Below are 55,928 nucleotides of genomic sequence, written 5' to 3' on the forward strand. Positions count from 1 at the left end.
GTTGCCGACGTACGGGCCCTCCGTGCCTTCGCGAACGACGACGAAGTCGACGTTGCCTGGCGCCGCCAGCGGGCTGGGCACGCCGGGGAAGAGAACGCTCGGGCGCAGGTTCACGTAGTGGTCAAGTGAGAAGCGCAGCTTCAGCAGCAGACCCCGCTCGATATTCGCGTTGACGAGGCGCGGATCCCCCGGCACACCGCCGACGGCGCCGAGAAGGATGGCGTCGTGACTCGCTATCGCCGTCAGGTCCTCATCGGTGAGCACATCGCCAGTCTCCAGGAACCGTGCGGCACCCAGAGAGAACCAGGTTGCGTCGAAAGAGACGTCATCGGCCGCGGTGGCCGCTTCGAGAACTTTGACCGCTTCGGCGACGACCTCGGGGCCGATCCCGTCGCCGGGGATGACAGCGAGCTTGATGAGAGGGGACATTCGACTCCGTATGTCTGGAAGTTGGCTGTAGATAAACCCTACTGCGACGGATCGAGTGTCTAAGCTGGACAACTCCTGACAACCAACAGAAAGCAGTCCCGCATGAGTCTCGGATTGGGAATCTTCCTCCTCGTGGTCGGCGCCATCATGGTGTTTGCCCTCAACGTAACCGTCGAGTGGATGGACATCGAGCTGGTCGGCTACATCCTGATGGGCGCCGGTGCCGCCATCATGATCATCGGCATCGTGCTGCTGACCCGCAAGCGCAGCAGCGTGACCACGACCCGCAGCGCCGTCGACCCGGCCAGCGGCGAGCAGGTCACCTCGCAGAAGCGTTCCGTCGACGACGTCTGAGTCGTCTGAGTTCGCCGTCTTCGTGCCAGAGCCGGTGTCGATGAAGTTGTCGGCACGGGCTCTGGCGCGCCCGCCGACCCAGCGCCGCTCAGCCGATCAGGTGGCCTTGCGCAGGGTGACCAGTGCCACGAACGCCGCCGTCAGCACCAGGGCGGCCCCGATCCAGGCGGTGGGCCCGATTCCACTGGTGAAGGCCTCTCGAGCCGAGCCGAGCAACACCTCGGCCAGTCCGGAAGGCAATCCGTCGGCCACAGCCACCGCCCCGCCCAGCGTCTCTGCGGCCGCCGCGGACTGCTCCGCCGTGAGCGCTTCCGGCAGAACGACCGAACTGCGGTACGAAGCCGTCAGAATTGTGCCGAGAATGGTCGTGCCGAGAACGGCGCCCAGCTCGTACGCCGTTTCCCCGACAGCGGATGCCGCCCCCATCTTATCCGCCGGGGCGTTCGCCACGATCAGCTCGTTCGACACCGTCTCGGCCGCGCCGATGCCGATCCCGAGGGCCACGAAAACGAGTGCGATGCCGGTCGCATCGAGGTCGGCCCCGCCCAGCGCGGCGGCCGCGTAACCGCTGGCCGAAATAAGTAGCGCCACCGGAACGACGAGCCACGGACGCACGCGCCGGGCGATCGGCACGACCACGAGGCCAGACACGATCATGGCCACCAGCCCCGGCACAAGCACGAGGCCTGCCTCAAGCGGCGAGAGGGCCAGTACCAGCTGCAGGTACTGCGAAACGAAGAACAGCCCGCCGACGAGGGCCACCACACTGAGCAGATTCACGCCGATTGCCCCACTGAAGGCACCCTGGCGAAACAGTCCGAGGTCGATCATCGGGTGGGTCAACCGAGGCTGGCGGCGCACGAAGAGGATACCGGCGGCCAGGCCGAGCGCGATCGGCCCGACCGAGAAGGGCGTTGCTCCGTGCTCGGCCACGGCCTTGATGCCATAGACGACCGGCAGCATGGTCGCCAGGGAGAGCACGATACTCGGGGCATCGATGCGTCCGGGGTTCGGGTCGCGGGACTCCGGCACAAGCAGCGGCCCGAGAACCAGCAGCGGCACGAGCAGCGGCACGGCGAGCAGGAAGACGGACCCCCAGGCGAAGTGTTCCAGGAGAACGCCTCCCACCACGGGGCCGAGCGCACTGCCGGCGGCGAAACCGCTTGCCCAGATGGCGATCGCCAGCCGGCGCTGGTTGCGGTCGGTGAACACGGACCGCAGCAGCGACAGTGTCGGCGGCATCAGCATGGCGCCGAAGAATCCCAGCACGGCCCGATCGAAGATGAGCCACTCGATGCTTGGGGCGAAGGCCGCCACCACAGATACCAGGCCAAAACCCGCCGAACCGATCAAGAGCAGCAGCCGCCGCCCGATCCGGTCGCCCAGGCTGCCCATGGCCACCAGAAGGCCGGCGAGCATGAGCGGGTAGATGTCGATCACCCAGAGCAGCTGCGTGCCGGTGGGCCGCAGCGCTTCGGAGATGGCCGGCAGGGCGAGGTTGAGCACCGTGTTGTCGATCGAGACCAGAAGCACGGGCAGCATGAGCACGACGAGCGCCCACCACCGGCGGTGGGGGCTGATCACCGGGCTCAGGGCAACACTGGGGATGAAATCACGCACGGAATTCGACACGGTTACGACTGCTTTCGGCTTCAGAGACGGATGCTGTACCGTCCAGACGGTATAGTAGCACCATGACCTTCGACAGTGCAGCCCCGGCCACAGGGGCGCACCGCACCTCCCCCACGCGTGATCGCATCCTGGATGCGTTCGCGCAACTCCTCATCGACCAGGGCGAACGGGCGGCAACTCTTGACGCGGTTGCGGCGGCGGCCGCCCTTTCGAAGGGCGGTCTGCTCTATCACTTCGGCTCGAAGGACGCGCTCGTCGAGGGGCTCCTGGCCCGGCTCGACGCTCTCGTCGCCGACGATGTGGAGCGGATACGAGCGGCCCCGGCCGGAGCAATCGACTATCTCATCCGCACGTCGATGAGCGAGGGAACGGCGCTGGACCAGTCGATTGGTGCGGCCGTGCGGCTGGCTCAGGGGGCGCATCCGCTGGCCAATGCCGCCTTGGCCTCAACTCGGCGCCAGTGGCTGAGCGTCATCGAGGAAGCGGTGGGAGACCCGGACGTGGCCGAGGTGATCATGCTCGTCAGTGACGGGCTGTACTACGAATCCACCCTCGCGAGCCCCGGCCACCCCGCCGTCGACGACACATCGACGACGAGGCTGGACCGGTTGCTCGCGGTGATCGGTCGAATGACCGACGGAACCGCTATTCGGTGATGGAGATTTCGATCATGGCCTCCGCCGAGATCGCGTCGCGCACCTTCGCCAACAGGCTGGCCGGCACGGGCGAGTCGACCGTCAGCACGCTCAGCGCCTTGCCGCCGGCCACGTGGCGCGCGATCTGCATGCCGGCGATGTTGATCTCCGCGTCGCCGAACTCGCGGCCGTAGACGGCAACGATTCCCGGACGGTCCGTGTAGAGCATCACGATCAGGTGGTCGTCGAAGGGAACTTCGACGTCGTAGCCATTGATCTCGACGATCTTCTCGATCTGCTTGGAGCCGGTCAGGGTGCCGGACACCGAGACCTGCGAGCCGTCGGCCAGGGCGCCGCGCAGCGTGATGACGTTGCGGTACTCCGGCGATTCCTTATCGGTGATCATTCGCACGGCGACGCCGCGCTGCTCGGCGAGCAGCGGCGCGTTGACGTAGGACACGGTCTCGCTGACGACATTGGTGAAGATGCCCTTGAGCGCAGCCAGCCGAAGCACACTCACGTCGTATTCGGCGAGCTCTCCGCGAACCTCTACGTCGACGCTGGTCAGCGGGCTGTGGGCGCCGAGACCGGAGAACACCTGGCCGAGCTTTTCCACCAGCGGGATTCCGGGGCGCACGTACGGGTCGATGACACCGCCGGCCACGTTGACCGCATCGGGCACAAGCTCCCCGGACAGGGCGAGGCGCACCGACTTGGCAACCGAGACGCCGGCTTTTTCCTGGGCCTCGTCGGTAGACGCACCGAGGTGGGGCGTGGTGATGATGTTGTCGAGCCCGAGCAGCTTCGACCCGGTCGGCGGCTCGTTGACGAACACGTCGAGGCCGGCGCCAGCAATCGTTCCGGCCATGAGGGCGTCGTAAAGGTCGTCCTCGTTGATGAGACCGCCGCGAGCCACATTCACGACGAACGCGGTGGGCTTCATCAGCTTGAACTGTTCGGCGCCGATCATGCCGTTGGTCTCGGGAGTCTTGGGCATGTGGATGGTGATGAAGTCCGACTGCGCGAGGAGCTCGTCGAGGCTGACCGGGTGCACGCCGAGCTGCTGGGCGCGGGCCGAGGTGATGTAGGGGTCATAGGCGATGATGTTCGTGCCGAAGGCCTGCATCCGCGCCGCGATGAGGGCACCTATCCGACCGAGGCCGATGATGCCGATGGTCTTCTCGTAGAGCTCGACTCCGGTGTACTTGGAGCGCTTCCACTGTCCCTGGGCCAGGGCGCCGTGAGCGGCGGGGATGTGCCGGGCGAGGCTGATGATGTGACCGACGGTAAGTTCCGCTGCGGAAATAATGTTGGAGGTCGGGGCATTGACGACCATGACGCCCGCGGCCGTGGCCGCTTTAATGTCGACATTGTCGAGGCCGACACCCGCGCGGGCGATGACCTTCAGCAGGGGTGCAGCGGCGATTGCCTCGGCGTCCACCTTTGTGGCGGAGCGCACCAGCACGGCATGCGCAGTGGCCAGTTCGGCCAGTAGAGCGACTCGGTCGGTGCCATCTACGGAGCGAACCTCAAAGTCGGGCCCGAGGGCGTCGACGGTGGCAGGCGACAATTCTTCAGCGATAAGGACAACAGGTCTTGACACGAAAACGGATCCTCCAATAGCAGCAGCAGAAAACATGGCTTGCGCCGCGACCGTGGGGCGCCAGATAAAAGCACTCTATCGGCTGGAGAATGGGGTAATGAGCAGCGTTACGTTCCCTGACCTTCAGTTCGCCCTCCGTATCGTGCTGGCGGTGGTCTTCATCGGTGCCGGAATCACACACTTCGTTCCGCCCGTGGCACGCACAATGCGGGCGATGATCCCGCCACGACTGCGAACGACGGGGCTCCTCCGCCCTGCGAACCTCGTCATCCTCACCGGGGTCTTCGAGATCGCCGGCGGGCTCGGACTGCTCTACCCACCCACGATTGTGGCGGCCGGCGCCTGCCTGATCGTCTTTCTGGCGGCGGTCTTCCCGGCCAATGCGTTCGCCTCGCGCTACCCGGACCGCTTCGGCGTGGCCGCGCTTCCCCTCGTGCCGCGCCTGATCGGCCAGCTCGTGCTGATGGGCCTGATCGCTACCGCGATCATCTGAGCGCGCGTGAACGACCAATTCGACGGAGATTTTGACTCAAACACCCTTATATGAGCCCAAACAGGCTGTTTGGAGCGAAATCTCCGTCGAATTCGTTCGGGACGGGTTGCCGTTAGGCGCTCGGTGCTAGGCGAGCAGGCTGCCCGCGCCGAGGGTGAAGATGTTGGCGGCGATCACGGCGCTCAGGCAGATGCCCGCGAGGTACAGGGCCGCCTGTGGAAAGGGGCCGCGAAAGCGCCCGATCCACGCGGCGAACACGAAGACGACGAGCGGCCCCAGGATGCCGATGAGCAGAACAACGATCCCGAATCCGCTCAGCTGGGAATCGAGGCTCTGGGCCAGGATATTCAGACCGACGAGGTTGCCGACCCCCTCCCAGACGTCGTAGACGTAGAGGAGGCCGAACAATATCGCGATACCGGTCGAGACCCAGCGCGGCGTTCGCAGACGGGACACGGATCCGGACGCGGGCGTAGTCACAGGTGAATCGGTCATGCGATGACTCCCGGTCCGGAGACGAACGACAGTGGGACGAGCAGGATGACGCCGATCAGGAGCCAGCCGAACCGGGCTCGCGGGTGTGCGCGGGTGAGCCAGTACGTCACCGCGAACCACACCGCCGGCGCCGCCACGGCCAGCCACAGGCCGAGCGTGAACATGAACTCGGAGACCACGTCGGAGGTCGGGGTCTGGATGCGACCCGCGCCGATGAACCAGCCGATCGTGTAGAGCAGGTAGATTCCCCCGAAGATGCCCAGCGAGACCAGGGCCAGTGAGCTCGTGGCCGCACGGGTCGCGGCGGCGTCGGCCGCCGCCTGCGCCTCGACAGCGGATGCCGGACCGGTCACGGTCCATCCCTCCGGCGGTTCGCCCGAGCCGTCGGCCGCGGAGACACCGGCGGGGTCGGCACCGGGCGCCAGGACTGCTCCGGAAGCGGGCTCGGCGGGGCGGGCGTGCTCGGCGGCCCCGGCCTCGTCCCCGGAGACGAGTGTGGGGTCGTCGTCGCCGGCCCAGCCCAGGGCGTCGTCCCGGTCGCGTTCGGAGGGTCCAGAAGTCATCTGACCAGCGTACCGATCTGTCACACGGCTGCGGCGCACACTATCGGCTGATCACGACTTTCAGAGCTTTTGCTGACGGAGCCAGAGAAGGTGCGATCCCCCTTCGATATCTGGTCGCGCCGGAACCGCCGTGTGGCTTCCGTGTCGTCCGGAACCTTCTTCTGCGCCACGAGTTCCAGAAGCCTGGGCCGGGACATCCGCTGCGCCGCGGGGCGAACCCGACCACCATGAACGATGCGTCGCCCTAGATCCCGTCGGGGCCGGTCGATCATGCCGTTCCGGACTTGCCTGGCGTAACTGCTTGCGGAATCGCCGGCCGCGATCAGGTGACCGGAAACCTTCCTCGGCAGGTCGTTCACCTCATGGCACCAGCGAGGCTGGCACCGCCGGCGTGTCAACGCCCCAGGCAGAATCGCCTACGATTGCCGTTGGCGGAGCCTGTCTGGCCGCGCGGAGGGCAGCGACGGCGGCCCGGGTCATCCGCTGGGGACTATGCCAGACAGCTTCATCGGGCAGGGCAAGCAACCGAAGGCATACCCTGGTCCACCGGCACTCTCAATACGGCAGCGGGACCGATCGAGTAGATCGGCCCCGCTGGTCGTACGCGCGTGAGTGTTAGCGCGCGGCTTCGCCGTCGATGTAGTCGTCGTCGGCAGAGGCGTTCCAGGCGAACAGCTTGCGCAGCTCGCGGCCGGTGGCTTCGATCGGGTGCTCTTCGCCCTTCTTGCGCAGGGCCAGGAACTCCGGTGCCCCTGCGTCCTGGTCCTCGATGAAGCGGGCCGCGAAGGCACCGTTCTGAATGTCGGCGAGAACGGCCTTCATGTTCTCCTTCACGTGGGCGTCGATGACGCGCGGGCCGGAGACGTAGTCGCCGTACTCGGCGGTGTCGGAGACGCTCCAACGCTGCTTGGCGATGCCGCCCTCCCACATCAGGTCGACGATGAGCTTGAGCTCGTGCAGCACCTCGAAGTAGGCAACCTGCGGCTGGTAGCCGGCCTCGGTGAGAACCTCGAAGCCGTACTGGATCAGCTGCGACGCGCCACCGCAGAGAACGGCCTGCTCACCGAACAGGTCGGTTTCGGTCTCTTCGGTGAAGGTGGTCTTGATGCCGGCGGCACGCAGGCCACCGATAGCCTTGGCGTAGCTCAGAGTGAGCGGCCAGGCGGCGCCCGACGCATCCTTCTCCACGGCGACGATCACGGGAACGCCTCGGCCGGCCTCGTACTCGCGGCGCACAGTGTGGCCCGGTCCCTTGGGGGCGACCATGACGACGTCGATGCCCTCGGGGGCCGTGATGTAGCCGAAGCGAATGTTGAAGCCGTGTCCGAAGACGAGGGCCTTGCCCGCGGCGAGGTTCGGCAGTACGTCGTCGGCGAACAGGTGACGCTGCACCTGGTCGGGCGCCAGAATGACGATGACGTCGGCCCAGGCGGACGCCTCGGCGGTGCTGAGAACTGTGAAGCCGGCTTCTTCGGCCTTGGCCTTGGACTTCGAGCCCTCCTTGAGGCCGATGACGACCTCGACACCCGAGTCGCGCAGGTTCTGCGCGTGCGCGTGACCCTGAGAGCCGTAGCCGACGACGGCTACCTTCTTGCCCTGGATGATCGAGAGGTCTGCGTCTTTGTCGTAGTAAATCTCAGACACGAGTAAATGTTCTCCTTGTTGTTGTAAGCGGTTATGGAGCTTTAGTTTTTGAAGACGCGCTCGCTGATCGATTTCGACCCTCGGCCGATGGCAAGCAGGCCGGACTGGGCGATTTCCTTGATCCCGTAGGGCTCGAGCACGCGCAGCAGCGCCTGGGTCTTGCCGGAGTCTCCGGTGACCTCGATCACGACTGCGTCAACGGACACGTCGACGACGCGGGCCCGGAACAGGGTCACGGCTTCGAGCACCATCGACCGGGTCGTGTTGTCGGCGCGCACCTTGACGAGCAGGTGTTCGCGCTGCACTGACTGGGCCGGGTCGAGTTCGACGATCTTAATGACGTTGATCAGCTTGTTCAGCTGCTTGGTCACCTGTTCCAGCGGTGCGTCTTCGACATCGACGAGGATCGTGATGCGGGAGAGCCCGGGGACCTCGGTGTGCCCGACCGCCAGGCTCTCGATATTGAAGCCGCGGCGGGCGAAAAGGCCGGCGACTCGGGTGAGCAGGCCGGGCTTGTCCTCGACGAGGAGGCTCAGAACGTGGGTGCTCACGGGTTATTCCTCTTCCCAAGTCGGCGCGTGGTCTTTGGCGTACTGCACATAGCTGTTACTGACGCCCTGCGGCACCATCGGCCAGACCATGGCGTCCCGGCTCACGATGAAGTCGATCACCACAGGGCGGTCATTGGTCGCCAGCGCCAGCTTGATGGCGTCGTCGACCTGGTCGGGACTGGTGACCCGGATGGCGAGGGCACCATAGGCCTCCGACAGCTTCACGAAGTCCGGCACCATGGCAGAGCCGTGGCCGGTGTGCAGGTCGGTGAAGGAGTGCCGTCCGTCGTAGAACAGGGTCTGCCACTGGCGCACCATTCCCAGCGAGGAGTTGTTGATGATGGCGACCTTGATCGGGATGTTGTTGATCGTGCAGGTTGCCAGTTCCTGATTGGTCATCTGGAAGCATCCGTCACCGTCGATCGACCAGACCACGCGGTCAGGTTCGGCCACCTTTGCACCCATCGCAGCGGGAATGGAGTAGCCCATCGTTCCGGCTCCGCCTGAGTTGAGCCACGAGTTGGGGCGTTCGTATTTGATGAACTGGGCAGCCCACATCTGGTGCTGGCCGACGCCGGCCGCGTAGACCGCTTCCGGCCCGGTCAACTCACCGATGCGTTGGATCACGAATTGCGGGCTCATCAAGCCGTCGGTGGGCTCGGAGTAGCCCAGCGGGAACTCCTCGCGCAGCCCCTTGAGGTAGGTCCACCACGCATCGATATCGGGCGTCGTGGTCGTGACGGCGGCCGCGTATGCCGCCGTGAGGTCGGCAAGGACGTCCTTGGCGTCACCGACGATGGGCACGTCCGCAGCGCGGATCTTGCCGATCTCGGCCGGGTCCACATCGACGTGCACGATCGTGGCGTGTGGTGCGAACTCGGAGACCTTGCCGGTGACGCGGTCGTCGAAGCGGGCGCCGAGGGCGATGATCAGATCGGCCTCCTGCAGTGCGAGCACCGCGGACACCGTGCCGTGCATCCCGGGCATACCCAAGTGCTGGTCGTGCGAATCGGGGAACGCGCCCCGCGCCATCAGCGTGGTGACAACGGGCGTCTTGCTCAGTTCGGCGAACGCGAGCAGTTCTTCCGACGCGCGGGCACGGATGACGCCGCCTCCCACATAGAGAACGGGCTTCTTGGCCTCGGCGAGCAGCTGGGCCGCGGCCAGAACCTGTTTGCCGTGGGCCTTGGTGACCGGACGGTAGCCAGGCAGGTCGAGCTTGGGCGGCCAGATGAACGGGGCGCTCTTCTGCTGGGCGTCCTTCGTGATGTCCACCAGCACCGGTCCTGGTCGGCCGGTGGACGCGATCAGGTGCGCCGACGCGATGGCCGCGGGGATGTCCTCGGGTCGCTTGACCAGGAAGGAGTGCTTCGTGATCGGCATGGTGATGCCGACGATGTCTGCCTCCTGAAAGGCATCCGTGCCCATCAGGGTGGAGAAGACCTGGCCGGTGATGCAGAGAATCGGCACCGAGTCCATGTAGGCGTCGGCGATGGCGGTGACCAGGTTGGTCGCGCCGGGGCCGGACGTGGCGATCGCCACCCCGACGCGGTTGCTCGCCGAGGCGTAGCCTTCCGCGGCGTGACCGGCGCCCTGCTCGTGGCGCACCAGGATGTGCCGGATGCCGGTCTGACTCATCAGCTCATCGTAAAGCGGGATGACGGCGCCGCCCGGCAGCCCGAAGACGTCCGTGACGCCCAGCAGTTCCAGCGACTTGATGATCGCGCCGGACCCGGTGAGAATTTCGGGCGTACCGGAGTCTGTGCCCGAGGCAGGCACGGCAGGCGAGGGCGACGGTGATGGCACGGGGGTTTCCGCGGTCATGTGATCTCAGTCCCTAATTCGATTTCGATGACGGATGGTGATCTAGCCCGTGACGGCGCCGACGGCCGCAGACTGAACCAGCTTCGAATACTTTGCGAGAACGCCCCGGGTGTAGCGCGGGGGCAGAGGTGCCCAGCCAACACTCCGGGCGGCCAGCTCATCAGGGTCGACCAGTAGGTCGAGCGTGCGAGCTGCGATATCGACCCGTATGAGATCACCATCGCGCACGAAGGCGATTGGACCTGCGTCCACCGCTTCGGGTGCTATATGGCCGATGCACAGTCCGGTTGTGCCGCCTGAGAATCGACCGTCCGTTAAGAGTAGTACATCGGCGCCGAGCCCGGCGCCCTTGATGGCGGCGGTGATCGAGAGCATCTCCCGCATTCCGGGTCCGCCCTTCGGACCCTCGTAGCGGATGACGACGACGTCGCCCTTCTGGATCTCCCCCAGAGTGAGCGCGTCCATGGCCGCGCGCTCGCGTTCGAACACGCGAGCGGGTCCCTCGAAGATGTCGGAGTCGAAGCCGGCGGTCTTGACGACGGCACCCTCGGGAGCGATCGAGCCCTTGAGGATGGTGATTCCGCCGCTGGCGTGGATGGGGTTGTCGAGGGTGCGCAGCACCGTGCCGTCGAGCTCGGGCGGGTCGATTTCGGCGAGGTTCTCGGCCACGGTCTTGCCGGTCACGGTGAGTGCGTCGCCGTGGATCAGGCCGGCCTCGAGCAGGGCCCGCATCACGGCCGGCACGCCGCCGTGACGGTCGACGTCGTTCATGACGTACTTGCCGAACGGCTTGAGGTCGCCGATGTGAGGCACCTTGTCGCCGATGCGGTTGAAGTCGTCGAGGGTGAGCTCGACCTCGGCTTCGTTCGCGATGGCAAGCAGGTGCAGCACCACGTTGGTGGAGCCGCCGAACGCCATCGCCACGGCGATCGCGTTCTCGAAGGCCTTGCGAGTCAGGATGTCCCTGGCTGTGATCCCGAGCCGCAGCAGGTTGACGACGGCCTCGCCGGAGCGGTGCGCGTAGTAGTCCCGGCGGCGGTCGGCGGAGGCCGGGGAGGCCGAGCCGGGCAGGCTCATGCCGAGGGCCTCGGCCACGCTGGCCATGGTGTTGGCGGTGTACATGCCGCCGCAGGCACCCTCGCCGGGGGCGAAGGCGCACTCGATGCGTTTGGCGTCGGCCAAGGACATCCGCCCGGCCTTGACGGCGCCGACCGCTTCAAAGGAGTCAATGATGGTGATGTCTTTTTCGGTGCCGTCGGAGAGTTTGACCCAGCCGGGGGCGATCGAACCGGCGTAGAGGAAGACGCTGGCCAGGTCGAGGCGGGCCGCGGCCATCAGCATGCCCGGGAGCGATTTGTCGCAGCCGGCGAGCAGCACGGAGCCGTCGAGACGCTCGGCCTGCATGACGACCTCCACCGAGTCGGCGATGACCTCACGGGAAACGAGGGAGAAGTGCATACCCTCGTGGCCCATTGAAATGCCGTCGGAGACCGAAATGGTGCCGAATTGCAACGGATAGCCGCCGCCGCCGTGCACGCCTTCCTTGGCGGCCTGCGCGAGGCGGTCAAGGGAGAGGTTGCAGGGCGTGATCTCGTTCCACGAACTGGCGATGCCGATCTGGGGCTTGTCCCAGTCTGCGTCCCCCATACCGACGGCCCGGAGCATCCCACGCGAGGTGGTGGCTTCGATTCCGTCGGTGACGTCGCGGCTGCGAGGCTTCATGTCGATCTCAGTCATGCACTGAGTCTAGAACGTCCGCTGAGGGCGGAACGTCGTCAGGGGCTCACGCCCCTGCGGCGGCCTCCCGCTCCGCGGCGACGGCCGCTCGGGAGTCGGCGATCAGGCCCAGCACCAGTGGAACGTCTTCCGGGCCGCGCACGCGGTAGCCGGCGAGCGAATCGCCCGCCCCGATCTTGAGGCCGACGTCGCCGGGCCGCAGCACCGCGAAGGCGTCCTCGTCGGTGGTGTCGTCGCCGGCGTAGAAGACCTGGTCGGCGCCCGTGTGCCGACGCAGCCGCTCGAGGGCATCCCCTTTAGTACTCGAGCGCACCGCGAATTCGAGCACGTCCTTGCCGCCGCGCACCGTCAGGCCGGGCAGCAGCGCGCCCAGCTCCTCGCGCGCGGCCTTCTGTGCGGCCGCCGCGTTCCGGGGTGTCGCCAGCCTGGTGTGCAGGGCGAGGCCGGCCGGCTTGCGTTCGATCCAGGTTCCGTCGACGCTACCGGAAATGCGCTCGAGCACCCGGGCGAGGGCATCGAGCTGTTCGAGTTCCGCGGTGATCAGGTCGAGTTCGATCTCGGGGGTGTCCAGCTGCACCTCGATCCCGTGCGAACCGGTGAGGAGAACGTCGGTCTGCGGCTGCGACACGTGCTGCAGGCTGACCAGCGCCCGGCCGGAGACGAACGCGACGCGCACGCCGTCGAGGTCCAGCAGGCGTTGCACGGCCTCTCGAGTGCCTGGCACGGCACGCGCGTCCTCGGGCTTGTCGACGTGCGGGGCGAGCGTCCCGTCGAAGTCGAGGGCCACCAGGATGCTGTCGGCCCGGCTGAGATCCTTCAGCGCACCGGCCAGTGTGTCGGGAATACCGGGACGCACGGCGGCTCCCTCGGTCAGGGTGCGGAGGAAGGACGAGGACCAGGCGGCGACGTCGTTGTCGAACACCTTGCGGCGGAGGGCGCGCATCCGTCGGAGCCGTTCTTGACGGGGCATCGCCACGGCCCGGAGGATGGCGGCCTTGACCCCGTCGATGTCGTGCGGGTTGATCAGCACAGCCTGCTTGAGCTCGTCGGCGGCACCGGCGAATTCGCTCAGCACGAGCACGCCGTCACGGTCGAAGCGCACGGCCACGTACTCCTTGGCGACGAGGTTCATGCCGTCGCGGAGCGCGGTCACCAGCATCACGTCGGCGGCGAGGTAAAGCGCCACCATCTCCTCGCGCGGGTAGCCGTGGTGGTGGTAGCTGATGGCGGTGTGGCTGATCGTGGAGAAGTCACCGTTAAGGCGGCCGACGGCGAGTTCGATCTCATCGCGTAGGGCGATGTAGGGGCCGACGCGTTCGCGGGACGGGCTGGCGACCTGCACCAGGGTGACGTCTTCCACGCTCAGGCTGCCGTCGGCGAGCAGCTCGCCGAACGCCTTGATGCGGTGGGCGATGCCCTTGGTGTAGTCGAGCCGGTCCACACCCAGCATGATCGTCTTCGGGTTGCCGAGGTCTTCCCTGATCTGGCGCGCCCGCTCCTGGATCTCGGGGCGCCGCGCCAGCTCCTCATAGGAAGCAGCGTCGATGGAGATCGGGAAATGCTTGGCGATTACGCGGCGGTGCTTACCGTCGGCGGCGGGGACGTCGATGGCGACGCCGCGGGTCGGGTAGCCGTAGAGGCGGCGCACGGCGCGGGAGAAATTGCCGGCGTCGGCGAGGCGCTGGAAACCGATCAGGTCGGCACCCAGCAGGCCGTCGAGGATCTGCTTGCGCCAGGGCAGCTGGGCATAGATCCCGTAGGGAGGGAAGGGAATGTGGTTGAAGAAGCCGATCACGAGGTCGGGACGCGCGTCGCGCAGCATCCGTGGCACGAGCTGCAACTGGTAGTCGTGCACCCACACCGTGGCCCCGGGAGCGGCGGCGGATGCGGCGGCGTCGGCGAAGCGGCGGTTCACCCGCACATAGGCCTCCCACCATTCGCGGTGGAAGCGTGGCGGGGCGATCACGTCGTGGTAGAGCGGCCAGATCGTGTCGTTGGAGAACCCTTCGTAGTACTCCTCCAATTCCGACTCGCTGAGCCGAACGGGGACGATGGAGATGCCGTCGTTCTCGAACGGCTCGAAGGTGCGGTCGGCAATGCCCGGCCAGCCCACCCAGGCTCCGTCGGAGCTGCGCATCATGGGTTCGAGAGCGGTGACCAGACCGCCGGGCGAGGTGCGCCAACTCTCGGTTCCGTCGTCGGCTACCTCGATCTCGACCGGGAGTCGGTTGGAGACGACGACGAGGGAATAGGTCGGGCTCGCGTCAGCGGATGCCGTTGTTTCGGCTGCAGGAGAAATGGGATCGTCCGTTCCGGCGGGCGCAGTGCGCGACCACCTTGCTGATCTCCTCAGGGTATCAGCGGGTCGGAAATGTGTGCCTGGCGGGCCTTTCAGTGACGCCCAGTCGGCGTGGTGACAACTTTGAGGTTTCGCGCGTATTTTGACCGTTGGATGGTGTTGCGCGGTGGCGTGACCCCCGAGACCTGTTCGATCAAAGGCGGACCCATGGACCTGAGTTTTCTGCTGAGCTGGGTGATGATCGTGCTCGCGACCATCAGCCTCATAACCTTCGTTTCGTTGTCCCTGGTGGTGCGGGCGGTGTACAAACGCATTCGCCGGAGTCGTTCCCTGCACCGTGCGGTGCTGCGTTCGCGCGCCCGCATCAGTTGGGGTCCGAAGCACGAGGTTCTGAAGCTGCAGTTGCGGCTGACGGACTCCCTCGACAGCGGCCAGGCAGCCGTCGACTTGGCGCGGCGTAGCCAGGGACCGCTCGGCGAGCTGCCCCGGCTCTTTCGGCGGATTGCGTGTGAGGGCGTGGCACTGCAATCGCAGCTGCGACTGCTGACGAGCGAGACCGATCCCGCTGTGCTCGCCGAGATGTTGCCGGCGGCCGGCGCCCGCGTGGACCAGGTGGCCCAGGTGGTGCGCCGGCTGCGCTCCGCGGTCTCGGCCGGGCTCGGCGACCTCACCGATGACACCCTGACGACGCTGCACTCCGACGTAGAGCTAGAAGTTGCCGCGCTTCGAGCCGGTGTTGATGAACTGCGCAGCCTCAACGGCAACGACGGGTCCCGCGTTCCGCGTGGGACCGAGTCCGGCAACCACCTCAGTAGAAAGAGTGCATCATGAGCTTCACCTCGCGGCTGCGCGTCATTCTCCGCAGCAAGTCCGACAGGGCCCTGACCCGGCTGGAGGACCCCCGCGAGGCCCTCGACGACAGCTATGAGCAGCAGTTGAAGATGCTCCAGCAGGTGCGTCACGGCCTGGCCGAGGTCGCCACGGCGAAGAAGCGCATAGAGCTCCTGGGGCAGGAGATGGGCGGCCGCTACCGGCGGCTGGCCGACCAGGCCCAGGAGGCTGTCAACCAGGGCCGGGACGACCTGGCCCGCACGGCATTGGAACGACGCTCACTGCTCGAGGGCCAGGTGGCAGGAATCCGTGAGCAGTACCTCGCGTTGGTTCAGCAGCAGTCTCAGCTGCAGGAGAATGAGCGGCGCCTGACCGAACGGATCGCCGTCTTCCGCACGGAGAAGGAGACGATGAAGGCCACCTACGCCGCCTCCCAGGCACGGGTGAAGGCCAACGAGGGCACGGCGGGACTCGGCTCCGAGATCACCGATGCCGGCGCCGGCCTGGATCGGGCCAGGGACCGGGTAGCCCAGATGCGGGCGCGCGCGGCCGCCACCGACGAACTGCTGTCCAGCGGCGCTCTACACGATGTCACGGCCGCGCCAGACTCCGACCTCGAGCGGCAGCTGTCGGCCGGTGCGACGAAAGCGGATGTCGACCGGCAGCTTCAGGCGATGAAAGATGTCCGCACCGGCGACGGGGGCCGCGGCACCGGCTCCGGTTCTGACACTCGAGCAGGCACCGACGCCCGCGGAGGCTCCGGCTCCTGGTTGAGCATCGGCGAGGGCCCGACCGCCCTCTGACCCGGGTCGTCGAACCAATTCGACGGAGATTTTGACGGAAACTTCCATTTCCGGGACATCCGGGGCCGTTTCCAGCATATTCTCCGTCGATTTTGTTCAGGCGGACCCGTTCAGGGCGAGGTAGCGGAGGCCCGCGTCAGCGGCGGCCCCGGGTCAGCCGCGCACCTGCGCCAGACCGAACGAGCGGGCACCTCGCCGCCTCGCGACGGTCGCGTACGAGGCCAGCACGCTCACCAGCGCGAAGATCATCAGGATGGCCGCAGGCCCGCCAGCGCCGCCGTCTCCCCCGGACACGATGGCCTGCATGCCCTGCACCGCCCAGGTCAGCGGCAGGTACGGGCTGATCAACTGGAACGGCGTGGACACCAGTTCGATCGGGTAGAGCCCGCCCACCGCAGTGAGCTGTAGCGCGAGCAACACGAGGGAGACCACGATTCCAACCCGACCGAAGGCGGCTGTGAGGAAGTGGTGCACCGCAGCGAACACGAAGGCAAGGAACACGGCGAAGGCCAGCGTGGCGGGAAGCAGCGACCACGCGACCCCCAGGGTGCTGTGCAGCAGCAGGACAACGACCACGGCCTGGGCGGCGGCGATGCCGAACGCGCGGCCGAGGCTGCGGGCCACGAGGCCGCCCGTCGATGCGGTCGATGCCAGTGCGATCGCCGACAGCGGCTTCATGACCAGGACGATGGCGAGCGCGCCGATCCAGAGCCCGATCGGAACGAAGACCATCCCGATCACCGGGCCGATCGACGCGAACGCGTTGTCGCGCTCCGTGGTGATGCCGACCGGTTCGGATACCACCGCCGAAGTGACGACCGGGTCGGTGTCGGTGAGTGGGGCCGCGCTGTCGGCGCCGTCCCGCAGCCCGCCGGCGAGTTCGGCCGCACCCGTTTCGAGCAGCCGAGCACCTGTGGCTGCATCCGTTGTTCCGGTGGCCAGCTGCGAGAGTCCGGTGGAGATACCCGCGACTCCAGTGGCGAGCTCACCGGCGCCGCCGCGCAGATCACCGCCACCGGCCGCGAGAAGGCTTGCACCGGTGGCGCTCTGGGACACACCATCGAGCACGCCCTGGATCCCTGGACCGGCCTGGCGGATACCGGGGCTCTGCGCGGCTAGGGCGTCCAGCCCACCCTGAATCTCCAGCAGGGCCGGCGCGTAGTCGGCAACGCGAGGGTCGCTCTGCATGGCGGCGTTCAGCTCGCTGAATCCGTCGGCGGTGGCCTGTACCCCGGCCGCGTAGGCCGGCAGTCCAGTGGCGAGCGGGGCCAGCCCGGCCGCGCCTCTGTTCAGTTGGGTCAGGCCGTCGCTGAGACCGGTGACGCCCTGGGTGTACTCGGTCACGCCGGAAGAGAACGTGGCGGCGCCGGTCGCGGCCGTCGAGGCTCCGGAGGCTGCGGCGGCCGTGCCGCCGGCCAGCGAATCCAGCCCAGTGACCACGCCGGAGACACCGGTCGAGACCTGAGCGGCGCCATCCGCAGCCTGGGTCAGCGATTCCCCCAACCCGGCCAAGTTCGTGTACAGCCCGTTCAGGTACTGCGCGGTGATCTCCCGGCCGAAGGCTCCCGACATGGCTGTGCCCACTGACTGGGCCACCGATCCGGCCAAGAACGAGTGCGCGTCATCCGTGCGGATGTCCAGGTTCGCCTGAACGGGCGCGGTGCCACCCAGCGAGGTCACCGACGACGAGAAGTCCTCCGGGATCGTGAGCACCGCGTAGGCGTCGCCGGCGGCCAGGGCCGCTGCGGCATCCGTGGAGTTGGAGATCGTCCAGTCGAACCCAGTTGCGGCAGACCCGTCACCGGACGGCTTGGTGAGTTCGGTCACCAGCAGTCGGCCGGCCAACACGGGCTGCTCAGTGCCGTCGGGGAGCGTCGTGGTGACGATTTCGTCGTTGTTGACGACGATCGCCGGCAGGGTGTCCACGCGCTGGTCGGCGGTCGCCAGGGCGCCGGCGAAGAGGCCGGCCACCGTGAGCGGCACCACGATCAGGCCGGCCAGAAGGGCCCCAACGGTCCATCGGCGCTCCCCGGGCGTGCGGCTGAAGAGTTTCTCGAGCCTGGTACTCATCGCTGCAGGGCCTTTCGGTCAGAAGTGACTTTGTCGATGGAACTTTGGGCACGGGAGTCGAGGTGGAGGGCCTGCAGGGGGCGGGCGCCGCCATGGGCCGGGGCGGCATTCGGGAAGGACGCTGCGCCGATGATCACGGTGGTCGATGCCGGGGCGAGGGCGGCCAGCACCTGCACGAGGTCGCGCCCCGTCGGGTCGCCGGGCAGCCCCTCGCCGAGGTCGACGATGACGACGCCCGGGTTCTCGGTGAGCGCCGCGGCCACGAGCACGGCGGCCCGCTCGAGGGCGGAGAGCGAGGACACGCTCGCGCCTGGCCGGAGCGGGCCGGCTGCGTGGTCGCCCCGGCCGCGGCCGAGCGCCACGTTAAGGCGCTCGACCCAACCGGTGATAAGTGAACGCCGAGACCCGGCCCGGTACCACGGATGCGCCAGGTCCAGCCGTTCGGCAAGCAACTCCCCCACGGTCAGGCCGTTGTCACGGCTGTCGCCCACGTCGGCGAGCGCCACCATCCTGAGGGCGCGGGCACGTTCGGACGGCAGCGGGGCACCCTGCACCTGGAGGCGGCCGAACACTGGGTCGAGCCGGCCGGCCAATGTGGCGGCGACGACGCGGCGGCGGGTGGCTGAGCCGGTCATCATGACGACGGTTCCGGCGTCGACAGTCAGATCGAACGGGCCGAATGGGCTCTCAGGCAAACCGAAGACCGTCGCCTCAGCCGTGATGGCGCGAGTCTCACCAGTGGCCCACTCCTTGTCGGCCAGGTGCTGGCGCAATCCCTCACCCTCGATGTCCACGTTGGGAAGGATGCGGGAGAGCCAGCGTGGAAGCCACCAGGCGGCGTCGCCGGCGAGGGCCATGGCGGCCGGGACCAAAGTCATCCGCACCAGGAAAGCGTCAAGGAAGACTCCGATGGCGAGCGCGAAGGCGATGCCCTTGATCGGCCCGGTGCCTTCGGGCACGAACGCGAAGAACACGAAGAACATGATCAACGCGGCGGCGGTCACGACCCGGGCAGCGTGAGAGAACCCGTGCACAACGGATTCCCGGGCCAGGCCGGTCTTCACGAACTCCTCCCGCATACCCGAGACGAGGAACACCTCATAGTCCATGGCGAGACCGAAGAGCACGGCCATCAGAAGGATGGGCAGGAAGCTGAGGATCGGTCCGGGGGTCTCCACCCCGAGCAGGTCGGAGAACCAACCCCACTGGAAGATCGCCACGGTGGCGCCGATCGACGCGGCCACCGACAGCAGGAAGCCGAGGGCCGCCTTGATCGGCACGAAGATCGAGCGGAAAACCATGGTCAGCAGGATGATCGAGAGTCCGACCACGATCAGGGCGAACGGCACGAGCGCGTTGCTGAGGCGGTTGGAGATGTCGATCGACACCGCAGTCGCACCAGTGACGGTGATAGGGGTGCCCAGATCGTCATCAATCGACGGGGCGAGATCGCGGATGGCCTGTACGAGCGCCTTGGTCTCGGGTGCGCTCGGTGCGCTCTTGGGCATGACCTGGATGATGGCGGTGTCAACGGTCGGGTTCGGGGTTCCCTGACCCACGAACGCTACGTCGGGCAGGGTGCGCAGTTCCGCGCCGATGGTGTCGAGGTCCCCGAAGATATCCGTGGTCTGGGTGATGTCGACGACGACGATGAGCGGACCGTTATAGCCCGGGCCGAAGCCCTCTTCGAGCATGGTGAACGCCTCGCGCTGCGTCGAATCGGCCGGCTCGGACGCCCCGTCGGGGAGGTTCAAGTCAAGGCTGAGGGCCGGGATCGCCAGCGTTCCGAGCACGCCCACAACCAGAAGTACGGCCACGATCGGCGCCTTGAGCACAAGGTTCACCCAACGGTGGCCGAGCGTGGGGCGGCCGGTGTCGGGTCGGGTGGCGCGGCGGTGAGCGCGACTGCCGTCCTTGGGCGTGAGGCGCCCCTTGGCAAGGCCGAGCACGGCCGGAAGCAGCGTGACGGCCACGAAGATCGAGATCAGCACGGCGAAGGCCGCGCCGAGCCCCATCACACTCAGGAACGGGATCCCCACCACAAGCAGCCCGAGCAGGGCGATGATCACGGTGATCCCGGCGAAGACGACGGCGCTGCCGGCGGTGGCCACGGCCGAGGCCGCCGAGTCGTGCGGTTCGACCCCGTTGGCGAGCTGAGTTCGGTGCCGCGACAGGATGAAGAGCGCGTAGTCGATTCCGACGGCGAGCCCGAGCATCAGGGCGAGCATGGGCGCCGTGCTCGAGACGGGCACGAATGCGGAGATCACGGTGATGCCGCCGATGGCGACGCCCACCCCGATCAGGGCCATCAGAAGCGGCATCCCGGCGGAGATCAGCGAGCCGAACGTGATCACGAGCACCACGCCGGCGAAGATCAGGCCGAGCACCTCGGAGATGGTGATGCCGAAAGTGTTCTCCTGGAACACCTGGCCGCCGAAGGCGACCTCGAGGCCGACGTCCTCGGCGATGTCCCGAGTACCGGTCACACTCGCCAGGGTTTCCTCGGTGACGTCGGTCGACAGGCCCGACAACTGCACCTGGCTAAAGGCACTCGCCGTGTCGTCCGAGACGGCACCCGACGCGTATTCGTCGAATGGCGTCAGCACCGAATCCACGCCGGCAACATCCGCGAGCTCGGCCGCCATGTCGACGATGGCCGTGCGGTAGGGCTCGTCGTTGACGGATGCCCCGTCCGGCGCCGAGTAGACGACCTGCACGGCGGCGCCCGCGGCCTGCGGGAAGACCTCCCCGAGCTTGTCGATGGACTCCTGTGATTCGGTACCGGGGATCGCGTAGGACTCTTGGGTTTGGCCGCCAAGGGCGACCCCGACTCCGAGGATCCCGATCAGCAGCAGTGCCCAGATGCCGATCACCAGGCCTGCGCGCCGGTAGGCGAAGTGGCCGATTCGATAGAGGAGGGTTGCCATGGGTGCTACTTCCGGGACGGGGTGGTGCGAACGGTGACGGGGGCAAGCAGTTCGGTGACGACGGCCAGCAGAGCCGGACGAATCTCGTCGACCGGGGCGATCTCTTCGCCGAGAAATGTCATTCCCGCGACGAGAGTGTAGGCGGCACCGCCGAGGGCAATACCGAAACGGATGCGGTCCTCCGTGCTGGCCTCACCGTGGCAGAGAGTGTCGGACAGCCGCACGATCAGTACGCCCGCCCGGTCGATCACAGGAATGCCGCGCAGCGACTGGGATTGGTTGATGAAGGTGTGCAGCTCGAGTCGAAACTCGAGGATGAAGTCAATGAAGTCGTTCACAAACCGTCGCCGGCTCTCGACGGTCTCAGCTGTGGCGAGGAACCGTTCGAGAATGGCTTCCAACCGGTCGATGGCCGGGGTGAGCACCTCCTCGAGCAGAGCCTCCTTGGAGGCGAAGTGGTAGAGCACGCTCGACTTCGAGTAGCCGGCTGCGTCGGCGATCTGCTGCAACGACGTGCCCGCGAAGCCGACGGAGGCGAATTGATCCAACGCTGTCGCCCGCAGTTCGCCACTGGCACTCGGTCGGGCGGTCGCTGGCGTGGGAACGGATGCATCTGAGGTCACCCGGCTACGCTAGCTGACCGATCGGTCAGATCCTGTCCGATCGGTCAGATTGTCGGGAAACACGCAGCCGGGGGTTATCCGGGTTAACGTGAGTACTGGAGGTCTACATGCGAAAGTTCGTTTTCAGCAGTGCAATGATCGGCGTACTCGCCGGTGGATGGAACATCCTGCGCGCCACCCGTACCGGTCCACGCGACTGGCGTCTGGCGTTGATGTGGATCGGCTGGCTGCTCAGCAGCGCCGTGGCCATCGGCACGGTCATCCAGGATGCCGACGACCGCCAGATCGAGACCTAACTCGCCCCGCGCCCGGCGTGTCAGCGGGGCTCGGCACCCGGGCAGCGGCACACTGAGAAGACTACGGGCATGATCGCCGAAAGGGGCTCCCTATGTTTGGTCGTCGACGTCGCGTCGCACCGGTTGCACCGGTCAGTCCCCCGCCCGTTCCTGAGCTCAGCGATGCCCAGGTTTTCGAACTCCTGCACTCTCAGATCTCCCGTCTGGTCGGCCCGCAGGGTCAGTGGACCCTGGTCCCCCGGAGTGCCGACGACACCGACGTGATCTTCCACGGTCTGAAGGCTCACCAAATCTCGTCCTCCCTCGCGAACGTGCTACGCGCAGCGACCGCCGTGCTGCGCGGCGAGGTCACCGCCGAACCCACGGCCCTGCCCTTCACCCCGGCCCCTATCTCCGTGTGGGCCGAACCCGAGCGATCCTTTCTACCTACTTCCGTGCCTGCATCCGTTCCGACGACATCGGTGACGCTACCGCGCTTCTCCTCCGCAGAGTCTCTCGAGTCAAAGGTTCACGCCCGGCTCGTTGCCTGACCTGCCTCAGCGCTCAGTCTCCCGACGCATGTGTTGGATCGCGGCGATCGCTCTAGCTTGCGCCGAGCTCCGGAGGATGCCCCGCGACGCGTCCGAATACAGTCAGCACGGGCAGCAACCTTCCCTGCGGCCTGGCCTCCGGATTTCAGGGTTGTCCGCCTGCTGGGCAGTGCGATCTCGCGGCCCAGGTTATGGATCGCGGCGGATGTTCTCTCCTGCGCCTGCTTCCCGAAGGTGCGCCGCGACCCGCAGATGGGTTGCACGAGCGGCACGGCAACTGCAAAGTGCTTCCAGGCGCTCAGCGCCGAGAGCCGGTTCGCGACCCTGTTTCGCCTCGGCAGCGTGAAACGGCCCGAGACTCGCGCGGCGAAGATGGCGACCCACGTCTACGTGCTCGAGCGCGGAGACAGCCTCCACCCCGAAACCCCCGGCAACGGCCATCCCCACCATCTCCGGGACCGTGGTCGGGGATGGGCATCTATAGAGTTCCGTCGAATTCTTTGTAGGTCTCCTCCGAGATCGGGTTGCCGCGGAATTCTAGATTGAAGAACATGACTGCCAGCACCCGCCTTGCCCGCACCCCGGCACCCCGCACCCTGAGCGTTCGCGATTTAGCGCAGATCGCCATCTTCGCCGCCCTGATCGCCGCGCTCGGTCTCCCCGGCGCCCTGAGCATCGGGGCGGTGGCCGTGCCGATCACCTTCCAGACCCTCGGCGTCATGCTGGCCGGAGCCGTTCTCGGGGCGCGCAAGGGTTTCTTCGCCGTTCTCCTCCTGCTCTCCCTCGTCGCGGCGGGCCTGCCGCTGCTCTCCGGTGGGCGCGGCGGCATCGTGTGGTTCACCACCTCACCCTCGGCCGGCTACCTTTACGGCTGGCTGCTGGGCGTCCTGGTCATCGGATACCTGACCAGCCTCCTTCTCCCGCGCTACCGGCTCTGGGCGGCGCTGGGCGCCACCGCCCTCGGCGGCATCGTCGTGGTCTATCTGGTCGGCGTGCCCGTCACCGCGATCAACCTGGGCCTGCCGATCTGGGTCGCACTCGTCGACTCCGCAAAGTTCCTGCCCGGCGACTTGGTCAAGGTGGTCGTGACCGTGCTGGTAGCCCGCCAGGTGCACAAGGCCTACCCGGGGCTGATCCCCAGTCGCCGTCGCGCCGAAGGCACCGCCACCACCGGAGCAGTCACCACCGCGTCATGAGCACGATCGACTTCGACGACGTCTCTCATGCTTTCGGCGAACGGATGGTGCTGCGGGGCATCCGTCTGCACCTCACCGAACAGCGCATTGGCATCGTCGGGGCGAATGGCTCCGGCAAGTCCACGCTGGTGCGCCTGATCAACGGTCTGATCAAGCCAGACAGGGGCACTGTGACGGTCGACGGCCTCGACGTGGCTCGGAACGCCAAGGCGGTGCGTCGGCAAGTCGGCTTCATCTTCACCAACCCGGACAATCAGATCGTGATGCCCACCGTCGCCGAAGACGTGGCCTTCACCCTGCGACGGCGCGGGCTGACCCCGATCCAGATCGCGACCCGCACGCAGGCCGCGCTCGAGCGTTTCGGGCTCGATCAGCACGCCGACCACCCGGCCCACCGACTGTCGGGCGGTCAGAAACAGCTGCTCGCCCTCGCAGCCGTGCTCGTGGCGGAACCCGCGATCGTGGTCGCCGACGAACCAACCACTCTGCTCGACGCCCGCAATTCCAGGCGCATCACGGAGCTCCTGCTCGGCCTGAGCCAGCAGGTCGTCGTGGTGACCCACCAGCTCGACCTACTCGCGGACTTCGACCGAGTGATCGTGATCGAAGACGGCCAAGTGGTTGCCGACGATTCCCCGGCTGCCGCGCTCAGCGCCTACCGGGGGCTTCTGGCATGAGCGGGTCGGTATGATCGGGCTCTACTCCCCCGGCCATTCTCTGGTGCACCGTGCACCGATGCTGCTCAAGCTCGTGCTGCTCTCCTTCGCCGTGCTCGGAGTCGGGCTGCTGGGCGAGCTGTGGCAGCTGAGCCTGTGCCTGTTCGCCGTCGCGGCCCTGTTCCTGGTGGCACGCATTCCCCTCGGCGCGGCCTGGAAGCAGATCGGACCGATCCTCTGGATCCTGGTCGTCGCCGTGCCGCTCCAGGCCCTGTTCGCCGGCTGGGCCACGGCCGGCCTTATGGCGGGCCGGCTTCTGATCGCCGTGGCACTGGCAGCCCTGTTCACGCTGACCACGACGGTCACAGCCGTGCTCGAGGGATCCCAGAAGCTGCTCCGACCGCTACGGCGCTGGGTTGACGCCGACCGTGTGGGCCTGCTCCTCGCCCTCACCCTGCGGTGCATCCCGCTCGTCGCCGAAATCGTCACCGAGGTGATCGAGGCGCGCCGGGCGCGTGGCACCCAGGGCTCCCTGCTCGCCCTCGCGGTTCCGGTGGTCGTGCGCTCCCTGTATGCGGCGGATGCGATCGGCGAGGCACTGGCCGCCCGCGGCCTCGACGACTGAGACTCCCCACGGGCTAGGTTGGTGAGAGGCGGCAGGTACGGCCGCATCGACCACGAATGTGATGAGCGAAGTGCGATGACTGTCAACCCGAGTCCCAACCCGGCCACGCTGACTCCGGCGCGACGGGCCGGGCGATTGCGACGCATCATCCGCGCCGGAGGCTGGTGCAGCCTGACTGCGTTCGCGCTCGTCGTGATCGTTTTCCTGGCTTGGGCCAACACGGTGCGTCTGGCCGACCGGGCGGCCGCCGACCAGGTTTTAGCCAACCCGAACGTGAGCGTCACCGACACTGCGACGGCGGTCATCCTCGCTCCCGTCGACGGCGCCCGCGACGCTGCCGGCACCGGTCTGGTCTTCATTCCCGGCGCCCGCGTCGACCCCTACGCCTACCTCTACAAGCTGAGCGGAACGGTCGAACGCACCGGGGCCACGGTCGTCATCGCCAAACCGGTGCTCAACCTCGCCATCCTTGACCAGCGGCCGCTGTCCACCTTCACCTCCACCGCGCCCGAGGTATCCACCTGGTTCGTGGGTGGCCATTCCGTTGGCGGCGTGCGCGCCTGAATGCTGGCCGACGACGCTGAGGTGGCCGGGCTGGTGCTGTTCGGCAGCTACTGCGCGGCCACACCAGGGCGCTCCGACCTGAGAGTGCTCAGCCTCAGTGGCGGCGTCGACGGGCTGAGCACGCCGGAGAAGATCGCAGAGACCGCGGCCCTACTTCCGGATGACACCCATTTCGTCGAACTCATGGGCGCCAACCACGCCCGGTTCGGCGATTACGGGGTGGAGAACGGCGACGGCGTGGCCACCACGTCAACGGATGTCGTGGCCGCCGAAATCACGCGCGAACTCACTGCGTTCCTCACGAAGCACACCTCGTAGTCGACAGCCTCGCCCGGCCTGCGGTGGCGCGGCACACTGAACCGGTCAACACCTGGAACCCGATCAGTGGAAGACGGCTCGGGCATTCTGGCCGACTTCGATTCAAACTTCGACACCACGGCGTTCTCCAGCGCCACAGAGTCCATCGCCGAGACCGTCGCCGTCGAATTCGGCGAGGTCACGAGGGCCACGGCCCGGGCCGGCTTGATCGCATCCGCTCTGTGTCGGTGAATGCTTCGGAGGCGGCTACGGTGACGGTGGATGTCCCGGTGAATGTCACTCCCACCGTCGAGACGCAGCAAAGCCCAGGTCAAGGTGACCTGGGCTTTGCGTGCTGCTGTTCGTGCGGCGTGCGGTGTTACCTGCTGGTCAGCGAGTCCACATACTCCTGGTTCTCGGAGATCCACTTTGCCACGATCGGCTCGTAGTCCTGACCGTCGTAGTCGACGAACATGGCCTTCTCGAGCGTGTACAACTTGTCGAGGTCCATTTCGAAGCCCTTGATCCACTCGGTGGCCTGCGGGAAGTCCTCGGCAAAGTCAGCCTTCGCGTAGCTATGCAGCGCCTCGGTGTTGTCGAGGGTGCCCTCGGGGTCTTCGAGGGTTTTGATCGGCAGCGACCCGTACGCCCAGTGCGGCTCCCACAGGGTAACGACGATGTTCTCGCCGGCCTTTGTGGCGGCGGTCAGCTCGGTGAGCATGGCGGCGGTCGAGGAGGTCAGGTACTCCATGTCCTTGAGGCCGTAGGTGGGGATGACACGGTCGGTGGTGGCCAGCGTCAATCCGGCGCCGGGCTCAATGCCCACGATGGTGTTGTTGAACTTGTCCGCGTTGGCGGCGAGGTCGGCGAGGGAGTCGATCGGGGCATCCTCGTTGACCGCGATGGTCAGACGGGATTCCTCGTTCCACGCACCGAGGTCGACGATGTCATCGCCATACTCCTTCACGTAGGCGGCGTGGGTTTCCGGCATCCAGACATCCATGTTGAGGTCGTAGTCGCCGCTGGAGAGGCCCGAGTAGACGGGGGCGACGTCGGCGTATTCCAGCTCGGCGTTGTAGCCCTTCTCATCGAGGATGGCCTTCCACAGTTCGGAGACCGCGACGCCCTCGTCCCAGCCGTTGAACACGGCGATGGTGATGTCCTTCTGGTCCTTGTTTCCGTCGCCGACGACGGCGGCCTCGGCGGAAGCGCAGCCACTGAGAGCGAGAAGTCCGACGGCTCCGAGGGCGACGAGGGACAGTGATCGGTTCTTCATGTTGTTCCTTTCGTGTCACCCTCGCGGGCGACCGGGATGTAGCAGAGAATCAGGTGAATCGGCAGGTCAATGCAGGTGCCTGGCTCAGGCGGCCAATGCCTGCTGGGCGCGGCGCTTGCGCGCCGTCATGATGCGGCCGAGCGGAGTGTCGCCGGTGCCAAGGGCCGCCGTGAGACGGTCCAGGAAGATGGCGAGAATCACCACGGCCAGGCCGGCTTCGAAGCCGAGCGACACGTCGATTCGGTTCAGGCTGGCGACCACCTGCGCGCCGAGCCCACCGGCGCCGACCATCCCCGCGATGACAACCATCGACAGCGAGAGCATGATGACCTGATTGATGCCGGCCATGATGGTGGGCATCGCCAGCGGCAGCTGGATCTGGCGCAGGATGCGCCACGGCGAGGCGCCGAAGGCTGCGCCGGCCTCGACGACTTCCCTGTCGACGCCGCGGATACCCAGCTCGGTCAGACGCACACCGGGCGCCATGGCGAAGATGATCGTGGCCACGATGCCGGGTACGACGCCCACGCGGAACAGAATCAGCGCGGGAATCAGGTAGACGAAGGCCGGCATGGTCTGCATGAAGTCGAGGACCGGACGGATGACACCCGATGCCACCGACGACTTCGCCGCCAGGATGCCGAGCGGCACGCTGAATGCGATCGCGAGCAGACTGGCGACGAGCACGAGCGCGAGAGTGTCCATCGCGTTCTCCCACTGGTCGACGCCCACGATGACGAGCAGTCCCACGATCGAGCCGACCATGAACTTCCAGCCGCGGGTGGCGAGTGCCAACCCCGCCGCAAGCAGCACGATCACCCAGAAGGGCGGCGAGACCAAGAGCAGGTCGACGAACTCGTATGCGCCGTCGAAGACCACCTTGATGAAGCCGAAGAAAAAGCCGAAGGTCTCGGTGACGTAATCGATGAACCCTTCGACGAGTGTGCCCAGGGGAAGTCGGAAGTCGTTCACAGGTCGGCTCCTTCCAGAGCTGTATCGCGGAGGGTTTCGGTGATCACGCTGACGGAGATCGTCGCCGGGGGCTCGATCACGGGCAAGTCGCCCGTGTTCGTGCTCACGTTGCCGAGCGCGGCCAGCAGGGTCACCCGCGGGATGACGCCGAGCAGACGGTTCCTCTCATCGACCACGGCGATGGCCAGGTCGCTGCCGACCGACGGTTCCACCAGGTCGACCAGAGGCGTGTCCGGGCTGACGGAGATGGCATCCGTGCGCACGATGGTGCGGAGGTCGGCGTCGCCGGCCTTGACCTGCCCCAGCACATCGCGGTCACGCACCACACCCGCAAAGGTGCGGTCGCGGTTCAACACAAAGGTGGCCGAGGTCTGCAAGTCCCGCATGGTGCGCAGAGCCGCGCGCGGCCCGCCGGTGATCGTGACCACGGAGCGCACGGGTTCCATCACACTGGCCGCAGTCAGCACGCGGGCGCGGTCGACATCCTGCACGAACTGGGCGACGTAGTCGTTGGCCGGGTCGGTCAGGATTTCCTCGGGTGTGCCGATCTGCACGATCCGCCCGTCGCGCATGACGGCGATGCGGTCGCCGAGGAACATGGCCTCGTTGAGGTCGTGGGTGATGAAGATGATGGTCTTGCCGAGCTCTGCCTGCAATTCGATCAGCTGTTCCTGCATTTCGCGCCGGATCAGCGGGTCGAGGGCCGAGAAGGCCTCGTCCATCAGGAGCACGTCGGTGTCGGCGGCGAGGGCGCGGCCGAGGCCGACGCGCTGCTGCATTCCGCCGGACAGCTCCGCGGGCAGGCTCTCGGCCCAGCCGTCGAGTCCGACCAGACGGATGACGGTGCGCGCCTTGGCCAGTCGCTCCTCGCGGCCCATGCCCTGCACCTCCAGGCCGTAGGCGACGTTGTCGATCACAGTGCGGTGCGGCAGCAGGGCGAAGTGCTGGAAGACCATGGATATGTTCGTGCGGCGCACCTCACGCAGCGCGGCGGCGGAAATGCCGGTGATCGACTGGCCCGCCACCGTCACGGTGCCGGACGTGGCGTCCAGCAGCCCGTTGAGCATGCGGATCAGGGTGGACTTGCCCGAACCGGACAGTCCCATCACGACGAAGATCTCGCCGCGGCGCACCTCGAAGGATGCGTCGATCACGGCGGCAGTGCCCAGCCCGGACACTTCGTCGCGGGTTGCCCCAGCGTTCAGTTTCTTGACCACTTCGTGCGGACGACGCCCGAACGCTTTGTACAGTCGATCTGCCTTCACGGCAATGGTTTCGGTCACGGATTCTCCCCGTGCACGCCGGGCGGGGGCCGAATCACGGCCGACGGAACGGATGCACGCTGTGTCGGACGGGTAGGCCGTGACCGGCCTAGACGCCGTTTGGCGTGGGCTGGGGCGATCATGGGGATCGCATCCGTCAGGGCCTCACCATACGAGGCGGCCGGTCCCGATAGGGTCGTCGGCTGCACGTTCGCGTCCTGGTGAAGGGTCGTAAGACCAGCCTCAACGGTAACACAAGGGGCTTTTGCGTCGAAGAGTCTTCGATCTCAACGATTTCGGTGACCCTGAACGCACCCTCCCCGCGCAGTCGCGGCGCAGAGGTCAAGACAGTCGCGGCGCAGGTTGCGGAAGCGGGCGCACGGTAGAACGTGCGCCCGATTCCGCAACCTGCGCCGCGGGCATCCGGGGCGGGAGGGCGGGGCGGGAGGGCGAGGCGGGAGGGCGAGGCGGGCCGCGACCGACGCCCCGGCCCGGCCCGGCTCAGACCCGGCTCAGACCGTGAGCGCCGCCGTCTGGGCGGTCTTCTCCGTGCTGGCCGACGTCTCGTCAGCACTGGGAGTGTGGTGGTGGGCGATCATCGTAGTCTCGTCGAACGGCTCGTGACGGTCGAGTACGCGGTCCACCTGAGAACGGTCGATCTCCTTGGTCCAGGTTCCGATCAGCACGGTGGCGACGGCGTTGCCGGTGAAGTTCGTGAGCGCGCGGGCCTCGGACATGAACCGATCAATGCCCACGATGAAGCCGACCCCGTCGAGCAGCTGCGGGGCGTGGGCCTGCAGTCCGGCCGCCAGGGTCGCGATACCGGCACCGGACACTCCTGCGGCACCCTTGGAGGCGATGATCATGAAGGCGAGGAGCCCGATCTGCTCCCCGAGGGCGAGCGGCTGGCCCATGGCCGTGGCGATGAACAGCGACGCCATGGTCAAGTAGATCGCGGTGCCGTCGAGATTGAAGGAGTAGCCGGTGGGAACCGTGACACCGACGACGGGCTTGGAGACGCCGAGGTGTTCCATCTTGGCGATCAGTCGTGGCAGCGCCGCTTCAGAGGACGAGGTCGAGAAAATCAGCAGGTATTCGCGGCCGAGGTAGCGCATCAACTTGAAGATGTTGACGCCGGTGACGATCTTGAGCAGCCCGCCGAGGATGACGACAATGAAAAGCACGCAGGTCAGGTAGAAGGCGCCCATCAGCGTGAACAGGCTGATCACGGCTTGGAAGCCGGTGGCACCGACAACGGCGGCAATGGCACCGAAGGCGCCGATCGGGGCAAGCCACATGACCATGATCAGGATGCGGAAGACCAGGGCCTGAACGTGCGCGATGCCGTCCAGGATCGGCTTGCCGGCCGACCCCATCTTCTGCAGGGCGAAGCCGGAGATCAGGGCCACGAGCAGAGTCTGCAGGATGTTGCCCGCGGTCAGCGACGAGAACAGGGTGGAGGGGATGATGCCGAGGAAGAAGTTCGACTCCGCGGCTTCCGGCGGCACGAACGTGGTGGCGTTGAGGTCCAGGCCCGCGCCCGGCTTGATCAGGTTGCCCACAAAAAGTCCGATCGCGAGGGCGAAGGTGGACATGACCAGGAAGTAGCCGAGTGCCAGTCCGCCGATCTTGCCGACCGTGGCTGCCCTCGCGATGGATCCGATGCCGAGGACGATCGTGCAGAAAATGATCGGCGAGATCATCATCTTGATCAACGCGATGAAGATGTCGCCCAGCGGTTTGAGCGAGACGGCGAAGCCGTCCTTGCCGCCGAAGAGCAGACCAACGACGACGCCGAGGATCACGGCGACGATGACCGCCATGTACAGGTAGTGGGACTTGTCGAGCTTTTTCGCGGGCTGGTCAGCGCGATCGCGCGTCAGTGATGCCATAAAAGACTCCTTTGTCTAGTAACTAGGCTGGGGTGGGGCGCTGGTGCGCCCGGGCCATCCGTGGTGCGTTTCACACTGGTCGACCCGGGCACCCACGTCACTGTTGCGGTCATATTGGTCACGGCTGAACCGCATCAAGCAAGCGTGCACGTGAGAGAAGGATGCGATGGGGCGAGGCTGGAGCATCGCTCGTCGCCTGTTTGTGGCGAACGCCCTGTTGATCCTCGCGATGACCGTGTTCGTGGGCACCGCCGCCTTCGTCGACGCCCGGAACCGCGGTTTCGTGGCCGCAGAGGAACGGATGCTGTCGGTCGCCACCGCCATCGCCGACAACCCGCTCGTGCAGGAGGCCAGCCGCGCAGCCAAACCGAGTGCCGTGCTGCAACCCTACGCTCAGGCCGTCACCGCGGATGCCGCCCTCGACTTCATCACGATCATGTCGCCCGACCGCACCCGCTGGACCCACCCGACCGAGTCGGAGATCGGGCGCCGCTACATCGGAGCCATCGCGCCGGCCCTGGCCGGGGAGGCGTTCACCGAGGTGACCACGGGAACTCTAGGGCCGTCTGTCCGTGCCGTCGTGCCGGTCACCGACGACGACGGCACGGTGCTCGCGCTGGTCGCCGCGGGCGTGAAAACGAGCAACCTCTCCATCGCTCTGAGCGCGCGCCTACCGGCCGTGCTCGCCGTGGCACTGGTGCTGTTGGCTGCGGGCACGGTCGCATCCTGGCTCCTCGGTCGTTATCTGAGCCGGGTCACACTCGGTTGGGGACCCGAGCAGCTCGCCCAGCTCTTCGTGTATTACGACTCCGTGCTGCACTCCGTGCGGGAGGGCCTCGTGCTGGTCGGCCTCACCGGAAGGGTCGTGCTCTACAACGATCAGGCCGCCCGCATGCTCGGCCTGCCGCCGCGACCCGCGGGCGAGGAACGGGCATCCGCCGCCGCCCCGCGGCGCCTCGATCTGTTGAACCTTACGCCTGCCCTCGGCGAGCTGTTGCAGAGCGGCCGTCCTGCCGTGGACGAGATCCACGTCACGGACGAACGTGTGCTCGTGGTCAGCCAGAAGCCTGCGCTGTCGCCGGGCAACGAACGCGGCAAGCCCGCGCCGATGGGCTGGGTCGCCACGATCCGCGACCACACCGACCTGCAATCGATGGACACCGAGCTCCGCTATATGCGCACCCTCTCGGATGCCCTCCGCGCCCAGACCCACGAGCACGCCAACCGCCTGCACACCCTCGTGTCCCTGATGGAGCTCGGCCGCGGCGCCGAGGCCCTTGACTTCGCCACCAAAGACCTGGAGCTCAGCCAGCAGCTCACCGACGACATGATCGACTCGGTCGACGAACCCGTGCTCAGCGCCCTACTGATGGGCAAGTTCGCCCAGGCCAGCGAACTGGGCGTGCTGCTCACGGTCGAGGCAGCGGGCACGCTCGCCGAGTCCGGGCTATCGGCGCAGGACTTGGTCACGGTCGTCGGCAACCTAGTCGACAACGCGCTGGATGCGGCCGCCGGCGGTGAAGCCCCCCGCCGGGTTCAGCTCTCGGTGACCTCCACCGGCACCGCGGTGGCGATCGAGGTGGCCGACTCGGGGCCCGGTGTGGAGCCCGAAGCCGTGACCGACATCCTCCGCCATGGGTACAGCACCAAGGAACCCGGCACATTCGGCCGCGGCCTCGGCCTGGCGCTGGTGCGACAGACCGTGAACCGGCTCGGCGGAATCCTGAGCATCGGGTGTCGCGATGGGGCGGTGTTCACGGTCACCCTCCCCTGGCAGCCGGTGCAGTCTCCCGCAGCGGGCGAAACCGGCCTTGCGACGGCGGCGGGCGCATCGCATGACTGACCGGGACATCCGTGTGCTCGTCGTCGAAGACGAGGCCATCGCCGCCGAGGCACATGCGGCCTATCTCGGTCGCCTCACCGGTTTCCTGCACGCGGGCACGGCCAAAGACGGCCACTCCGCCCTGCGCGCCCTTGCCTCCCCCACGGCGGTCGGCACGCCCATCGACCTCGTGCTGATGGATATGACCCTGCCCGATCTGCACGGTCTTGATGTGAGCCGTCGGATGCGCGCGGCCGGCCTGACCACGGACATCATCGCCATCACAGCGGTGCGCGAACTGCATATCGTGCGCGGTGCCGTGGCGGCAGGCATCGTGCAGTACCTGATCAAGCCGTTCACGTATGCGACGTTCGCGCAGAAGCTGATGCAGTACCGGGTGTTCCGGCAGCAGCTGGGGAGCCAGACCGCGGTGACCAGCCAGACCGATGTGGACCACGCCTTCGCGAGTCTGCGCATGCCCACCGAGTTGCCCCGGCCGAAGGGGTTGTCGGAGGGCACCCTCGGCGCAGTGATCGAGTTCCTCAAGCTGCAGTCCGCACCGGTCTCCTCAAGCGAAGTCATGGAACAACTGGGCATTTCCAGGGTGACTGCCCGGCGCTACCTGGAACACCTGGCCGACACCGGTTCGCTGCACCGGTCCCCGCGCTACGGCACGCCCGGGCGGCCCGAGAACGAATACGCCTGGAAGCGGCTGTAGCAGCAGCACGGCGTTCCACGGCAGGTGCGGTCAGCGCCCCGCGCGCCCCGCGAGTCCACGCACGTACCCGGCCTGGCCGGCGTGCTGCAGATCGTCGGTGAGCACGCTGACCAGGCGCACCGCGAGGGTGACCGGCGGGGTCCAGCGGGTATCGACGACCCGGGAGAAATCTGCCGTGGTGAGTGTGGGCAGCCAGGCGATGGTGCGGGAGTGCACGGCGTCGTAGTAGCCGGCCAGAACGGATGCGTCGGCGCACACCTGCCCGACTCCCTCGGCGGTTTGGCCGTAGCCGGTGGCCGCTCGGTCGAATGGAAGTGCGAATCTGTCGGCCCAGCCAGCGCTGCGCCAGAGTTGGTCCTCGTTCTCGATCTCGAACAGGTGGTCGTCCTGCACCCCGGTCAAGTGCCAGATCAGCCACGCGATGCTGTTCGTCTCCGGGTCGGGCCCGAAGGTCAGTACATCCTCACCGGTATCCGCAAGCACGACATGCACGATGCTGCGGATGCGTCCACAGGCCTCGGCGATCAGGCAGCTCTACAGCATCCGTACTCCTCACGTCAGTTGCTACGTCTGTTGCGGGTTCTCGATGTACCGCCGACATCGGGACAGCGTAGCCCCGGCCCGGCGTCGAGCGGCTCAGAGAAACGCCTCGAGGTTCACCACACCCAACGCAGCCAGGGACCGCGCGAGCATCTCTTCGATACGTTCGGGCAGGTCCTCTCGTTCGGTGAGCCGGTTGGAGACCTCTTGCACTCCGCTGAAGTAGGCCACGAGGTGCCACGCCTCGCGGTCGTGGTCGAGGCCGCCTGGGACCTCCCCCGCCACCTCGGCCTCGCGCAGGAGCATCCCGATACGGGTGATCCAGCCAACGTATGGCGTCGGCAGGGTTGCCTCGATCAGGTGATATTCCCGGACGAGCCGCACCGAGGCCCGCACGCGCACGTCGTCGCGGAAAGCGCCGGCGACACCGCGGATCGAGGCGACGATGGCCTCGATCCCATGAGCCGGACGTGCATCGCCGAGCACGTTGGCGAATGGCGCCTTGGAGAAGGAGGCGTGCACCAGCGCGAGCGCCAGATCAGACTTCGCTTTGAAATGGTACTGGACCAGCCCCTTGCCGGTGCCCGATTTCTCGGCAACCAGCCCGATCGACGTACCGGCATAGCCACGGTCGGCGAACTCGATCGCTGCGGCGGTCAGGATGCGTTCGCGCATCTCGGTCGGACGAGCATCGCTTGTCGCCACCAGCACCTCCGAGAATCGTCATCGTGCAAGAATCAGGCCCGGAAGATCCTGCCGGACACGGCCACCAGCGATGCAAGACCAGCGTAGCGACCGAGCCGCCACCCTTCCACCGTCGCATGCTGTACGATCGTACAAGTCTCCGGTTGAGATTCAGTTCTCGACTGACCGGGGGGATTCAGGGGGCCCGGGGACCAATGCGACCCCAGCCGGATTCGCGTCCGGCTGGGATCGCTCTCTCGCCGTCGGCCGCGAAGTCAAGACGGCACACGCACCCTTTCACCCGGCCGCCGGATCAAAGCGTGGCCCGCTTGCTGGGCAGTGCGATCAGGGTGTGGTCCGGGTCGACCTCGATCGGTGGCCGCAGCCAGTATTCCGCGCCGGTGCGGGTGATGGTCCAGTGTTGGTTGTGCAGCAGCAGGTGGTGGGGGTGGCAGAGCAGTACCCCGTCGGCGAGGTCGGTTTAGCCGTTGTCCTTCAGCCATTCGTTGATGTGGTGCGCTTCGCTCCAGGCGGGTGATCTGTCGCAGTCCACCCAGCGGCATCCGCCGTCCCGCACGCCCATCGCGGCGCGCTGGGCCTCGGTGAAGAGGCGTTCGTCACGGCCGAGGTTGATGATCTGTCCGGCGTCGTCGAATTGGATGCCGCGGGTTCCGGTGTCGCAGAGCAGCCGGTCGATGGCTTCCTGCGAGATCGGGACGGGGTTGCCTTCGATCTGCCCGTGCGCGGCCGGTCCAGTGGGAACCGGGGCATCAGCCTTCAGGGACTTCTCGGTCACGATCACCCGCACCGAAGGGCGGCGGCCACCGAACACCCGGCCCTGATCGGCCTCCCCGGCGATCTTCAGCAGCTGAACGAGGGCGTCGGCGGCGATCTGGTCGGTGCTGCGGGGGTCGTCCTGCATCTTTTTCGCCCAGGCGGCCTTGTCCATATCGACGAAGCGCACGCCGCCGCGACGGGGTGCGGTGATCGAGTCGAACGTTGAGAGCACGAACTCACCGTCTTCGGGGGCGAAGAGCCCGTTCAGGCGCACGTTGCCATTGTTCAGCAGGTACACCTTCAGGAACCGGTCGTCGTGGGCCTGCTTCTCCCGGGCCGCGATGCCGGCCTCATCGAGGCGATCACGCAGACGCCGCGCACGCTTGAAGACCTCGTCCGCGTTGAGGGAAGCGACCTCGGCGAGGAGCGACTCGAGGGCGGCGCTGAGCTTCTCGGCGGTGACCGCGGCGTCGATCTGGCCGAGCCCGGAACGGATCGACTCGGCCGCATCCACGGACAGGGTTCCCGCGGTGACGGCCCGGGCGATCGGGGCCCGCCACGGCACCTTCGCGACGAGTTTGAACGCCTCGTTCTTGGTTGAGCCGGTCGAGTTCTGAATCAGGGCCTCGGGCGAAAGAAAACCTTGCTGCGCGGCCAGACCCGAATGCCCAGCTCGGGCTGCGACCGGCGGGCGATGGTCGCGGCCATCCAAGCCGAACGGGTATCGAGCAGGCGACGGGCGGCCGCGATCTGCCTCTGCCCGGCCAGCACCTCCGTGTCGGCGAGGGCCTCGTAGTCGGCGCAGGACTCACCTAGGCGAGCGACGACATTCGTCGCCTGTCTGAGGTCGTCTGCGCTGTTCGTCAGGCTTCGAGACCAGCAAAGTTAGTGCGCGTAGTCGAGAGTCTCTCATTTGTTTATGGAGTAGTTATCGAACGCGTGTTCTCTATCTTCGAGAACTCCTCGCTCTCACCCGGTGGCTACCCCTCCAGCGACCGGACCAGTCGGACCGGCACTCCTCCATGGGCGGTGTTGGGCTCTACATCTTTGGTCACCACGCTTCCAGCGGCCACGATTGCCCCGTTGCCGATCGTGACACCGGGCAGGATTGTTGCGAAAGCACCAATCCAGGCACCGTCGCCGACATGGATCGGCTGGGTCACCAGCGCCCCGACTCGAAACTCGCTCGGTCCGATCTCATGGGTGCTCGTGACGAAGCGGACGCCCTGGGCCACAGCCGCACGCCCGATCACCACACGCTCATTCCCATCGAAGTAGCGGCCCTCATTCCCGAAGGCGCCGGGTTTCAACACGACCATTCTGGAGCCGACCGTGACGCCCTTCAACACTCTGGAACCCCTGACGTTCATGCCGGCACGAGTGAGCAGCCGAGACCGATGCGCCCCATTGATGATCAGAGGCGAAGCCAGGAGCCAATTCACCATGACGTCGTGCCAGATTCGAACCGCGTGGGACCTATCTTTGGTGGCTCATGCAGCTCTCATGGTTTCCGCCTGACACTCAAGGTTCTTGGGTGACTGGATTCTGGCTTTCGGGTACAAAAAAAGCCAGGCCTCGTTCATCACGGGCCCGGCTTTTCCCAGACTGTGCACCCCCCCGGACTTGAACCGGGAACCCACTGATTAAGAGTCAGTTGCTCTGCCAATTGAGCTAGAGGTGCTAATATTTTCTCTCCGACCCAGGGTGACCCGAACCGACTCTAGATACTAACAGCCGGATTGCCCCCGGCGCCAATCGAGCCGCAAACCGGTGAGTCGCGCCAGAATTACTAGTCTTGGTCTGTGACCCAGACTCAGAATTACTCCCTCGACGACGACCTTCTGCTTGCCATCGAGCTCGCCGATCTGGCCGATGCGATTTCGCGCGACCGATTCACCGCGATGGACCTCGTTGTGACGACCAAACCTGACCGCACCCCGGTGACGGATGCAGACCAGGCCGTTGAGCGCGCCATCCGAACGGCTTTGGCCGAGCACCGTCCGGCCGACGGCATCCTCGGCGAGGAATTCGGCACCGAGGGCACGGGCGTGCGCCAGTGGATCATCGACCCGATCGACGGAACCGCCGGTTTCCTCCGCGGTATCCCGATCTGGGGCACCCTCATCGCCCTCGCGGTTGACGGCATCCCGGTGCTGGGTCTGGTCAGCTCCCCCGCTCTCGGCAAGCGCTGGTGGGCTCGCTCGGGCGGAGGCGCGTGGATGACCGATGAGCGCACTCCGAGTGCCGCGCCTCTGCGCCTGCAGGTATCCGGGGTGGCCGAGCTCGCCGATGCCTCCCTCAGCTACAACAGCATCCAGCAGTGGGACCAGACCGGACACCTCGACGAGCTCATCACGTTGTCCCGCCAGGTCTGGCGCACCCGCGCCTACGGCGACATGTGGTCGTACATGTTGCTCGCGGAGGGCCTCCTCGACATCGTCGCGGAATACGACCTGCAGCCCTACGACATGGCAGCCCTGGCCCCCATCGTGCAGGAGGCCGGTGGCCGGTTCACCTCGGCCGACGGCCAGGCCGGACCGTGGCACGGCAGCGCGCTGGCCACCAACGGCCTGCTGCACGAGCCGACACTTCAGATCCTGGGCACGACCACTCCGACAACGGATGCCGCGGCGCCCCCGGCGCCACCGGCCGGCTAACCGAGTTCCGCCCAATGCCCTCTCCGCTTGCCCGACCGTTGGCTCTCCAGTCTCCTCAACCGCGTGCCCGCACACGTCCTCGCCGAAGTACCCGAGCCCTCCCCCGACCCGTTGCCACAATGACGGCGCTGCTCGCAGCTGCCGGCTTGCTATCCGGAGCCCTCAGCGGCTGCAGCGTGGTCGGCGACATGCTGCCGACTCCGGGACGGAGTGCTACGCCAGTGCCGGCATCCGCTCTCGGGCAGGTGACCGAGGTGACGAGCCTGCGTGTTGGGGACTGCCTGCGCGAGGCTTGGGAAGGTTTGGACGTGACCGCGTCGAGCGTTCCTGTCGTCGCCTGCGCCGACAGCCACGATTTCGAGGTGTTCGGGCGGTTCTCGGTGCCGGGCGACGCCTTCCCCGGCGACGACGCCGTGACCGCAGCGGCCGAGTCCGGCTGCGAGTCCCGTTTTGCGGAGTTCGTACTGGTCGACTACCGGCTCTCCTCCCTGGACTTCGCCTACCTGACCCCGACCGAGCAGAGCTGGGGCGGAGCCGGCCCCGACGTCTCGTGCCTCATCACCGACCCGGCCGGCCCCCTGACCGGCACTCTGTCCGGCGCGGCGCGCTGATCCGCGCGGTGCCCTCACCGGCAGCCGTACTGTTAGTCCATGAGGATCAACGCCTTCTCGGATGTCTCGCTGCGAGCGCTCATGTTCCTGGCGACCCTCCCCGAGGGCGACCTGCAGACCTCGCGGCTCATCGCCGATGCCGTGGCTACGCCGTACACCCACGTGAGCAAGGCCGTTATCCGCCTGCGCGACCTGGGCCTGGTCGAGTCCGTGCGCGGGCGCACCGGCGGCGTGCGCATCAGCTCGGCCGGGCGTCAGGCCACGGTCGGTTGGCTCCTGCGCGAACTCGACACCCGCGCTGACGTGGCCGACTGCGAAACACCCCGCGGCGACTGCCCGCTCCACCTGGGCTGCGGGCTGAGAGTGGCCCTGCGTCGTGCGCGGGAAGCGTTCTACGCCGAACTCGACGACATCGTGATCGGGGGGCTCCCCCACGTGGCCTTCCTCGGTCCGGTCCTGGTTCCCTTGCCGACAGTGCCGCCACGCCGCCCCGATCAGGGGTAATGAGGCCGGACCTGCTAATCAGCATCTGAAATGCTACTTTTGAGCAAGTCCCCCCAATTGCTTGGAGTCCGCATGCTTTCCTTTCAGTCACTGCCCCTCATCGAAGCGACTCTGCCCCTGGTGGGCGAGCGTATGCCAGAGATCGCGAAGAACTTCTACGGCCGGATGCTGACTGCCCACCCCGAGCTCTTCGACGGCCTCTTCAGCCGTTCCAACCAGAAAAACGGCACCCAGCAGCAGGCGCTGGCCGGCAGCATCGCCGTCTTCGCGACCTACCTGGTACAGAACCCCGACACCACGCCGGAGGCCATGCTGTCCCGCATCGCGCACAAGCATGTCTCCCTCGACATCCAGCCCGAGCAGTACGAGGTTGTCTACAAGTACCTTTTCGAGGCCATCGCCGAGGAACTCAGCGACGTCATCACGGCCGAGATCGCCGGCGCTTGGACCGAGGTGTACTGGCTGATGGCCCACGCCCTGATCAAGATGGAGAAGGGCCTCTACTCCGGCCTCGCCAGCGACACGCCGCTCGCCCCCTGGGTCGTCGTGAAGAAGGAGGCCGCCGGATCCGAGGCGGTCACGTTCACCCTCGAGCCGGCCGACGGCACGCCTGTGTCGCCCGCTCTTCCTGGACAGTACGTGAGCGTCACGGTGCGGATGCCCGACGGCATCCACCAGGTGCGTCAGTACTCCCTCTCCGCCGGGACGGCGACCACGCGCGTCTTCACGACCAAACTCGACGCCGACGGAGAGGTCTCCCCCGCGCTGCATCGTGACGTGCAGGTCGGCGACACCCTGATCCTCTCCGTGCCGTGCGGCGATGTGACCCTCGACCAGGGCGACGGCCCGCTGATCCTGGCCTCGGCCGGAATCGGCTGCACCCCCAGCGCGTCGATCCTGCGTTCCCTCGTGGACAACGGGTCGAAGCGCGAGGTGCTCGTGCTGCACGCCGAGAGCAACCTTCAGCGCTGGGCCCTGCGCGACCAGATGAGCGAAGACATTGCCTTGCTGGAGGCGGCCGAGCTCGAACTCTGGTTGGAGACACCGAGCGAGGGACATCACGAGGGGTTCATGTCCCTGGAGAACGTCGCCATCCCCAAGGATGCCTCGGTCTACCTGTGCGGCCCGCTCCCGTTCATGCGCAGCCTTCGCTCCCAAGCGCTGGAGTCCGGCGTTCCGGCCGATCGCATCCATTACGAGATCTTCGGCCCTGACCTCTGGCTCGCCGGCGTCTGATCTCTGCGGAACCACAAGCGCAACCTCAGGGTTCGTCGTCCCATTCGGTACCCTCCAGGTCTCCGCGCAGGGTGCCGGTGGCCTCGTCGACCGCCTCGCCGACGGTGCCCGCGAATCGCTCCGGCGGAAACCGGCCGCTCAGCCCGTAGTCGCGCAGGTGGTCCTTCACGGGGCCCTTCATCTCGGCGAAAATGAGGGTGATCCCGCGTGAGGCGAGGAAAGCGTCGAGTTCGAGCAGTTCCTCCACGGCGGTCGTGTCGATGTCGGTGATCGGCTCGGCCGCCAAAATGACCGTGCGCACATCGCTGCCGGCCGCGGTGACGATGCGGCGCACGTAGGCATCGAAGATCCCGCCGTTTGCGAAGAACAGCGGAGCATCGAAGCGCACGATGACGATGCCGGGCAACCGCTCCCCCTCTGGGTGACGAGACAGATCGTGGTACCCGCGCAGCCCACGGATGCGCCCGAGCTCGGCCCGGTAGGGTCGCCAGGCGTGGCTCACGAACGCTCCGAGAGACAGCACGATCGCCACCCCGATACCCTCGATCACTCCCACCACAAGGACGCCCAGGAAGGAAGCGAACGACAGAGCGGCATCCACTTTGTTCATCCGCACGAGGGCGAGCAATCCCTGCACGTCGATCAGACCTGCCGCGGCAACGATGACGACCGCGGCGATGCTCGCCGACGGCAGGTAGTCGGTGAGGCCCGGTGCCAGAAGCACGAACAACACGATCAACACGGCCCCGACGACACCGGTGAGCTGGGTGCGTGCACCGGCGTTCTCCGCGACGGGAGTGCGAGACGACGACGCCGAAATGGCGAAGCCGCCGAACAGGCCGCCCGCCACGTTCGCCAGGCCGATCGCCGCCATCTCCTGGCTGCCGTCGACGGTCTCGCCGCGCCGCGCCGCGAACGTGCGCGATAGCACGGCGGTGTCGGCGAAGGCGATCAGGGCAACACCGAGGGCCGGCAGGGCCAGTGACGCCACGTCGGCCCAGGCCAGGCCGCCGAGCGCCGGAGCGGGCAGTCCCTGCGGCATCGCTCCAACGACGGGCAGCGCCTTCTCCAGCCCCAACACGCCCGTCAGAACCGTCGCCAGCACGACGGCGAGAAGCACGCCGGGACTCTTCGATTTGCCCCAGGACAGTCCCACAATGATGATCAGCGACCCGAGGCCGACGAGCAGCGCGGTGGGGTTGACCTCACCCCCGACGATGCTGGTCCCGACGGCGATCGCATTGGCGATCGGCGGCCCCGGCACGATCGATATCCCCAGCAGGGCCGGCAGCTGCGAGACGATCACCAGCAGCCCGAGGGCGTTCAGGTAACCGACGCGAATTGGCTTGGAGAGCAGGTCGGTCACGAATCCGAGGCGGAGCAGTCCGCCCAGCAGGAGGATCAGACCAACCATGATCGCAAGCAGTCCTGCGAGGGCCACTGCCCGGTCGTCGTCGCCCAGGGCGAGCGGCAGGATCGCGGCCGCGATAATCGGAGCCAGCGCCGAATCGGGTCCGAGAACCAGCACCCGAGAGGGACCGAACAGCGCATATGCCGCCAGCGGAATGATCGTGGCGTACAGGCCGGTCTCCGGCGGCAGGCCGGTCACCTCCGCATAGCCGATACCCACCGGGATGAGCAGGGCAGTCAGCACGACCCCGGCACGCAGATCGGCGATCAGCCACTCGCGCCGGTAATTCAGCGCGGTGTCGACACCCGGCACCCATCTTTTCACCCACGCAGCCGCCATGCAGATCCTCCCGGCCCCATCTTGGTACATCCGGGCTGTCCCGTCTGCAGCTCACCCGAACGCAGTCTCCAAACAAGCCGACGGGTCACGAAAAAAGCCCGCAATCACGAGGATTGCGGGCTTTCGCTCAGCAGGGTGTGACAGCAACCGATGGTGGAGATGCGGGGAATTGAACCCCGGTCCACTGCTGTGGTCATATGCCTTCTACGGGTGTATCCAGTGAAATCGTTTTACTCGGCCCCGGAACTTGCCACTGGCATCTGATCCGACGAGCCCAGCCCTCGTTTGAGTCCCCCTACACCCCGCGGCTCAGAGTAGGAGCAATCTCTCTAAATGACGTCAGGATCCGGGTAGAGAGCATTCCCGGTCTGGCGGACTTCTTAGTGCGCTCGCTTAGGCAGCGAGGGCGAAGTCAGTGCGGTTTGATTTGGCACTTATTGTTTTGCAGAGATCGTTTACGAGATAACCCTGCATCCTCGACCCGCTTCTCATAATTGCGCAGGCAATGTCGAAACCGATCATCCCCCTGTGCACTCACTGCCGGCATGCCGGCATTCGAGTGGGTTACTGTCACACGCTGTTGAGTTTTCAACTGTTGATCTGCACGACCCGATCAGAGCGACCGTTCCGAACAGCCCCTCAGCCTACAACACGGAGGGGGTGGAACGCTAGTCGCCCAGGTTCTTGCGGGCTGAGATGGCCCGGTCGGACTCGCGCTTGTCCTGACGCTCGCGCAGTGTCTGGCGCTTGTCGTATTCCTTCTTTCCCTTGGCGACCGCGATCTCCACCTTGGCATTGCCGTTCTTGAAGTACAGCCGCAACGGAACGAGCGTGTAGCCGCCCTCTTTGGTCTTGTGGCTGATCTTGATAATCTCCTGCTTGTGCATCAGCAGTTTGCGCTTGCGCCGAGGCGGGTGGTTTGTCCACGTGCCGGCGACGTACTCCTGGATGTGCACGGCGTCGAGCCAGATCTCGCCGTTCTCGATGAAGGCATAGCCATCGACCAGCGAGGCTCGCCCGGCTCGCAAGGACTTCACCTCGGTGCCGCTGAGTACCATTCCGGCCTCGTACGTTTCCTCGATGAGGTAATCGTGGCGTGCCTTGCGATTGGTCGATACGACCTTCTCGCCTATTTCCCTGGGCACGGCATGCTCCTCAGCTCGGTGTGTGTTCGGACCTATGCCGACCAGCCCATCAGTCTAGCGCGCACTGGGGATGAGGCGAACGGGCTGGGTCAGACCTTCAGGTAGCGCGTGATGGCGAATTGTGCGGAGAACGCCGCCAAGACCGCGCCGACGACCAACAGGATCGGCACCACCACCAGGGCGTCTTGCATGCCGACAAGCGAGAAGTTCGTCAGTCGATCACCCAGATAGCCCTGTACGAACCAGTACACGAGGGCGAGCACGGCGCCACCCGCCAGCAACGATCCGAGGAGGGCGGCAAAGACTCCCTCCAGAATGAACGGCGTTTGAATGAACCGGTTGGATGCGCCGACGAGCCGCATGATGCCCAGCTCGCGCCTGCGGGAGAACGCGGACAGGCGGATGGTGGTGGCGATCAGCAGGGCAGCCGCCACAAGCATCAGCGCGGCGATGCCGATCGCGGTGTAACTGGCCACGTTGAGCACGGAGAAGATCTGGTCCAGGTACTTGCGTTGGTCCGCGACGTTCTCCACGCCTGCGATGCCGGACAGTCCTTCCACGAGCACATCCGATTGGGAGGGGTCGTCGAGATTGACCCAGAACGTCTCGTTCAGCTGGTCCGCTGTGACGTAGTCGACGACAGGGTTGTCGGCGAACTGCTTCTTGAAGTTCTCGAAGGCCTGGTCGTGGGTCTCGAAGTAGTACTTGTCGATGAACGGCGACAGGGTGGGAGATTCGAGCTGCGCCTTGACCGTGTCGATCTGCTCGGGTGTGGCCTCGCCGGCCGTGCACGTTTCGCCGGAGGAGATGGCGGTGCACATGTAGATGCCCACCTGGGCGCGGTCGTACCAGAAATTCTTCATCTGGCCGATCTGCATCTGCATCAGGATCGCGGCCCCGACGAAGGTCAGCGAGATGAAGGTCACGAGCACCACGGAGACGACCATGGAGGCGTTGCGGCGCAGGCCGTTGGCGGCTTCGGAGAGCACGAGTCCGAGTCTCATCGGGTGGGTCCTACATTCTGTTCGCCGGTCTGGTCCGGTTTCTCGCCCGGCGCGCGCAGCCCGAGCTTCTCGGCCAGGGTCAGCTGCTCCGGCACGTCGTGCTGGGTGATCGGAACGACCGGGCGGGTCATGGCACGGCTGAGGTCGCTCACCGGCGCCTCGTTCTCCACATCCGTCTCAAATTCTTCGGGCGCGTCATTATCGAAGGGCGCCGGTTCGGGCGGGGTGTCCACGGCCGAGAGCGGGTCGGTTGCCGGGGCACGCACGGGCACAGCGGGGAAGGTGAGCGGCGGGTGATCGACGGGCAGAACCTCATCGGCGGGCACGTTCTCGGAGGCAGGTACAAGGGCAGGGGCAAAGGCGGGAGCTGGAGCTGGAGCGAATACGGACGCCGAGGCCGGGGCCACAGCCGGGGCCACAACCGGAGCCGCAGCCGGAGCCGCAGCCGGGACGCCTGGCGCGCCGCTAGGCGCGGACCGGGCTGAACGCCGGCCGGTGCCGGCCGCCACGGTCGGAATGGCCGCCGTGGCGTAGCCGCCCTGGCGTTCGTCGCGCACGATACGTCCGCCGACGAGTTCGATCACGCGGCGCTGCATCTGGTCGACAATGCCGGCCTCGTGGGTGGCCATGATCACGGTCGTGCCGCCGGCGTTGATGCGCTCGAGCAAGGCCATGATGCCGGCGCTGGTGGTGGGGTCGAGGTTTCCGGTGGGCTCGTCGGCCAACAAGATCTGCGGCTTGTTGACGATGGCGCGGGCGATGGCCACGCGCTGCTGCTCACCGCCGGAGAGTTCGTGCGGCAGTCGCAGGGCCTTTTCGGCCAGACCGACCATTTCCAGGGTGTCGGGTACGGCCTCCTGAATGAACCCGCGTGATTTGCCGATGACCTGCAGGCTGAATGCGACATTGTCGAAGACGTTCTTGTTCGGCAACAGCCGAAAGTCCTGGAAGACGACGCCCATGTTGCGCCGGAAATACGGCACCTTGCGGTTGGAGATCGACTTGAGGTCCTGGCCGAGAACGTGGATGCTGCCGCTGGTGGGCCGGTCCTCCTTCAGCACCAGGCGCAGGCAAGTGGATTTCCCCGAGCCGGAAGCACCGACGAGAAAGACGAACTCTCCGCGCAGCACCTCGACGCTGATCGCGTCCAATGCCGGTCGGTTCGTTCCCGGATACTTCTTGGTGATGGTGTCAAAACGAATCATGGCCCTCTGAGCCTAAGCAGGCATCCTGATAATTCCTACTCCGACATACCGAAGCGGCAACAGGAGCCGCAGATTGAGCGCCTAATCCTGCGGGGCCTGCTTGCGCCAACGGATGCCGGCGGCGATGAAACCGTCGAGGTCGCCGTCGAAAACCTGGCTGGGGTTGTTCACCTCGTAGTTGGTGCGGAGGTCCTTGACCATTTGGTACGGCGCGAGCACGTAGCTGCGCATCTGGTCGCCCCAGCTGGCCGTGATGACTCCGGCCAGTTCCTTTTTGGTGGCGGCCTCCTGCTCGCGCTGCAGCAGCAGCAGTCGGGACTGCAGCACCCGCATGGCGGCGGCACGGTTCTGGATCTGGCTTTTCTCGTTCTGGCAGCTCACCACCGTGCCGGTGGGGAGGTGCGTGATGCGCACGGCAGAGTCGGTGGTGTTCACGGACTGGCCGCCGGGGCCGCTGGAACGGAAGACGTCGACGCGAATGTCGTTCTCTGGCACCTCGATCGATTCGGTCTGCTCGATCAGCGGAACGACCTCGACGGCCGCGAAGGAGGTCTGGCGCTTGCCGGCGGAGTTGAACGGGCTCATACGCACGAGGCGGTGGGTGCCTGCTTCGACGCTCAGCGTGCCGAAGGCGTAGGGGGCATCCACCTGGATGGTCGCGCTCTTGATGCCGGCTTCTTCCGCGTAGCCCACGTCGAGCACCTGCACGGGGTGGTTGTGCTGCTCGGCCCAGCGCAGGTACATGCGCAGCAGCATCTCGGCGAAGTCGGCAGCGTCCACGCCGCCGGCACCGGAACGGATGGTGATGACCGCCGGGCGCACATCGAATTCGCCATTGAGTAGCGTGTGCACCTCGAGGTCGCCGAGCACCTTCGTGATGCTCGCGAGTTCCGCGGTGGCCTCGTCGGCCGATTCCTGGTCTCCCTCGGCATTGGCGAGCTCCACCAGCACCTCGAGGTCGTCGAGACGAGATTCGATGCTTACGATGCGTGCCAGCTCGGACTGACGGTGGCTCAGCTCGCTGGTCACCTTCTGCGCTCGCTCGGAGTCGTCCCATAGGTCGGGCGCACCGGCCTGTTCATTCAGGTCGGCGATATCGGTGCGGAGTCGTTCGATATCGATCACCGACCGGATGTCGTCAAACGTGGCCCGCAGTGCGGCGATCTGCTCCGAGAATTCCAGCTCAATCATGTCGGACCCCAGCCTACCGGGCCGCTCGGTCACAGCATCCGCTCACATTGTCCGTCTGGTCCGCCGGATGTGCCTGGCCCGGACTCCTGGAAGGTCAGAACCGGCTGCCCCGCGGGGCGGCGGTCCCCCGCGGCGGAGCACAGTGCCGGGCGTTTAACCAATTCGACGGAGATTCTCGTGCGAAAGCGCTCTTTCGTGGGGTGAAGGCGCCATTTGGCCGGAATCTCCGTCGAATTCGTTCGGGTCGAAGCCGCCGCGTGGCCTCGGATTCGGAAGACGCGACGGCAGCAACGACCGTTCGACGGCGGCGCTGAAGCGCCCCGGCCGGGGATAGCATCGAGGGGCCATGAGTAACGCCGAGCGCCCCTTCCAGATGCGCTCCGTCGCACTCGCCGCGTTCCTGCCGACGCTGCTGTTCTCGATCGGCGAGGGCGCGATCATCCCACTGATCCCGATCGTGGCCAACGACCTGGGTGCCTCACTCGCGATTGCCGGGTTCATCGCCGCCATGATCATGGTGGGCGAGCTGGCCGGCGACATCCCGAGCGGCTGGGTGGTCGCCCGCATCGGCGAGCGCAATGCCATGATCTGGGCCTCCCTGCTCGCCATCATCGCCGTGCTGATCTGCATCGTCGCCCCGAATCCGCTCGTGCTGGGCATCGGCATCTTCCTGATCGGCCTGGCCACCGCCGTGTTCGCGCTGGCCCGCCACGCCTTCATGACCAGTTACGTACCATTGGCCTACCGGGCCCGGGCCCTGTCGACCCTCGGCGGCATCTTCCGCGCCGGCTGGTTCATCGGCCCGTTCATCGCCGCCGCCCTGCTCAGGCTTACCGGCAGCACCGAGTCGGTGTTCTGGGTGTTCGTGGTCTGCTGCCTCGGCGCGGCCGCCATGCTGCTCCTGCTGCCCGATCCGGAGAGCACCTTCGGCGGCCCGGAGTTGGTGAAGGCGCCCGACGGCTCCGTCGTGCCCGCCGGGCGGGAGCTCGCGGCCGAGGAATCCCAGGGACTGTTCCGCACCATCTGGGGTTACCGGACGGTGCTGCTGCGCCTGGGCACCGGCGCCGGCCTGGTCGGGGCGATGCGCGCCTCCCGCACGGTGCTACTCCCCCTCTGGGCGGTCAGTATCGGCATCAGCGTGCCCGACATCGCCCTGATCATCGGCATCGCCGGCGCGGTCGACTTCGCCCTCTTCTATGCCAGCGGCCAGGTCATGGACCGCTTCGGTCGCCTGTGGACTGCCATCCCGTCGATGATCGGTTTGGGTGCCGGCCACCTCATCCTCGCGTTCACGCACGACCTGCCCAGCAACGTCGAGTGGTTCATCGCCGTGGCGATGATCCTGTCACTCGCCAACGGCATCGGCAGCGGTCTGCTGATGACGCTCGGCGCCGACCTGGCACCGAAGAACACCAGCCCGGCCCCGTTCCTGGGCGCGTGGCGTTTCACCGCGGACTTCGGCGGCGCGGTCGCTCCCCTGGCCGTGGCCGGGATGACCGCGGTCGCCACCATCTCGATCGCCAGCGGCGTGATGGGTGTGTTCGGGCTCCTCGGCGCCGTGGTTTTGGGGCGCTATATCCCCCGCTACGCGCCCCGCCGTCCGCGCCTGCGTCCGTGAACCTTCTCGAGGTGCACCTCCATACCAACTAGACCAGTGGAATAGGCGTCCGACCGAGGGCGTTTAATGGTCGTATGCCCCTCATCGGAGAATACGAGCCCGGCACCCAGCAATGGGTGCGCGACCAGGTCGACCTGTACGAGAGCTCCGGCGGCACGCAGGGCACCACTCTCCGCGGCATGCCCGTCATCGTGCTGACCACCCTCGGGGCCAGGTCGGGCAAGCTGCGCAAGACTCCGCTGATGCGCGTGGAGCACGAGGGCCGGTACGCCGCGATCGCCTCTCTGGGCGGCAGCCCGAGGAACCCCGTGTGGTACGCCAACGTGGTGGCCCACCCGCTCGTTGAGCTGCAGGACGGCCCGGTGCGGCAGGACATGCTGGCCCGCGAGGTCACCGGCTCCGAGCGCGCCGAGTGGTGGAAACTGGCTGTGGCCGCGTTCCCCGACTACGCCGAGTACGCGAAGAAGACCGACCGGGTCATCCCGGTGTTCGTGCTCGAAGCCGTGCCCGCCGGAGCCCCCGACTCCTAGCGGTGGCACGCGCGAAAACCCGCGGCCCGCAGCTCGACCGCATCGTGCTGGACGGCCTGACGGATGCCGATGGCAGCGACCTCCGCGCCGGTGACAGCCGGGAAGCCGAGCGCTTCACCGAGCTCGACCTCTCCGGCCGGAACGTGACCGGCATCGGCTTCCAGGAGTGCGAGCTGCACGGAGTCTCATTCAGCGACACCCAGCTCAGCCTGCCCGTGCCCATTCTTGCCGCACACCTAGGCATCCTCGTCACCTGGGTCCTCAGAGCCAGGGCCCGAGGCATCAGTCTCCGAGCGAATTCGACGCCGGGCCCGGGGCTCCGTTTCGGAGGGCCGACGTCCACGGGCAGCCGGCGACGGATGCCCTCGGTCAGGGGGTCGCGCCCGCGATGATCTCGAGTTCGGATTTCGGGGTGTCGCGCTGGCTGGCGATGGCCGCGCCGGCCGCCACGCACACCACCAGGATCGCGATCTGCTGCTGCAGCAGGAACGTCTCCCCCAGCACCAGCGCGCCGAACAGGGCGGCGATCACCGGGCCGAAGCTGGTGATAATCGCGTAGAGGCGCGGCGTGATGCGGCGCAGGATGTAGGTGTCCAACGTGTACGGGAACGCCGACGAGAGAACACCGATGGCCAGCAGGAGCCCGACCACACCCCAGTTAAGAGTGGCCCAGTCCACCGTGAGCAGCGCGAACGGCACCAGCAGCGTCAGGCTCACCACGCTGGCCACGGAGATGCCCTCGAGCCCCGGGAAGGACACGGCCACCCGGCGGGTAAGCAAGATATAGGCCGCCCACGATGCTGCCGCGGTCAGGGCGAAGAGGATGCCGAGCACGTTCAGCGCCCCGTCCGACCAGGTGAGCAGGAATACCCCTCCCGCCGCCGCGGTGGCATAGACGAAGTCGAGCAGGCGACGCGAGGAGGCCAGCGCCAGGGCGAACGGGCCAAGGAACTCGATTGTGGCGGCGATGCCGAGCCCGAGCAGATCCACGGCCTCGTAGAAGGTGAGGTTCATCACGGCGAGAACGACCCCGAGCGCCAGCGCGGGCCACAGCCGCCGCCAGGTCAGGCCCGCGAGCTTGGGCCGGTAGAACGGCAGCACCGTGGCCGCCATCACCAGTTGGCGCACCGCGACCACGACGGGCGAGCCCACGAGCGGGATGGCCAGGCCGGCCAGCGACGACCCGAAGTTGATGCTCACCTCGGTCACGAGCTGGGCGCCGGCACCGGTCAGGCGGTCGCGTTTGGCCGTCACGGCGCTCCTCCCCCGGCGCCGGGGCAGGCGCGTCCCACTAACGCTAGCGGAACACCGACCGGGCCACCGCCGTGACCTCCAGCGGCACCCCCTCCTGCAGCAGGATGCTCAGCACCGGTGGCCGCCAGTAGGCGCTCAGCGAGACCGTGGCGCTCTGCCCATCAACGGATGCCGCATCGCTCACCCTCAGCTCCTCCATCCGGCCATGCGGGGCGGTGGCGAGATACTCCTGCGCGGCGGCCGACACGTCCGCGGACGCCAAGGCCGGCCGCAGCACCGCGCCCGAACCGTCGCCGGCGACGGTCACCGCGCCCAGGTCGAACGCTTCGGCCCCGGCGAGTGCCGCGCCGTCCGCGAGGGTCAGAAGGCGTTTACGTTCCAAATAGAGGGATGTCGCAGCCACGACGATGAGGATCAGTGCCATCGCCAGGAAGCCGTAGAAGATTGTCAGGATCAGCGTCGATCCGTCCTCGTCTCGGAGCCGGATCGGCAGCGCGCGTCGCGTCGCGGCCGGCATGACCGCGACGGCAGCGGCGCTCATCCGGCCCGCCAGAACCGGGACACCGTTTGCGTGGCCTGGGCTTCCAGGGGCACGCTGGCCGAATCGCGCAGGGACAGCAGGTCGGGCAGGAGCGGCAAAGCCACCCGGATGCGCACCGTCACCGTGACCGTGCTCTGCCGCGTCAGGCATCCGTTCACACCGCCCGCGCAGGCCACGTTCACTTCGGCGCCCGCAGGGTCGACGTCGTAGTCCAGGAGCCCGAACTGCACGGCCCGGTTGGCCCGGACAATGGCGGTGGCCTCGTCGGGCGCCTGAACGTAGACGCGCGCGGCCTGGCGCGCGGCCCCCTCCACGGCGAAGGCACCGCCCTGTAGCGCCGCCATCGCCAGGACCAGGTAGACGAGCGGAACCAGAAGGATCAGCCCGGCCGTGATGAACTCCAGCGACGCCGAACCTTGCTCGATGTGCACCGCTCGAACCCGTATCCGGCTTGCGCTGCTTCGACTCACACCGCTCCTCCTAACGCAGGCTCTCGACCGCCGCATGCCCCACCACCTCCAGTCCGCGATCCACACCGAACAGCGCCAGCAGCGGCAGGGGTGCCACGACACGAACCTGCACGCTCGGGAAACCGCCGAAGTCCCCGTAGGTCGCCTCCACGTCGGTCGCATACGCCGGGCCGATCGACGCCGTGATCAGCTCGCGGGTGCGGGCCGCTCCCTCGCCCAGCCCGCTGTCGGCGAGCGCGGCATACCGAGCGCCCTCCGCGGCGGCGTCGAGCACGGTGTTGCGCACGAGCAGGGCGATCCCGAGCTGCATGACGGCGAGTGTCAGCACGGTCAGCAACGCCCCGACCATGACGAACTCCGCGGCCGCCGAGCCCTGCTCACCACCGGGCGGTCGTGACCGGTGCCGCCCTGTGCCGACCATGACCGGTCAGATCCCGCTGACCCGGTCGATCGCCTGCTGGAACACACCGCTCAGGGCGGGCCCGGCCAGCCCCCAAATGATGATGACCAGCCCTGCGGTCATCAGGGTGATCAACACCCAACCAGGCACGTCGCCACGCTCGTCGCCCCACCATGCCGGGAATCGGTGTCTCAATGTCGTCATGATTGCTCCTCGTTCTCTGGGTGGGTTCGGCTTTCATGGGTTCAGCTTCCGTGGGCTTTGCTCGCGTGGGTTCTCGTCGGCTATCGGATCAGAAGCCGCTCTGCAGGATGAACAGGCCGGGGAAGATCGCGAACAGGATGGTCATCGGCAGAATCAGAAACACCAGCGGCACGAGCATGGCGACCTCTTTCTTGCCGGCCACCTCGATCAGCCCCCGCTGGGCCTCGTCGCGGGCATCCTGCGCCTGGGCGCGCAGCACCTCAACGAGCGGGGTACCGCGGTCGAGGGCACCCGTAACCTGGTCGACCAGCCGGGTCACCGAGGGCAGCGCGATCCGCCGCGACAGCGCGTGCAGGGCGACTGCGAGCGGCACTCCGGTGCGCACATCCGCCACCACACCCGACAGTTCCTTCGATAGCTCGCCCATACTCGTGCGGGAGACGCGGCCGAGAGCATCCAGAATGCCTTCCCCCGCCGACAAAGACAGCGTCATGAACTCGAGCACAGTCGGAAACTCGCTCTGCATGCGGGCCAGCCGGGCGGTGGCGGCGCGGCTGAGCATCCAATCGCGAGCGAGTGCGCCGCCCACCGCGGCAACCAACGGCGCCAAGAACTGCACGAGCAGAGGCAAAGACCGGAACGCCGGCAGGGCCACCACGGCTCCGGCACCAGTGGCAAGCCCCACGAGTGCCCAAACCACCTGCTCCGACCGGAATTCATCCGTGCTGCGGCCCGACCCCGACTGCCGCAGCCTCCGCTCGATCGTCTCAGTGCCGCCGAGAACCGCACCCATAACGCGTCTCAGCGCGCCGAAGGCGGGCGCGAAAAGGGTGCCCAGCACCGGCAACGGATGCACCGTCGTGCGCCCCACAAATTGCCTCGCCTCCGCCGACACGTCCAGGATGTATGGCGCGAGCCTCTGCGCGAGACGCGGTCGGCTCAGCCGGGGCACAAGGCTGGCAAGCGACCAGAGCCCCACCCCCAACGCCGTGCCGCAGAACAGCGCCCAGGCCTGCGCCGCGCTCACCGGAACCACCGGCGTTCCTCAGGCAGCCGCCCCAGGGCCACCATCACTCGGTAGGCGACCACCGAAACCCCGAGGCCGCAGACGATCACCGTCACGCCGGCAGGGGTGTTGTAGGAGACAGCAGCCTCCGGCCGGGAAGCCAGGAGCAGCAGCACAACCCAGGGTGCCGCCACGCCAAGCCGGGCAGCGTTGACGATCCAGGATTGTCGGGCCTCCACCTCTGACCGGATCGCGGCATCCTGCCGAATCCAGGCCGCGAGACTGCGCAGCACGACCGTGAGATCGCTGCCACCCACCTCCCGCGCCATGCGCAGCGTTTCGAGGATGCGGTCGGCCACCGGATCGGCCAGCGACGCCTTGAGCCCGTCGACGGCGGAGCTGAAATTGCCGGTGGACCGGTACTCCCGGGCGAACTCAGCGAACGCGGGCCGCGTTGACATCGGACCAGCGCCGGCCAGGGTCCCCACGCTGTCAGGCAGCGCCAACCCCGACCGTACCGCCGAGACCAGATGGTCGACGACATCCGGCCAGACGGCGCGGTTCGCTCGCCGGCGGGCACGCACCCGCCAGGCCACCATCAGCGTGGGCACCGTCAGACCGGCCAACGCGGCGACCATCGACAGTGCCGCGATGCCGAGGATGGCTTGGCTGAGCGCCGACACGGCGAGCCCCAGAACCAGGGACAGGGTGACGAAGGCCGGCAGAGGAACGTTGCCGAGTCCGGCCTGGGCAAGGATCGTACGCAGCCGCCCCGGCGAGCGCGTGCGACCGGCTCCGGTCGGGCGCGGCCACAGGAATGGTGCGGCGAGAAGAAGCAGGCCCGCTCCGAGCAACCCTCCCAGCACGAGGGTCATGCGGCCCCCGCCCGCAGCACGATGGCCGGGTCAAGTCCGGCGGCGTGGAACTTGGCGAGCTTCGTCGGGTATCCACCGGTCGGCTCGAGCACGCCGCCCCGCGCCAGGAAGATCGGGCTTGCTTCGATCATCGCACCCGACAGCTGCCCGCTCGGCGCGAGGATCTCCGTCACCCGGCGCCGCCCGTGCCGGTCGATCTCGCAGTGCACGACGATGTCGATGCAGCCGGCCACGGTCGGAAGCACGAACGCCGAGTCGATGTTGCGGCCCGCGAGCAGCGGAAGCGTGGACAGCTTGCCGAGCGCATCCCGCGCACTGTTGGCGTGGATCGAGCACATCCCCGGCAGCCCGCTGTTCAGCGCGATGAGCAGGTCGAGGCTCTCGGCTTCGCGCACCTCGCCGACGATCAGCCGGTCGGGACGCATCCGCAGCGACTCCTTGATCAGGCGACGCAGCGTGATCTCCCCGGTGCCTTCGAGGCTGGGCTGACGGCACTGCATGGCCACCACGTCGCGTGCGGCCAGGTCGAGCTCGAACGTCTCCTCAACCGTCACGATGCGCTCGTTCTTGCGCGTCGCCGAGAGCAAGGCATTGAGCATGGTGGTCTTGCCGGTCTGGGTTGCCCCGGACACCAGGATGTTCTGCCCGGCCAGCACGCACATGCGCAGGAATTCGGCCGACTGCTGCGTGAGCGCCCCGAGCCCCACTAGTTGGTTCAGATCTCGGATGCGCCGGGTGAACTTGCGAATATTGACGGCCCAATGCCTGCGCGTGATGTCCGGAATCACGACGTGAAGTCGGGACCCGTCGGGCAGGGAGGCATCGACGAACGGGGAGGAGAGGTCGACGCGGCGGCCGGAGGCCTGCAGCATCCGTTCGACCAGGTCGCGCACCTCCCGTTCGGTAAGCACCATCGTGGTCAGCTCGGGCACGCCGTCGCGGGCCACGAACACGCGGGTGGGTGCGTTGATCCAGATTTCTTCAATGCCCGGGTCGTCGAGAAATGGCTGCAGCGCACCGAACCCGGTCAACGAGGCAACGACTTCGCGCGCCGCCTGGCGCTCGTCGGCGATCAGCGGCAGAGAGCTGCCCAGCGCCCGCTCGGCGTAGCGCTGTACCTCGTCCCGCACGTACTGCTCGGCGAGTCCGCTGTTCGACGCAAGGTCGACGCCGTCCCGGCGCACCCGGGAGCGTACCTGCTCGGTGATGATGCGCACGGCTTCGCTCATCTCTGCATACTCGCCCATGGCCCGCCGGCTATGCCCGACTTATCCACAGCCCCGTGCCGTTCCCCGCTCGTCGAGACCATTCGAGCCCGCCGCAGTTGTCGCCGACGTGGCTAACTCAGGAAATCCCAGGCGGCTGCCCTCCCTCAGCCCTGACCAGTGCGGGGAGCAGGCCGCTGTTGCGGAGGATCTCCTGAGTTAGCCACAATTGAGCGGGGAGAGCGCCGCCGCAGCTCGCCACCACAGCCCTGCTCCGCCACGACGACCCAGCTCAGCGTGCCGACCAGCCACCGTCCATCGTGTAGCTGGCGCCGGTGACCATGGCGGCCTCGGCCCCGGCAAGCCAGGCCACGAGCGACCCGACCTCGTCGGGTTCGACCAGGCGCTTGATGGCGCTCTCGGTCAGCATGATCTTGCTGAGCACCTCCGATTCGGAGATGCCGTGCACCACCGCCTGGTCGGCGATCTGCTTCTCCACCAGAGGCGTGCGCACATAGCCCGGGCTGACGCAGTTGCTCGTCACGCCGTGTTCTCCGCCCTCAAGGGCGGTCACCTTGGACAGCCCCTCGAGGCCGTGTTTGGCAGCCACATAGGCGCTTTTGAACGGCGACGCACGGATACCATGCACCGAGGAGACATTGATGACACGCCCGAAACCGGCGGCGTACATATCCGGCAGCACGGCCCGGGTCAGCAAAAAAGGCGCCTCCAGCATCAGGGCGAGAATGAGTCGGAAGTCAGCCGGGGCGAAATCCTGGATCGGGTTGATCCTTTGGATGCCCGCGTTGTTGACGAGGATGTCCACACCCGCACAGGCCTCTCGCAGCACAGTGTCGGTCAGCGCGAGTGTGTCCGCGAGGTCGACGGTCCAGCTGGAGCCG

56 protein-coding genes, 1 tRNA gene, 1 other RNA gene and 1 pseudogene (2 of these 59 running past the window's edge) are annotated in these 55,928 nt (G+C 66.9%); 22 read left to right on the top strand and 37 right to left on the bottom strand.

Features of this window, described 5'->3' with window-relative positions:
• Window positions 1–429, bottom strand: partial view of a 3-isopropylmalate dehydrogenase gene (locus tag E3O65_RS04480; RefSeq protein WP_134362516.1) — the start only. Its footprint begins 645 nt before the window's first position; 429 of the gene's 1,074 nt are visible here — the first part of the coding sequence; it begins with the start codon at window positions 427–429; its stop codon lies off the left edge, out of view.
• Between the two features lie 102 nt (window positions 430–531).
• Here E3O65_RS04480 and E3O65_RS04485 point away from each other — a divergent pair, with 102 nt between their 5' ends.
• Complete coding sequence (locus E3O65_RS04485) at window positions 532–783, top strand: DUF6458 family protein (protein WP_134362517.1); 252 nt, start codon at window positions 532–534, stop codon at window positions 781–783.
• Between the two features lie 96 nt (window positions 784–879).
• On the opposite strand, the gene E3O65_RS04490 is transcribed toward E3O65_RS04485, so the two are convergent.
• Window positions 880–2,403 (bottom strand): MFS transporter, encoded by a 1,524-nt coding sequence (locus E3O65_RS04490; protein ID WP_241985684.1) that lies wholly within the window; start codon window positions 2,401–2,403, stop codon window positions 880–882.
• Window positions 2,404–2,477: 74 nt separating this feature from the next.
• On the opposite strand from E3O65_RS04490, the gene E3O65_RS04495 reads away from it, so the two are divergent.
• Entirely contained in the window at window positions 2,478–3,071 is a 594-nt protein-coding gene (locus tag E3O65_RS04495) for a TetR/AcrR family transcriptional regulator (protein WP_134362518.1), read from the top strand.
• Here the strand turns inward: E3O65_RS04495 and serA are convergent.
• Window positions 3,061–4,653, bottom strand: a complete 1,593-nt coding sequence (gene serA / locus E3O65_RS04500) for a phosphoglycerate dehydrogenase (RefSeq protein WP_134362519.1) — start codon at window positions 4,651–4,653, stop codon at window positions 3,061–3,063. The genes E3O65_RS04495 and serA overlap by 11 nt on opposite strands.
• Window positions 4,654–4,750: 97 nt before the next feature.
• Here serA and E3O65_RS04505 point away from each other — a divergent pair, with 97 nt between their 5' ends.
• Window positions 4,751–5,146: a DoxX family protein gene (locus E3O65_RS04505; RefSeq protein WP_134362520.1), complete on the top strand. Its 396-nt coding sequence runs from the start codon at window positions 4,751–4,753 to the stop codon at window positions 5,144–5,146.
• Between the two features lie 126 nt (window positions 5,147–5,272).
• Here the strand turns inward: E3O65_RS04505 and E3O65_RS04510 are convergent, their stop codons facing one another.
• The 7 genes from E3O65_RS04510 to E3O65_RS04540 form a co-directional block, all read right to left on the bottom strand.
• Window positions 5,273–5,641 carry a hypothetical protein gene (locus E3O65_RS04510; protein ID WP_134362521.1) on the bottom strand — a complete coding sequence of 123 codons (369 nt, stop codon included), beginning with the start codon at window positions 5,639–5,641 and terminating at the stop codon, window positions 5,273–5,275.
• Window positions 5,638–6,204, bottom strand: coding sequence for a DNA polymerase III subunit gamma/tau (locus tag E3O65_RS04515; RefSeq protein WP_134362522.1), 567 nt, complete (start codon window positions 6,202–6,204; stop codon window positions 5,638–5,640). The genes E3O65_RS04510 and E3O65_RS04515 overlap by 4 nt, the downstream gene beginning before the upstream one ends.
• A 615-nt stretch (window positions 6,205–6,819) precedes the next feature.
• Complete coding sequence (ilvC, locus tag E3O65_RS04520; protein ID WP_338419170.1) at window positions 6,820–7,920, bottom strand: ketol-acid reductoisomerase; 1,101 nt, start codon at window positions 7,918–7,920, stop codon at window positions 6,820–6,822.
• Entirely contained in the window at window positions 7,890–8,399 is a 510-nt protein-coding gene (ilvN, locus tag E3O65_RS04525) for an acetolactate synthase small subunit (RefSeq protein ID WP_134362524.1), read from the bottom strand. Before ilvN ends, ilvC begins: the two co-directional genes overlap by 31 nt.
• A gap of 3 nt (window positions 8,400–8,402) precedes the next feature.
• The gene (locus tag E3O65_RS04530; protein WP_134362525.1) at window positions 8,403–10,223 is read right to left on the bottom strand and encodes an acetolactate synthase large subunit; all 1,821 of its coding nucleotides are present in this window, start codon (window positions 10,221–10,223) and stop codon (window positions 8,403–8,405) included.
• 42 nt (window positions 10,224–10,265) lie between these two features.
• Window positions 10,266–11,960 carry a dihydroxy-acid dehydratase gene (gene ilvD, locus E3O65_RS04535; protein WP_134362526.1) on the bottom strand — a complete coding sequence of 565 codons (1,695 nt, stop codon included), beginning with the start codon at window positions 11,958–11,960 and terminating at the stop codon, window positions 10,266–10,268.
• Window positions 11,961–12,006: 46 nt separating this feature from the next.
• The gene (locus tag E3O65_RS04540) at window positions 12,007–14,259 is read right to left on the bottom strand and encodes a bifunctional alpha,alpha-trehalose-phosphate synthase (UDP-forming)/trehalose-phosphatase (protein WP_134362615.1); all 2,253 of its coding nucleotides are present in this window, start codon (window positions 14,257–14,259) and stop codon (window positions 12,007–12,009) included.
• Window positions 14,260–14,466: 207 nt separating this feature from the next.
• Between E3O65_RS04540 and E3O65_RS04545 the strand changes: the two genes are divergently transcribed.
• Both E3O65_RS04545 and E3O65_RS04550 read left to right on the top strand, forming a co-directional pair.
• Window positions 14,467–15,090: a hypothetical protein gene (locus E3O65_RS04545; protein WP_166785635.1), complete on the top strand. Its 624-nt coding sequence runs from the start codon at window positions 14,467–14,469 to the stop codon at window positions 15,088–15,090.
• Window positions 15,087–15,893 carry a PspA/IM30 family protein gene (locus tag E3O65_RS04550; protein ID WP_134362528.1) on the top strand — a complete coding sequence of 269 codons (807 nt, stop codon included), beginning with the start codon at window positions 15,087–15,089 and terminating at the stop codon, window positions 15,891–15,893. The genes E3O65_RS04545 and E3O65_RS04550 overlap by 4 nt, the downstream gene beginning before the upstream one ends.
• 153 nt (window positions 15,894–16,046) lie before the next feature.
• On the opposite strand, the gene E3O65_RS04555 is transcribed toward E3O65_RS04550, so the two are convergent.
• From E3O65_RS04555 to E3O65_RS04565, 3 genes are read right to left on the bottom strand one after another with little or no spacing between them, the layout of a single operon-like run.
• Window positions 16,047–17,963 carry a YhgE/Pip family protein gene (locus tag E3O65_RS04555; RefSeq protein WP_134362529.1) on the bottom strand — a complete coding sequence of 639 codons (1,917 nt, stop codon included), beginning with the start codon at window positions 17,961–17,963 and terminating at the stop codon, window positions 16,047–16,049.
• A complete protein-coding gene (locus E3O65_RS04560) occupies window positions 17,960–20,890 on the bottom strand; it encodes an MMPL family transporter (RefSeq protein ID WP_181446281.1) in 2,931 nt (976 codons plus the stop codon). The genes E3O65_RS04555 and E3O65_RS04560 overlap by 4 nt, the downstream gene beginning before the upstream one ends.
• A 5-nt stretch (window positions 20,891–20,895) precedes the next feature.
• Window positions 20,896–21,513, bottom strand: a complete 618-nt coding sequence (locus tag E3O65_RS04565; protein WP_134362530.1) for a TetR/AcrR family transcriptional regulator — start codon at window positions 21,511–21,513, stop codon at window positions 20,896–20,898.
• A gap of 107 nt (window positions 21,514–21,620) precedes the next feature.
• On the opposite strand from E3O65_RS04565, the gene E3O65_RS04570 reads away from it, so the two are divergent.
• The 8 genes and pseudogenes from E3O65_RS04570 (at window position 21,621) to E3O65_RS16595 (ending at window position 25,929) form a co-directional block, all read left to right on the top strand.
• Window positions 21,621–21,809, top strand: a complete 189-nt coding sequence (locus tag E3O65_RS04570) for a hypothetical protein (protein ID WP_134362531.1) — start codon at window positions 21,621–21,623, stop codon at window positions 21,807–21,809.
• Between the two features lie 92 nt (window positions 21,810–21,901).
• Window positions 21,902–22,339 carry a hypothetical protein gene (locus tag E3O65_RS04575; protein ID WP_134362532.1) on the top strand — a complete coding sequence of 146 codons (438 nt, stop codon included), beginning with the start codon at window positions 21,902–21,904 and terminating at the stop codon, window positions 22,337–22,339.
• 252 nt (window positions 22,340–22,591) lie between these two features.
• Window positions 22,592–22,885, top strand: coding sequence for a YdeI/OmpD-associated family protein (locus E3O65_RS04580; protein WP_134362616.1), 294 nt, complete (start codon window positions 22,592–22,594; stop codon window positions 22,883–22,885).
• Between the two features lie 5 nt (window positions 22,886–22,890).
• Window positions 22,891–23,535, top strand: a complete 645-nt coding sequence (locus tag E3O65_RS04585) for a biotin transporter BioY (protein WP_134362533.1) — start codon at window positions 22,891–22,893, stop codon at window positions 23,533–23,535.
• The gene (locus E3O65_RS04590) at window positions 23,532–24,212 is read left to right on the top strand and encodes an energy-coupling factor ABC transporter ATP-binding protein (RefSeq protein WP_134362534.1); all 681 of its coding nucleotides are present in this window, start codon (window positions 23,532–23,534) and stop codon (window positions 24,210–24,212) included. Before E3O65_RS04585 ends, E3O65_RS04590 begins: the two co-directional genes overlap by 4 nt.
• A gap of 10 nt (window positions 24,213–24,222) precedes the next feature.
• Window positions 24,223–24,816 carry an energy-coupling factor transporter transmembrane component T family protein gene (locus tag E3O65_RS04595; protein ID WP_134362535.1) on the top strand — a complete coding sequence of 198 codons (594 nt, stop codon included), beginning with the start codon at window positions 24,223–24,225 and terminating at the stop codon, window positions 24,814–24,816.
• A gap of 75 nt (window positions 24,817–24,891) precedes the next feature.
• Window positions 24,892–25,698 (top strand): annotated as a pseudogene (locus E3O65_RS04600) (alpha/beta hydrolase).
• A gap of 66 nt (window positions 25,699–25,764) precedes the next feature.
• Window positions 25,765–25,929: a hypothetical protein gene (locus E3O65_RS16595; RefSeq protein ID WP_166785650.1), complete on the top strand. Its 165-nt coding sequence runs from the start codon at window positions 25,765–25,767 to the stop codon at window positions 25,927–25,929.
• 127 nt (window positions 25,930–26,056) lie between these two features.
• On the opposite strand, the gene E3O65_RS04605 is transcribed toward E3O65_RS16595, so the two are convergent.
• The 4 genes from E3O65_RS04605 to E3O65_RS04620 all read right to left on the bottom strand — a co-directional run bounded on the left by E3O65_RS04605 (window position 26,057) and on the right by E3O65_RS04620 (window position 31,079).
• Window positions 26,057–26,953 carry a glycine betaine ABC transporter substrate-binding protein gene (locus E3O65_RS04605; protein WP_134362536.1) on the bottom strand — a complete coding sequence of 299 codons (897 nt, stop codon included), beginning with the start codon at window positions 26,951–26,953 and terminating at the stop codon, window positions 26,057–26,059.
• Between the two features lie 84 nt (window positions 26,954–27,037).
• Window positions 27,038–27,925, bottom strand: a complete 888-nt coding sequence (locus E3O65_RS04610) for an ABC transporter permease (RefSeq protein ID WP_134362537.1) — start codon at window positions 27,923–27,925, stop codon at window positions 27,038–27,040.
• A complete protein-coding gene (locus tag E3O65_RS04615; protein ID WP_134362538.1) occupies window positions 27,922–29,208 on the bottom strand; it encodes a quaternary amine ABC transporter ATP-binding protein in 1,287 nt (428 codons plus the stop codon). Before E3O65_RS04615 ends, E3O65_RS04610 begins: the two co-directional genes overlap by 4 nt.
• 491 nt (window positions 29,209–29,699) lie before the next feature.
• Complete coding sequence (locus E3O65_RS04620) at window positions 29,700–31,079, bottom strand: cation:dicarboxylate symporter family transporter (protein ID WP_134362539.1); 1,380 nt, start codon at window positions 31,077–31,079, stop codon at window positions 29,700–29,702.
• 166 nt (window positions 31,080–31,245) lie between these two features.
• Between E3O65_RS04620 and E3O65_RS04625 the strand changes: the two genes are divergently transcribed.
• Complete coding sequence (locus E3O65_RS04625; protein ID WP_134362540.1) at window positions 31,246–32,922, top strand: sensor histidine kinase; 1,677 nt, start codon at window positions 31,246–31,248, stop codon at window positions 32,920–32,922.
• Complete coding sequence (locus E3O65_RS04630; RefSeq protein ID WP_134362541.1) at window positions 32,915–33,619, top strand: response regulator; 705 nt, start codon at window positions 32,915–32,917, stop codon at window positions 33,617–33,619. Before E3O65_RS04625 ends, E3O65_RS04630 begins: the two co-directional genes overlap by 8 nt.
• Window positions 33,620–33,649: 30 nt before the next feature.
• On the opposite strand, the gene E3O65_RS04635 is transcribed toward E3O65_RS04630, so the two are convergent.
• From E3O65_RS04635 to E3O65_RS04655, 5 genes are all read right to left on the bottom strand, one after another.
• Window positions 33,650–34,147, bottom strand: coding sequence for a mycothiol transferase (locus E3O65_RS04635; RefSeq protein ID WP_198411664.1), 498 nt, complete (start codon window positions 34,145–34,147; stop codon window positions 33,650–33,652).
• 108 nt (window positions 34,148–34,255) lie between these two features.
• Entirely contained in the window at window positions 34,256–34,864 is a 609-nt protein-coding gene (locus tag E3O65_RS04640; protein WP_134362542.1) for a TetR/AcrR family transcriptional regulator, read from the bottom strand.
• 460 nt (window positions 34,865–35,324) lie between these two features.
• Window positions 35,325–36,332, bottom strand: a complete 1,008-nt coding sequence (locus tag E3O65_RS04645) for a DUF222 domain-containing protein (RefSeq protein ID WP_166785651.1) — start codon at window positions 36,330–36,332, stop codon at window positions 35,325–35,327.
• A 268-nt stretch (window positions 36,333–36,600) separates the two neighbouring features.
• Window positions 36,601–37,065 carry an acyltransferase gene (locus E3O65_RS04650; protein WP_134362544.1) on the bottom strand — a complete coding sequence of 155 codons (465 nt, stop codon included), beginning with the start codon at window positions 37,063–37,065 and terminating at the stop codon, window positions 36,601–36,603.
• Between the two features lie 163 nt (window positions 37,066–37,228).
• A tRNA-Lys gene (locus E3O65_RS04655) sits at window positions 37,229–37,301 on the bottom strand.
• Between the two features lie 121 nt (window positions 37,302–37,422).
• On the opposite strand from E3O65_RS04655, the gene E3O65_RS04660 reads away from it, so the two are divergent.
• From E3O65_RS04660 to E3O65_RS04675, 4 genes are all read left to right on the top strand, one after another.
• Window positions 37,423–38,277, top strand: a complete 855-nt coding sequence (locus E3O65_RS04660) for an inositol monophosphatase family protein (RefSeq protein ID WP_134362545.1) — start codon at window positions 37,423–37,425, stop codon at window positions 38,275–38,277.
• Between the two features lie 119 nt (window positions 38,278–38,396).
• Complete coding sequence (locus tag E3O65_RS04665) at window positions 38,397–38,888, top strand: septum formation family protein (protein ID WP_166785652.1); 492 nt, start codon at window positions 38,397–38,399, stop codon at window positions 38,886–38,888.
• A 39-nt stretch (window positions 38,889–38,927) separates the two neighbouring features.
• Window positions 38,928–39,392 (top strand): RrF2 family transcriptional regulator, encoded by a 465-nt coding sequence (locus E3O65_RS04670; RefSeq protein WP_134362547.1) that lies wholly within the window; start codon window positions 38,928–38,930, stop codon window positions 39,390–39,392.
• 72 nt (window positions 39,393–39,464) lie between these two features.
• Window positions 39,465–40,628, top strand: coding sequence for a globin domain-containing protein (locus E3O65_RS04675; protein ID WP_134362548.1), 1,164 nt, complete (start codon window positions 39,465–39,467; stop codon window positions 40,626–40,628).
• Window positions 40,629–40,653: 25 nt separating this feature from the next.
• On the opposite strand, the gene E3O65_RS04680 is transcribed toward E3O65_RS04675, so the two are convergent.
• The 6 genes from E3O65_RS04680 to prfB all read right to left on the bottom strand — a co-directional run bounded on the left by E3O65_RS04680 (window position 40,654) and on the right by prfB (window position 46,923).
• Entirely contained in the window at window positions 40,654–42,378 is a 1,725-nt protein-coding gene (locus tag E3O65_RS04680) for a SulP family inorganic anion transporter (RefSeq protein WP_134362549.1), read from the bottom strand.
• A 151-nt stretch (window positions 42,379–42,529) separates the two neighbouring features.
• Window positions 42,530–42,904, bottom strand: a transfer-messenger RNA (tmRNA) gene (gene ssrA, locus E3O65_RS04685).
• A gap of 142 nt (window positions 42,905–43,046) precedes the next feature.
• Window positions 43,047–43,523 (bottom strand): SsrA-binding protein SmpB, encoded by a 477-nt coding sequence (gene smpB / locus E3O65_RS04690; protein WP_134362550.1) that lies wholly within the window; start codon window positions 43,521–43,523, stop codon window positions 43,047–43,049.
• Between the two features lie 89 nt (window positions 43,524–43,612).
• Complete coding sequence (ftsX, locus tag E3O65_RS04695; RefSeq protein WP_134362551.1) at window positions 43,613–44,527, bottom strand: permease-like cell division protein FtsX; 915 nt, start codon at window positions 44,525–44,527, stop codon at window positions 43,613–43,615.
• Window positions 44,524–45,732 (bottom strand): cell division ATP-binding protein FtsE, encoded by a 1,209-nt coding sequence (ftsE, locus tag E3O65_RS04700; RefSeq protein WP_134362552.1) that lies wholly within the window; start codon window positions 45,730–45,732, stop codon window positions 44,524–44,526. Before ftsE ends, ftsX begins: the two co-directional genes overlap by 4 nt.
• An 81-nt stretch (window positions 45,733–45,813) precedes the next feature.
• Window positions 45,814–46,923: a peptide chain release factor 2 gene (gene prfB, locus E3O65_RS04705; RefSeq protein ID WP_134362553.1), complete on the bottom strand. Its 1,110-nt coding sequence runs from the start codon at window positions 46,921–46,923 to the stop codon at window positions 45,814–45,816.
• A 346-nt stretch (window positions 46,924–47,269) separates the two neighbouring features.
• On the opposite strand from prfB, the gene E3O65_RS04710 reads away from it, so the two are divergent.
• From E3O65_RS04710 to E3O65_RS04720, 3 genes are all read left to right on the top strand, one after another.
• A complete protein-coding gene (locus E3O65_RS04710) occupies window positions 47,270–48,541 on the top strand; it encodes an MFS transporter (RefSeq protein WP_134362554.1) in 1,272 nt (423 codons plus the stop codon).
• A gap of 74 nt (window positions 48,542–48,615) precedes the next feature.
• Window positions 48,616–49,071 (top strand): nitroreductase family deazaflavin-dependent oxidoreductase, encoded by a 456-nt coding sequence (locus tag E3O65_RS04715; RefSeq protein ID WP_134362555.1) that lies wholly within the window; start codon window positions 48,616–48,618, stop codon window positions 49,069–49,071.
• A gap of 2 nt (window positions 49,072–49,073) precedes the next feature.
• Window positions 49,074–49,463, top strand: a complete 390-nt coding sequence (locus tag E3O65_RS04720; RefSeq protein WP_134362556.1) for a hypothetical protein — start codon at window positions 49,074–49,076, stop codon at window positions 49,461–49,463.
• Here the strand turns inward: E3O65_RS04720 and E3O65_RS04725 are convergent.
• From E3O65_RS04725 to E3O65_RS04760, 9 genes are all read right to left on the bottom strand, one after another.
• Window positions 49,441–50,325, bottom strand: a complete 885-nt coding sequence (locus E3O65_RS04725; protein ID WP_134362557.1) for an EamA family transporter — start codon at window positions 50,323–50,325, stop codon at window positions 49,441–49,443. The two genes, E3O65_RS04720 and E3O65_RS04725, sit on opposite strands and share 23 nt — an antisense overlap.
• A 43-nt stretch (window positions 50,326–50,368) precedes the next feature.
• A complete protein-coding gene (locus E3O65_RS04730; protein WP_241985671.1) occupies window positions 50,369–50,866 on the bottom strand; it encodes a pilus assembly protein TadG-related protein in 498 nt (165 codons plus the stop codon).
• Window positions 50,863–51,297, bottom strand: a complete 435-nt coding sequence (locus tag E3O65_RS04735) for a hypothetical protein (RefSeq protein ID WP_241985670.1) — start codon at window positions 51,295–51,297, stop codon at window positions 50,863–50,865. The genes E3O65_RS04730 and E3O65_RS04735 overlap by 4 nt, the downstream gene beginning before the upstream one ends.
• 49 nt (window positions 51,298–51,346) lie before the next feature.
• Window positions 51,347–51,757 (bottom strand): TadE family protein, encoded by a 411-nt coding sequence (locus tag E3O65_RS04740; protein ID WP_134362558.1) that lies wholly within the window; start codon window positions 51,755–51,757, stop codon window positions 51,347–51,349.
• Window positions 51,758–51,763: 6 nt separating this feature from the next.
• On the bottom strand, window positions 51,764–51,940 hold the full coding sequence (locus E3O65_RS16600) for a hypothetical protein (protein ID WP_166785653.1): 177 nt from the start codon (window positions 51,938–51,940) through the stop codon (window positions 51,764–51,766).
• 88 nt (window positions 51,941–52,028) lie between these two features.
• Window positions 52,029–52,976 carry a type II secretion system F family protein gene (locus tag E3O65_RS04745; RefSeq protein WP_241985669.1) on the bottom strand — a complete coding sequence of 316 codons (948 nt, stop codon included), beginning with the start codon at window positions 52,974–52,976 and terminating at the stop codon, window positions 52,029–52,031.
• Window positions 52,964–53,821, bottom strand: coding sequence for a type II secretion system F family protein (locus tag E3O65_RS04750; RefSeq protein WP_134362559.1), 858 nt, complete (start codon window positions 53,819–53,821; stop codon window positions 52,964–52,966). The genes E3O65_RS04745 and E3O65_RS04750 overlap by 13 nt, the downstream gene beginning before the upstream one ends.
• Window positions 53,818–55,068 (bottom strand): TadA family conjugal transfer-associated ATPase, encoded by a 1,251-nt coding sequence (locus E3O65_RS04755; RefSeq protein WP_241985668.1) that lies wholly within the window; start codon window positions 55,066–55,068, stop codon window positions 53,818–53,820. Before E3O65_RS04755 ends, E3O65_RS04750 begins: the two co-directional genes overlap by 4 nt.
• Window positions 55,069–55,318: 250 nt before the next feature.
• Window positions 55,319–55,928 carry the 3' portion of a 3-hydroxybutyrate dehydrogenase gene (locus E3O65_RS04760; protein ID WP_134362560.1) on the bottom strand. It continues 197 nt past the right edge of the window, so 610 of the gene's 807 nt are visible here — the last part of the coding sequence; its start codon lies beyond the right edge, outside the window; its stop codon occupies window positions 55,319–55,321.

The sequence above is a fragment of the Cryobacterium breve genome, assembly GCF_004402375.1.
Classification (GTDB): domain Bacteria; phylum Actinomycetota; class Actinomycetes; order Actinomycetales; family Microbacteriaceae; genus Cryobacterium; species Cryobacterium breve.

What these genes read in the sequence shown, in the direction of transcription:
- E3O65_RS04650 (WP_134362544.1), bottom strand. Translation starts at nt 37,065, where the DNA reads ATGGTGAATTGGCTCCTGGCTTCGCCTCTGATCATCAATGGGGCGCAT.
- E3O65_RS04680 (WP_134362549.1), bottom strand. Translation starts at nt 42,378, where the DNA reads ATGGCGGCTGCGTGGGTGAAAAGATGGGTGCCGGGTGTCGACACCGCG.
- E3O65_RS04555 (WP_134362529.1), bottom strand. Translation starts at nt 17,963, where the DNA reads ATGAGTACCAGGCTCGAGAAACTCTTCAGCCGCACGCCCGGGGAGCGC.
- E3O65_RS04580 (WP_134362616.1), top strand. Translation starts at nt 22,592, where the DNA reads ATGGGTTGCACGAGCGGCACGGCAACTGCAAAGTGCTTCCAGGCGCTC.
- E3O65_RS04550 (WP_134362528.1), top strand. Translation starts at nt 15,087, where the DNA reads ATGAGCTTCACCTCGCGGCTGCGCGTCATTCTCCGCAGCAAGTCCGAC.
- E3O65_RS04585 (WP_134362533.1), top strand. Translation starts at nt 22,891, where the DNA reads ATGACTGCCAGCACCCGCCTTGCCCGCACCCCGGCACCCCGCACCCTG.
- E3O65_RS04670 (WP_134362547.1), top strand. Translation starts at nt 38,928, where the DNA reads ATGAGGATCAACGCCTTCTCGGATGTCTCGCTGCGAGCGCTCATGTTC.
- ilvD (WP_134362526.1), bottom strand. Translation starts at nt 11,960, where the DNA reads ATGACTGAGATCGACATGAAGCCTCGCAGCCGCGACGTCACCGACGGA.
- E3O65_RS04605 (WP_134362536.1), bottom strand. Translation starts at nt 26,953, where the DNA reads ATGAAGAACCGATCACTGTCCCTCGTCGCCCTCGGAGCCGTCGGACTT.
- E3O65_RS04620 (WP_134362539.1), bottom strand. Translation starts at nt 31,079, where the DNA reads ATGGCATCACTGACGCGCGATCGCGCTGACCAGCCCGCGAAAAAGCTC.
- E3O65_RS04630 (WP_134362541.1), top strand. Translation starts at nt 32,915, where the DNA reads ATGACTGACCGGGACATCCGTGTGCTCGTCGTCGAAGACGAGGCCATC.
- E3O65_RS04755 (WP_241985668.1), bottom strand. Translation starts at nt 55,068, where the DNA reads ATGGGCGAGTATGCAGAGATGAGCGAAGCCGTGCGCATCATCACCGAG.
- E3O65_RS04665 (WP_166785652.1), top strand. Translation starts at nt 38,397, where the DNA reads ATGACGGCGCTGCTCGCAGCTGCCGGCTTGCTATCCGGAGCCCTCAGC.
- E3O65_RS16600 (WP_166785653.1), bottom strand. Translation starts at nt 51,940, where the DNA reads ATGACGACATTGAGACACCGATTCCCGGCATGGTGGGGCGACGAGCGT.
- E3O65_RS04560 (WP_181446281.1), bottom strand. Translation starts at nt 20,890, where the DNA reads ATGGCAACCCTCCTCTATCGAATCGGCCACTTCGCCTACCGGCGCGCA.
- E3O65_RS04595 (WP_134362535.1), top strand. Translation starts at nt 24,223, where the DNA reads ATGATCGGGCTCTACTCCCCCGGCCATTCTCTGGTGCACCGTGCACCG.
- E3O65_RS04575 (WP_134362532.1), top strand. Translation starts at nt 21,902, where the DNA reads ATGTTTGGTCGTCGACGTCGCGTCGCACCGGTTGCACCGGTCAGTCCC.
- E3O65_RS04740 (WP_134362558.1), bottom strand. Translation starts at nt 51,757, where the DNA reads ATGGTCGGCACAGGGCGGCACCGGTCACGACCGCCCGGTGGTGAGCAG.
- E3O65_RS04495 (WP_134362518.1), top strand. Translation starts at nt 2,478, where the DNA reads ATGACCTTCGACAGTGCAGCCCCGGCCACAGGGGCGCACCGCACCTCC.
- E3O65_RS04485 (WP_134362517.1), top strand. Translation starts at nt 532, where the DNA reads ATGAGTCTCGGATTGGGAATCTTCCTCCTCGTGGTCGGCGCCATCATG.
- E3O65_RS04530 (WP_134362525.1), bottom strand. Translation starts at nt 10,223, where the DNA reads ATGACCGCGGAAACCCCCGTGCCATCACCGTCGCCCTCGCCTGCCGTG.
- E3O65_RS04715 (WP_134362555.1), top strand. Translation starts at nt 48,616, where the DNA reads ATGCCCCTCATCGGAGAATACGAGCCCGGCACCCAGCAATGGGTGCGC.
- E3O65_RS04570 (WP_134362531.1), top strand. Translation starts at nt 21,621, where the DNA reads ATGCGAAAGTTCGTTTTCAGCAGTGCAATGATCGGCGTACTCGCCGGT.
- E3O65_RS04675 (WP_134362548.1), top strand. Translation starts at nt 39,465, where the DNA reads ATGCTTTCCTTTCAGTCACTGCCCCTCATCGAAGCGACTCTGCCCCTG.
- E3O65_RS04505 (WP_134362520.1), top strand. Translation starts at nt 4,751, where the DNA reads ATGAGCAGCGTTACGTTCCCTGACCTTCAGTTCGCCCTCCGTATCGTG.
- E3O65_RS04730 (WP_241985671.1), bottom strand. Translation starts at nt 50,866, where the DNA reads ATGAGCGCCGCTGCCGTCGCGGTCATGCCGGCCGCGACGCGACGCGCG.
- ftsE (WP_134362552.1), bottom strand. Translation starts at nt 45,732, where the DNA reads ATGATTCGTTTTGACACCATCACCAAGAAGTATCCGGGAACGAACCGA.
- E3O65_RS04590 (WP_134362534.1), top strand. Translation starts at nt 23,532, where the DNA reads ATGAGCACGATCGACTTCGACGACGTCTCTCATGCTTTCGGCGAACGG.
- ftsX (WP_134362551.1), bottom strand. Translation starts at nt 44,527, where the DNA reads ATGAGACTCGGACTCGTGCTCTCCGAAGCCGCCAACGGCCTGCGCCGC.
- E3O65_RS04515 (WP_134362522.1), bottom strand. Translation starts at nt 6,204, where the DNA reads ATGACTTCTGGACCCTCCGAACGCGACCGGGACGACGCCCTGGGCTGG.
- E3O65_RS04710 (WP_134362554.1), top strand. Translation starts at nt 47,270, where the DNA reads ATGAGTAACGCCGAGCGCCCCTTCCAGATGCGCTCCGTCGCACTCGCC.
- E3O65_RS04510 (WP_134362521.1), bottom strand. Translation starts at nt 5,641, where the DNA reads ATGACCGATTCACCTGTGACTACGCCCGCGTCCGGATCCGTGTCCCGT.
- E3O65_RS04545 (WP_166785635.1), top strand. Translation starts at nt 14,467, where the DNA reads ATGGACCTGAGTTTTCTGCTGAGCTGGGTGATGATCGTGCTCGCGACC.
- E3O65_RS04750 (WP_134362559.1), bottom strand. Translation starts at nt 53,821, where the DNA reads ATGACCCTCGTGCTGGGAGGGTTGCTCGGAGCGGGCCTGCTTCTTCTC.
- E3O65_RS04625 (WP_134362540.1), top strand. Translation starts at nt 31,246, where the DNA reads ATGGGGCGAGGCTGGAGCATCGCTCGTCGCCTGTTTGTGGCGAACGCC.
- prfB (WP_134362553.1), bottom strand. Translation starts at nt 46,923, where the DNA reads ATGATTGAGCTGGAATTCTCGGAGCAGATCGCCGCACTGCGGGCCACG.